General features: G+C 42.8%; 59 protein-coding genes and 1 tRNA gene (1 of these 60 running past the window's edge). 22 read left to right on the top strand and 38 right to left on the bottom strand.

Going from position 1 to position 56,927, the window contains the following annotated elements; genetic code table 11:
• The 3 genes from GVN20_RS05300 to GVN20_RS05290 form a co-directional block, all read right to left on the bottom strand.
• Positions 1-1,492 carry the 5' portion of a hypothetical protein gene (locus GVN20_RS05300; protein WP_166557347.1) on the bottom strand. Its footprint begins 176 nt before the window's first position, so the window shows 1,492 of its 1,668 coding nt (coding positions 1-1,492); its start codon is at positions 1,490-1,492; its stop codon lies beyond the left edge, outside the window.
• A complete protein-coding gene (locus GVN20_RS05295; protein WP_166557346.1) occupies positions 1,479-1,895 on the bottom strand; it encodes an EVE domain-containing protein in 417 nt (138 codons plus the stop codon). Before GVN20_RS05295 ends, GVN20_RS05300 begins: the two co-directional genes overlap by 14 nt.
• A gap of 78 nt (positions 1,896-1,973) precedes the next feature.
• Positions 1,974-2,900, bottom strand: coding sequence for an ROK family protein (locus tag GVN20_RS05290; RefSeq protein WP_166557345.1), 927 nt, complete (start codon positions 2,898-2,900; stop codon positions 1,974-1,976).
• A gap of 195 nt (positions 2,901-3,095) precedes the next feature.
• Here GVN20_RS05290 and GVN20_RS05285 point away from each other — a divergent pair, with 195 nt between their 5' ends.
• Positions 3,096-3,563 (top strand): redoxin domain-containing protein, encoded by a 468-nt coding sequence (locus tag GVN20_RS05285; protein ID WP_166557344.1) that lies wholly within the window; start codon positions 3,096-3,098, stop codon positions 3,561-3,563.
• Positions 3,564-3,741: 178 nt separating this feature from the next.
• Positions 3,742-4,338 carry a TetR/AcrR family transcriptional regulator gene (locus GVN20_RS05280; RefSeq protein WP_166557343.1) on the top strand — a complete coding sequence of 199 codons (597 nt, stop codon included), beginning with the start codon at positions 3,742-3,744 and terminating at the stop codon, positions 4,336-4,338.
• Positions 4,339-4,402: 64 nt separating this feature from the next.
• Here GVN20_RS05280 and epsC read toward each other — a convergent pair whose 3' ends face one another.
• Positions 4,403-5,230 (bottom strand): serine O-acetyltransferase EpsC, encoded by an 828-nt coding sequence (epsC, locus tag GVN20_RS05275; RefSeq protein ID WP_166557342.1) that lies wholly within the window; start codon positions 5,228-5,230, stop codon positions 4,403-4,405.
• Positions 5,231-5,602: 372 nt separating this feature from the next.
• On the opposite strand from epsC, the gene GVN20_RS05270 reads away from it, so the two are divergent.
• Positions 5,603-6,487: an FAD:protein FMN transferase gene (locus GVN20_RS05270; protein WP_229598980.1), complete on the top strand. Its 885-nt coding sequence runs from the start codon at positions 5,603-5,605 to the stop codon at positions 6,485-6,487.
• A gap of 115 nt (positions 6,488-6,602) precedes the next feature.
• On the opposite strand, the gene GVN20_RS05265 is transcribed toward GVN20_RS05270, so the two are convergent.
• Positions 6,603-6,794 (bottom strand): cold-shock protein, encoded by a 192-nt coding sequence (locus GVN20_RS05265; protein ID WP_013930127.1) that lies wholly within the window; start codon positions 6,792-6,794, stop codon positions 6,603-6,605.
• 308 nt (positions 6,795-7,102) lie between these two features.
• Between GVN20_RS05265 and GVN20_RS05260 the strand changes: the two genes are divergently transcribed.
• Together GVN20_RS05260 and GVN20_RS05255 are read left to right on the top strand one after the other, a co-directional pair.
• On the top strand, positions 7,103-7,627 hold the full coding sequence (locus GVN20_RS05260; RefSeq protein ID WP_166557340.1) for a hypothetical protein: 525 nt from the start codon (positions 7,103-7,105) through the stop codon (positions 7,625-7,627).
• A 15-nt stretch (positions 7,628-7,642) separates the two neighbouring features.
• Entirely contained in the window at positions 7,643-8,542 is a 900-nt protein-coding gene (locus GVN20_RS05255; RefSeq protein WP_166557339.1) for an HTTM domain-containing protein, read from the top strand.
• Positions 8,543-8,546: 4 nt separating this feature from the next.
• Here the strand turns inward: GVN20_RS05255 and GVN20_RS05250 are convergent, their stop codons facing one another.
• From GVN20_RS05250 to GVN20_RS05240, 3 genes are all read right to left on the bottom strand, one after another.
• The gene (locus GVN20_RS05250) at positions 8,547-9,143 is read right to left on the bottom strand and encodes a hypothetical protein (protein WP_166557338.1); all 597 of its coding nucleotides are present in this window, start codon (positions 9,141-9,143) and stop codon (positions 8,547-8,549) included.
• A gap of 3 nt (positions 9,144-9,146) precedes the next feature.
• A complete protein-coding gene (locus GVN20_RS05245; RefSeq protein WP_166557337.1) occupies positions 9,147-9,812 on the bottom strand; it encodes a C39 family peptidase in 666 nt (221 codons plus the stop codon).
• Between the two features lie 108 nt (positions 9,813-9,920).
• On the bottom strand, positions 9,921-10,199 hold the full coding sequence (locus GVN20_RS05240) for a hypothetical protein (RefSeq protein WP_166557336.1): 279 nt from the start codon (positions 10,197-10,199) through the stop codon (positions 9,921-9,923).
• A gap of 187 nt (positions 10,200-10,386) precedes the next feature.
• Here GVN20_RS05240 and GVN20_RS05235 point away from each other — a divergent pair, with 187 nt between their 5' ends.
• Positions 10,387-12,492, top strand: a complete 2,106-nt coding sequence (locus GVN20_RS05235) for a 7TM diverse intracellular signaling domain-containing protein (RefSeq protein WP_166557335.1) — start codon at positions 10,387-10,389, stop codon at positions 12,490-12,492.
• On the opposite strand, the gene GVN20_RS05230 is transcribed toward GVN20_RS05235, so the two are convergent.
• On the bottom strand, positions 12,489-13,568 hold the full coding sequence (locus GVN20_RS05230; RefSeq protein ID WP_166557334.1) for a hypothetical protein: 1,080 nt from the start codon (positions 13,566-13,568) through the stop codon (positions 12,489-12,491). The genes GVN20_RS05235 and GVN20_RS05230 overlap by 4 nt on opposite strands.
• 105 nt (positions 13,569-13,673) lie before the next feature.
• On the opposite strand from GVN20_RS05230, the gene GVN20_RS05225 reads away from it, so the two are divergent.
• Positions 13,674-15,740 carry a hypothetical protein gene (locus tag GVN20_RS05225; protein WP_166557333.1) on the top strand — a complete coding sequence of 689 codons (2,067 nt, stop codon included), beginning with the start codon at positions 13,674-13,676 and terminating at the stop codon, positions 15,738-15,740.
• A 70-nt stretch (positions 15,741-15,810) separates the two neighbouring features.
• On the opposite strand, the gene GVN20_RS05220 is transcribed toward GVN20_RS05225, so the two are convergent.
• On the bottom strand, positions 15,811-17,082 hold the full coding sequence (locus tag GVN20_RS05220; RefSeq protein ID WP_166557332.1) for an AGE family epimerase/isomerase: 1,272 nt from the start codon (positions 17,080-17,082) through the stop codon (positions 15,811-15,813).
• A gap of 143 nt (positions 17,083-17,225) precedes the next feature.
• Positions 17,226-17,750, bottom strand: a complete 525-nt coding sequence (mog, locus tag GVN20_RS05215) for a molybdopterin adenylyltransferase (RefSeq protein ID WP_166557331.1) — start codon at positions 17,748-17,750, stop codon at positions 17,226-17,228.
• 166 nt (positions 17,751-17,916) lie between these two features.
• On the opposite strand from mog, the gene GVN20_RS05210 reads away from it, so the two are divergent.
• Positions 17,917-18,333, top strand: coding sequence for a Fur family transcriptional regulator (locus tag GVN20_RS05210; RefSeq protein ID WP_166557330.1), 417 nt, complete (start codon positions 17,917-17,919; stop codon positions 18,331-18,333).
• 70 nt (positions 18,334-18,403) lie between these two features.
• Here GVN20_RS05210 and GVN20_RS05205 read toward each other — a convergent pair whose 3' ends face one another.
• Together GVN20_RS05205 and GVN20_RS05200 are read right to left on the bottom strand one after the other, a co-directional pair.
• Positions 18,404-19,696 (bottom strand): DEAD/DEAH box helicase, encoded by a 1,293-nt coding sequence (locus GVN20_RS05205; RefSeq protein WP_166557329.1) that lies wholly within the window; start codon positions 19,694-19,696, stop codon positions 18,404-18,406.
• Between the two features lie 189 nt (positions 19,697-19,885).
• Positions 19,886-20,506: a DUF1080 domain-containing protein gene (locus GVN20_RS05200; RefSeq protein WP_114070142.1), complete on the bottom strand. Its 621-nt coding sequence runs from the start codon at positions 20,504-20,506 to the stop codon at positions 19,886-19,888.
• A gap of 60 nt (positions 20,507-20,566) precedes the next feature.
• On the opposite strand from GVN20_RS05200, the gene GVN20_RS05195 reads away from it, so the two are divergent.
• The 4 genes from GVN20_RS05195 to GVN20_RS05180 all read left to right on the top strand — a co-directional run bounded on the left by GVN20_RS05195 (position 20,567) and on the right by GVN20_RS05180 (position 24,303).
• Positions 20,567-21,421 carry an SMP-30/gluconolactonase/LRE family protein gene (locus GVN20_RS05195; protein WP_166557328.1) on the top strand — a complete coding sequence of 285 codons (855 nt, stop codon included), beginning with the start codon at positions 20,567-20,569 and terminating at the stop codon, positions 21,419-21,421.
• Positions 21,422-21,425: 4 nt separating this feature from the next.
• The gene (locus tag GVN20_RS05190; protein ID WP_166557327.1) at positions 21,426-21,989 is read left to right on the top strand and encodes a DUF4126 domain-containing protein; all 564 of its coding nucleotides are present in this window, start codon (positions 21,426-21,428) and stop codon (positions 21,987-21,989) included.
• A 64-nt stretch (positions 21,990-22,053) separates the two neighbouring features.
• The gene (locus GVN20_RS05185; protein WP_166557326.1) at positions 22,054-23,397 is read left to right on the top strand and encodes a Gfo/Idh/MocA family protein; all 1,344 of its coding nucleotides are present in this window, start codon (positions 22,054-22,056) and stop codon (positions 23,395-23,397) included.
• Between the two features lie 9 nt (positions 23,398-23,406).
• On the top strand, positions 23,407-24,303 hold the full coding sequence (locus tag GVN20_RS05180) for a DMT family transporter (protein ID WP_166557325.1): 897 nt from the start codon (positions 23,407-23,409) through the stop codon (positions 24,301-24,303).
• Positions 24,304-24,466: 163 nt separating this feature from the next.
• Here GVN20_RS05180 and infC read toward each other — a convergent pair whose 3' ends face one another.
• Positions 24,467-25,021 carry a translation initiation factor IF-3 gene (gene infC, locus GVN20_RS05175; protein WP_166557324.1) on the bottom strand — a complete coding sequence of 185 codons (555 nt, stop codon included), beginning with the start codon at positions 25,019-25,021 and terminating at the stop codon, positions 24,467-24,469.
• Positions 25,022-25,252: 231 nt separating this feature from the next.
• A complete protein-coding gene (locus GVN20_RS05170; RefSeq protein WP_166557323.1) occupies positions 25,253-26,215 on the bottom strand; it encodes a hypothetical protein in 963 nt (320 codons plus the stop codon).
• An 84-nt stretch (positions 26,216-26,299) separates the two neighbouring features.
• Between GVN20_RS05170 and GVN20_RS05165 the strand changes: the two genes are divergently transcribed.
• Positions 26,300-27,328: an RluA family pseudouridine synthase gene (locus tag GVN20_RS05165; RefSeq protein ID WP_166557322.1), complete on the top strand. Its 1,029-nt coding sequence runs from the start codon at positions 26,300-26,302 to the stop codon at positions 27,326-27,328.
• A gap of 16 nt (positions 27,329-27,344) precedes the next feature.
• Here the strand turns inward: GVN20_RS05165 and GVN20_RS05160 are convergent, their stop codons facing one another.
• Entirely contained in the window at positions 27,345-27,701 is a 357-nt protein-coding gene (locus tag GVN20_RS05160; RefSeq protein WP_166557321.1) for a DUF983 domain-containing protein, read from the bottom strand.
• Between the two features lie 104 nt (positions 27,702-27,805).
• Here GVN20_RS05160 and GVN20_RS05155 point away from each other — a divergent pair, with 104 nt between their 5' ends.
• Together GVN20_RS05155 and GVN20_RS05150 are read left to right on the top strand one after the other, a co-directional pair.
• Positions 27,806-28,690 carry an AraC family transcriptional regulator gene (locus GVN20_RS05155; protein ID WP_166557320.1) on the top strand — a complete coding sequence of 295 codons (885 nt, stop codon included), beginning with the start codon at positions 27,806-27,808 and terminating at the stop codon, positions 28,688-28,690.
• A gap of 150 nt (positions 28,691-28,840) precedes the next feature.
• Positions 28,841-29,383, top strand: a complete 543-nt coding sequence (locus tag GVN20_RS05150) for a hypothetical protein (RefSeq protein WP_166557319.1) — start codon at positions 28,841-28,843, stop codon at positions 29,381-29,383.
• A 61-nt stretch (positions 29,384-29,444) separates the two neighbouring features.
• Here the strand turns inward: GVN20_RS05150 and GVN20_RS05145 are convergent, their stop codons facing one another.
• From GVN20_RS05145 to GVN20_RS05115, 7 genes are all read right to left on the bottom strand, one after another.
• A complete protein-coding gene (locus GVN20_RS05145) occupies positions 29,445-30,497 on the bottom strand; it encodes a VOC family protein (RefSeq protein ID WP_166557318.1) in 1,053 nt (350 codons plus the stop codon).
• 81 nt (positions 30,498-30,578) lie between these two features.
• The gene (locus tag GVN20_RS05140; RefSeq protein ID WP_166557317.1) at positions 30,579-32,870 is read right to left on the bottom strand and encodes a GH92 family glycosyl hydrolase; all 2,292 of its coding nucleotides are present in this window, start codon (positions 32,868-32,870) and stop codon (positions 30,579-30,581) included.
• A gap of 111 nt (positions 32,871-32,981) precedes the next feature.
• Complete coding sequence (locus tag GVN20_RS05135) at positions 32,982-33,701, bottom strand: LytTR family DNA-binding domain-containing protein (protein ID WP_166557316.1); 720 nt, start codon at positions 33,699-33,701, stop codon at positions 32,982-32,984.
• A gap of 47 nt (positions 33,702-33,748) precedes the next feature.
• The gene (locus GVN20_RS05130; protein ID WP_166557315.1) at positions 33,749-34,828 is read right to left on the bottom strand and encodes a sensor histidine kinase; all 1,080 of its coding nucleotides are present in this window, start codon (positions 34,826-34,828) and stop codon (positions 33,749-33,751) included.
• A 186-nt stretch (positions 34,829-35,014) separates the two neighbouring features.
• On the bottom strand, positions 35,015-35,953 hold the full coding sequence (locus GVN20_RS05125; RefSeq protein WP_166557314.1) for a hydrogen peroxide-inducible genes activator: 939 nt from the start codon (positions 35,951-35,953) through the stop codon (positions 35,015-35,017).
• A 226-nt stretch (positions 35,954-36,179) separates the two neighbouring features.
• Entirely contained in the window at positions 36,180-37,310 is a 1,131-nt protein-coding gene (locus GVN20_RS05120) for a MalY/PatB family protein (protein WP_166557313.1), read from the bottom strand.
• A gap of 40 nt (positions 37,311-37,350) precedes the next feature.
• Positions 37,351-38,559 (bottom strand): acetyl-CoA carboxylase biotin carboxylase subunit family protein, encoded by a 1,209-nt coding sequence (locus GVN20_RS05115; protein WP_166557312.1) that lies wholly within the window; start codon positions 38,557-38,559, stop codon positions 37,351-37,353.
• A gap of 141 nt (positions 38,560-38,700) precedes the next feature.
• Here GVN20_RS05115 and GVN20_RS05110 point away from each other — a divergent pair, with 141 nt between their 5' ends.
• The 5 genes from GVN20_RS05110 (at position 38,701) to GVN20_RS05090 (ending at position 43,727) form a co-directional block, all read left to right on the top strand.
• The gene (locus tag GVN20_RS05110; protein WP_166557311.1) at positions 38,701-39,921 is read left to right on the top strand and encodes an FtsX-like permease family protein; all 1,221 of its coding nucleotides are present in this window, start codon (positions 38,701-38,703) and stop codon (positions 39,919-39,921) included.
• Between the two features lie 118 nt (positions 39,922-40,039).
• On the top strand, positions 40,040-41,053 hold the full coding sequence (locus GVN20_RS05105) for a c-type cytochrome (protein WP_166557310.1): 1,014 nt from the start codon (positions 40,040-40,042) through the stop codon (positions 41,051-41,053).
• A gap of 119 nt (positions 41,054-41,172) precedes the next feature.
• Positions 41,173-41,523: a gliding motility protein GldC gene (gene gldC, locus GVN20_RS05100; protein ID WP_166557309.1), complete on the top strand. Its 351-nt coding sequence runs from the start codon at positions 41,173-41,175 to the stop codon at positions 41,521-41,523.
• 86 nt (positions 41,524-41,609) lie between these two features.
• Positions 41,610-42,593, top strand: a complete 984-nt coding sequence (gene argC, locus GVN20_RS05095; RefSeq protein ID WP_166557308.1) for an N-acetyl-gamma-glutamyl-phosphate reductase — start codon at positions 41,610-41,612, stop codon at positions 42,591-42,593.
• A 36-nt stretch (positions 42,594-42,629) separates the two neighbouring features.
• The gene (locus tag GVN20_RS05090) at positions 42,630-43,727 is read left to right on the top strand and encodes a M15 family metallopeptidase (RefSeq protein WP_166557307.1); all 1,098 of its coding nucleotides are present in this window, start codon (positions 42,630-42,632) and stop codon (positions 43,725-43,727) included.
• 6 nt (positions 43,728-43,733) lie between these two features.
• Here GVN20_RS05090 and GVN20_RS05085 read toward each other — a convergent pair whose 3' ends face one another.
• From GVN20_RS05085 to GVN20_RS05075, 3 genes are all read right to left on the bottom strand, one after another.
• A complete protein-coding gene (locus GVN20_RS05085; RefSeq protein WP_310586808.1) occupies positions 43,734-44,810 on the bottom strand; it encodes a glycoside hydrolase family 113 in 1,077 nt (358 codons plus the stop codon).
• 91 nt (positions 44,811-44,901) lie between these two features.
• Positions 44,902-46,062, bottom strand: coding sequence for an ATP-binding protein (locus GVN20_RS05080; RefSeq protein ID WP_166557306.1), 1,161 nt, complete (start codon positions 46,060-46,062; stop codon positions 44,902-44,904).
• Positions 46,063-46,598: 536 nt separating this feature from the next.
• A complete protein-coding gene (locus tag GVN20_RS05075; protein WP_166557305.1) occupies positions 46,599-47,186 on the bottom strand; it encodes a hypothetical protein in 588 nt (195 codons plus the stop codon).
• Between the two features lie 364 nt (positions 47,187-47,550).
• On the opposite strand from GVN20_RS05075, the gene GVN20_RS05070 reads away from it, so the two are divergent.
• Positions 47,551-47,916 carry a helix-turn-helix domain-containing protein gene (locus GVN20_RS05070; protein WP_166557304.1) on the top strand — a complete coding sequence of 122 codons (366 nt, stop codon included), beginning with the start codon at positions 47,551-47,553 and terminating at the stop codon, positions 47,914-47,916.
• A 61-nt stretch (positions 47,917-47,977) separates the two neighbouring features.
• Here the strand turns inward: GVN20_RS05070 and GVN20_RS05065 are convergent, their stop codons facing one another.
• The 5 genes from GVN20_RS05065 to GVN20_RS05045 form a co-directional block, all read right to left on the bottom strand.
• Positions 47,978-48,841, bottom strand: a complete 864-nt coding sequence (locus tag GVN20_RS05065) for an RNA polymerase sigma factor RpoD/SigA (protein WP_013930257.1) — start codon at positions 48,839-48,841, stop codon at positions 47,978-47,980.
• 200 nt (positions 48,842-49,041) lie between these two features.
• Positions 49,042-51,267, bottom strand: a complete 2,226-nt coding sequence (gene pnp / locus GVN20_RS05060) for a polyribonucleotide nucleotidyltransferase (RefSeq protein ID WP_166557303.1) — start codon at positions 51,265-51,267, stop codon at positions 49,042-49,044.
• A 228-nt stretch (positions 51,268-51,495) separates the two neighbouring features.
• Complete coding sequence (rpsO, locus tag GVN20_RS05055) at positions 51,496-51,765, bottom strand: 30S ribosomal protein S15 (protein ID WP_114065773.1); 270 nt, start codon at positions 51,763-51,765, stop codon at positions 51,496-51,498.
• 63 nt (positions 51,766-51,828) lie between these two features.
• On the bottom strand, positions 51,829-53,334 hold the full coding sequence (locus GVN20_RS05050; RefSeq protein ID WP_166557302.1) for an LptF/LptG family permease: 1,506 nt from the start codon (positions 53,332-53,334) through the stop codon (positions 51,829-51,831).
• Positions 53,335-53,344: 10 nt separating this feature from the next.
• Entirely contained in the window at positions 53,345-53,737 is a 393-nt protein-coding gene (locus tag GVN20_RS05045) for an START-like domain-containing protein (RefSeq protein ID WP_114065775.1), read from the bottom strand.
• 225 nt (positions 53,738-53,962) lie between these two features.
• On the opposite strand from GVN20_RS05045, the gene GVN20_RS05040 reads away from it, so the two are divergent.
• Positions 53,963-54,036, top strand: a tRNA-Met gene (locus tag GVN20_RS05040).
• Between the two features lie 151 nt (positions 54,037-54,187).
• On the opposite strand, the gene GVN20_RS05035 is transcribed toward GVN20_RS05040, so the two are convergent.
• The 7 genes from GVN20_RS05035 to GVN20_RS29545 form a co-directional block, all read right to left on the bottom strand.
• Positions 54,188-54,649: a phage terminase small subunit P27 family gene (locus GVN20_RS05035; protein WP_166557301.1), complete on the bottom strand. Its 462-nt coding sequence runs from the start codon at positions 54,647-54,649 to the stop codon at positions 54,188-54,190.
• Positions 54,650-54,758: 109 nt separating this feature from the next.
• Entirely contained in the window at positions 54,759-55,013 is a 255-nt protein-coding gene (locus tag GVN20_RS05030) for a hypothetical protein (protein WP_166557300.1), read from the bottom strand.
• The gene (locus tag GVN20_RS05025) at positions 54,997-55,194 is read right to left on the bottom strand and encodes a hypothetical protein (protein ID WP_166557299.1); all 198 of its coding nucleotides are present in this window, start codon (positions 55,192-55,194) and stop codon (positions 54,997-54,999) included. Before GVN20_RS05025 ends, GVN20_RS05030 begins: the two co-directional genes overlap by 17 nt.
• A complete protein-coding gene (locus GVN20_RS05020) occupies positions 55,187-55,432 on the bottom strand; it encodes a hypothetical protein (protein ID WP_166557298.1) in 246 nt (81 codons plus the stop codon). Before GVN20_RS05020 ends, GVN20_RS05025 begins: the two co-directional genes overlap by 8 nt.
• Entirely contained in the window at positions 55,422-55,706 is a 285-nt protein-coding gene (locus GVN20_RS05015) for a hypothetical protein (protein ID WP_166557297.1), read from the bottom strand. The genes GVN20_RS05020 and GVN20_RS05015 overlap by 11 nt, the downstream gene beginning before the upstream one ends.
• Before the next feature lie 193 nt (positions 55,707-55,899).
• A complete protein-coding gene (locus GVN20_RS05010; RefSeq protein WP_166557296.1) occupies positions 55,900-56,595 on the bottom strand; it encodes a hypothetical protein in 696 nt (231 codons plus the stop codon).
• Between the two features lie 2 nt (positions 56,596-56,597).
• A partial coding sequence (locus tag GVN20_RS29545) for a hypothetical protein (protein WP_206023206.1) occupies positions 56,598-56,927 on the bottom strand: 330 nt, incomplete at its 5' end.

Genomic DNA, 56,927 nt, shown 5'->3' with positions numbered 1-56,927 from the left:
TCAATACGCGGTCTTTGTCAAAAACCTTGGCTTTGATAGCCCCTTTATTACTGTAAAACATAGAAACCGTTTGGTCCTCATTGGGTTTTACCCTTACTTTTTCTTTGAGCTCCATGCTTTTCAGCCCTTCAAAAGGCAGCGAATTATCCCATAATAAATCACCTTTGGGGTTAAAGCCCGCCACAATCGCGTGGGTATACACAAAACCATTAAATATCTGCCCGTTGTTCATCCTACGTGAGCCAAACCATGGGTCCCAATAGTATGGATTGTAAAGTCCATACGATGGAAACATTCCCATGCCACCAATTCCCCAAGGAGACATGATAGGCGAGCCCCACCACGAGCTCATACCATACATCCCGTTGTTGTTGTTACGGTATTCGGGATAAAAGACCTCTCCCGAAATCAGGTAGTTGCCGTTTTGTTCAATGATATCATGAACCAAAAGTCGATAATTAAGCTTTACTTCGTCTCCGTTTTCTTTTTTTCGCTCTATCTTACGCAGCATTCGTTCTTGCTCGCGCTCGCTCATGAAGTTGAAGAAATTCTTAAAATCGGTAAAACTGTGATATTGCGTAAACTCAACCTCGTCGTAAACGATTTTACTCAGAAAAAGCCCTTGCGAAGCGCTGTTGTTGTTCCCCTGCATGTTTCGAAAACCGTAGGTTCCAATCATCAGTTTGGTGGAATCGTTCAGCGTAAACAGGCGTCCGTTAAGCAATGAATAATCAGGCTCTGGCTCTACCATCACCTGCCCCACCGATTGTCCATATTCATCAAACGTCCGTGAAATAAGCTTGATTTCTCGCCCCTTGCGAGCGGCATAACAGACATTTATCAAATGGTGCGTGGTATCAATATCTACGGATTGAATCACGGTGTTGGGTTGCGTAACTCCGGGCAGAATTTTACTTTGTTTGGAAGCCAAATTGGTGTAAAGCAGCATTGGCTCGTCTCGTACTGTCCCCGCCATAAAAACCGAATAACCAATTGTCTGGAAATCGGTAATTTGAAAACGGTCCACGGAGCTAAGGTAAAATGTCTCCATAAAACCCGCGACCCCCACCTTAACGACCTGATAAAAATCAGTTCGGCTACGCGTAAATAACAGATAAATGGACTGGCCGTCGTACGAAGACTTTACAAAATCAAGGTTATCTTCAATCGTGCCGTTGATTGACCAATCGCGGTCCAAATCAACGTTAAACTTCTGAATATTAAACGCATTTTTTGAAAGCTGCGAAACCAGCACCACGCCTTTTGCGCCCAACGAAATCGTGTGATACGACTCATTGGCACCTGGAACAGGGAGCTCTATCCGCTTGACAGTCTGTGCCTTTATCTCAGGGGTTACTAAACCAATAACCAAAAACAAAACGTAACAAAAAGAAACCAAAACGGCACTAAGCGCCGCACCAGCCCTGCGCACTACAAAAGATTGGTAATGCGCCCGTGGGCTATTGACAATAAATTCATTAGGTGTTTTCATCGTTGCTAAAACTTAAGATTAGGTCGAATTCCTCCCGTTTAATCGGCATGACCGACAAACGAGATTGCCTAATTAACGCTATTTCCTGCAATCTATTATCTGACTTAATTTCCTGCAATGAAACCGGTCGTTTTAACTTCTGAACAGGCACCAATTCAACCACTACCCAGCGGGGGTCGTCGGTGGTTGGGTCAGGATACGCTTCGCGGTCTACCTGTGCAATACCCACCACGGACAGCCCCTCATTGCTGTGATAAAAGAAGACCCAATCGCCTTTTTGCATGGCTCTGAGGTTGTTACGTGCCTGATAATTACGAACTCCATCCCATACACTCCTACCCGCTTTCTCAAAATCATCCCAACTATAAACAAACGGTTCCGACTTTACTAACCAATGATTCATTCTTAATTTTTCATTTCTCAGGCTGAGACCGCATCAAAATGACGCAATCTTTGGCAGCCTTTCAACTTAATATTTTTATTATATGGACAACATCGCCGCCCCAAACACTCCTGCACTATCTCCTAACTTTGGACGAAGAATTTTTGTTTCCACCCGGCCGCTATTAAAAATGTATTTTTTGGCCCGTTCCAAACCTTCAGTGTAAAGTAAGTCAATATTTCCAACACCACCCCCCAAAACAATTGCATCGGGGTCAAGAATATTCATCAGTACAGAAACGGCTTTCCCAAAATGTTCTAACATACGGTCGATGGTTTGGGTAGCAAACGGATCAGTACCGGCATAATGCCGCGCCACAATGTCTTTCATCTTTAACTCTTGACCACTAATCTGAGCGTAGTAGCGTTGCAATGCGGGGCCAGAAAGTACCTGCTCTACACAACCTTTTTTACCGCAATAGCAGTCATATCCGTTGGTTTCCAGTTCATTATGACCCCATTCGCCACCAATTCCCTGGGTTCCATTCAACACAAATGACTGTCCGTCTTTTCCTTTAATAACAACACCGCCACCAACACCAGTACCCATGATAACGCCAAATACACACTGATAATCTGGCACAACATCAGGAACGATTCCCATTGTTGCTTCGGCCAACGCAAAGCAATTGGCATCGTTGGCTATAAAGACCGGAATCCCCAAGGTTTTTGCTAAATCACTCTGCAAAGGCATATCATTGAGGCAGGTAGTATTACAGTTTTTCATCAAACCATTGGACGGCTCGACCGTACCGGGCGTGCCAATCCCAATACTTGGGGCTTTGAAGCCCGTTTCTGCTTCCAGTGCACGTACCAGCTCAACAATACGGCCAGCAATGTGCTCATATCCCTTATGAGCATCTGTATCAATTCTTTTACGGATAATCACCGCATCAGGCGAGGGTGACGACAATACAACGCCTTCAATTTTTGTTCCGCCGAGGTCAATTCCCCAAATGGTTTGCATAGGTATTATGATGTGTGTTAGTGAAAAGTAAAAACCGCCGCTGCGGGGTTTAGGTATTGATGTAATAGATTACTTATTGAGTATCCTACTACTGCCAACGATAGTTTTTTTGGCATAATTACGAACATTTAATGATTTAGCAAGTTTTCGAGTTGTATTTATATTTTTGCAAAAACAAAATTAACTTCAACAACCATGTCATTAAAAAAAGGCGATAAGGCCCCTTCATTCACCCTGTTTAATACCGAGAAAAAAAAGGTTTCACTCGAAGATTTTAAAGGAAAAAATCTCATCATTCATTTCTTTCCAGCGGCTTTTACGGGTGTGTGTACCGCACAGCTCTGCACCATGCGCGATGACTTAGGCTATTATACCAAACTCGGTGCCGAAGTAGTGGGTATTTCGGTAGATTCACTTTTTACCCTAAACAAATATAAGGAGGAACAAAAATACAATTTCGATTTACTGTCCGATTTCAACAAGGAGACTTCACAGGCTTTTAAATCCTACTACGATACATTTGCGTTCGACATGAAAGGCGTAGCCAAACGTGCCGCTTTTGTAATTGATAAAGAAGGAGTTATCCAATATGCAGAAGTACTTGAAAGTGCGGGCGACCTACCTAATTTTGCGGCGATTAAATCAACGCTTGAGCAGATTTAGCATTTAAATTCACGTAGGTATTTGCCTGAAAATTGCATTTATTATCAAGCATAAAAAAGCCCAGTCAAACGTTTGACTGGGCTTTTTTATTGTCTTTTTTTTTGGTTCTTTCACCATTTATTTTTTACTTGTAAATAATTTAACAGTGTAAAGTCTACTCTAATCCATCGTTAATCTTATGGGAATCGTTGAACGTCGGGAGCGTTTACGGAAACAAGTCCGTCACGACATCCTCAAAACTGCCCGCGACATTGCTCGTGAGGAAGGCTGGCAGGCCGTCTCCATTCGAAAAATTGCCGATGTTATTGAATATAGCCCTCCTATTTTATACGAATATTTTGACAGTAAAGACAAACTCTTGGAAACCATCCGCAACGATGGCTTTGCTTTTCTGCACGAAGAACTACTGAAACTGCGGACTTTGTACCGTAACCCTGAGAAATTAATTACTGAATTTGCCCAGATTCAGTGGAAATTCATGCATACCCAAACCGAAGTTTTTCAGGTGATGTTTAACATGGAAGGCGGGATTTGTCAGTCAAAACAGGCGTATCAAATTGAGTTTGCCATGCTCAACAATCATCCTGTCTGGGAAGCTATGGCCTTGATACGCCCGCGCTCCGCCGATGCCGTTTCCAAAACCTTTTATGAATGGTGGTGCCTTACGTACGGTTTTTTGGTGGTCACCTCCGTTACCCAACCTCGCCAAACATTATCGAATTTCGAAGCTATTTTTATGGAAACCGTACGAAGGTTTGTGCGGGGATTAGCTTGATATTCACCATTAAGAAGCAACTAAGAACTGGTTCAGAATACCAAGCCAGTTCTTAGCCAAAATCTTAAAGGATACTCTGTCTAATTTTCAATTCGCTTTGATGATACACCTGCGAAAACGCGGGTACGCTTGTCGTCAGCCACGCATTGCCACCGATGATAGAATCACTGCCAATGACCGTTTTGCCTCCCAAAATGGTAGCGTTAGCGTATATAACTACGTTGTCTTCAATGGTAGGATGACGTTTGGTTTCGGCCATCGACTTAGAAACACTCAATGCCCCCAACGTCACGCCTTGGTATACTTTCACGTTATTACCAATATCGGTCGTTTCACCAATCACGACGCCAGTTCCGTGGTCAATAAAAAACGATTGTCCAATATTAGCTTTGGGGTGGATATCTATCCCAGTCAGGCCATGAGCGTGTTCGGTAAGCATTCTTGGCAGCAAAGGCACGTTCAAATCCACCAATAAATGCGCCACCCTGTAAACCGCAATGGCATAAAAACCTGGGTAGACAGAAATCACCTCCTCAATGCCCACCGAAGCGGGGTCGTTGTCTGCAATTGCCTGCGCATCCAACAAAAGATTTTCATAAATCTCGGGGAGCTTAGCCAGGAATCGTTCCATAATGACGTCTTTATCAGCGTCAAGATGATTGGCAAGCGGGTCCAAAAGGCAAGATAACCGGTTTTGAATACGGCGATAGGCTTCGGGTAAATCTAACGATGTCCGTTCGCAGTCTTGGGTAACGGGAAACAGAAAACACATCATTTCTTCCACAAACTTCCCTACACTGCTGCGAGGAGGTAGCCGATGCCGATACTTGGCATTTTGTTCGGTAAGACGCGTTAAAAAGGAGACCGAAAGTTCTTGCTCAGTTAATGTCATGGCATTGATTGATTACAAAATAAAAGCCCTTTCTTCAGGAAAGGGCGGCTCAATTTCTTAGTTTTGAAGCGTAAATTATTCCCTCTCCATGTCTTAGTCACGGATACAGCAACAACACACAGCGGCACGTTTGGTTTTCACAGGAATGATTTTTATAATTTTGATACCAAAAACCGTGCAAAAAGGTTCATTATCCCTAAAAAAGTTACCATTTATTTGCAGATTGTACAATTCCACCGAATGATAATGTTTAAGTTCAAAGTACACTCCTCTCTAGTTTTGCTTCAATACGTATTCTTTTTTTGTATTATCTCTTGCTGTACCGCCCTCTCGGGTCATACTCAGAGTCGGTACTCATACGCTTGGAAAGCGATGGGGTCAGAATTCAATCTTGTTTTTTATGCCCCCCATGACTCAATCGCAAAAGTGGCTTCCGATAGTGTTTTCAAACGCATTGAGTATCTAAATACCATCTTGAGTGATTACTTAGACGGTAGCGAAACCAATCGTTTATCGGCAACGGCTGGCTCGGGTGAAGCCTTTTTAGCGGGTCCAATACTCTTTGATATTCTTCAGCAGTCAGTTCATTACAGTAAACAAACCAAGGGTACTTTTGATGTGAGCGTCGGGCCAATTATTCAACTCTGGCGGCGCGCTTTGCGGCGTAATTATTTCCCCGACAGCGCCCAAATTCTGGAAGCAAAACAAAGCGTTGGGTACAGAAAAATCCGTTTGAATGCTAAAAATAGTACCGTGATACTTACCCAAAAAGGGATGCGGCTGGATTTTGGCGGTATCGGAAAAGGCTACGCCGCCGATGATGCCTTACGCATATTACGCTATTTTGGCATTTCTGCTGCTTTTTTAGATGCTGGCGGAGATTTGGCCATTGGCGAGGCTCCTCCTCAAAAAGAGGGTTGGGAGATTGAAGTTAGTTCGGGAGGAAAAGACAGTACGGCCAAGCGTGTATTGACACTAAAAAATTGCGGGGTGGCTACTTCTGGCAATACCTACCGTTTTATGGAGCATAAGGGAGTCAAATATTCTCACATCGTAGACCCGCGCACGGGCGTTGGTCTCACCACACACACACGCACCACGGTAATTGCCCCCAATGGAACCGCGGCCGACGCCCTAGCCACGGCGTTTAGCGTATTGGGAATAAAAGAAGGGAAAAAAGTGGCAAAAAAAATAAAATTTGCTCGAATCTGGCTCTTGGAGCAAAATGGGCTTGAATGGAAAACGACTAATTTCTAGCAGGCTGGTTCGAAAAATACAAAAGGCAAACCGTTTCCGATTTGCCTTTTGATTCTTACATCGTTTTAAGCTCCCTAAGTTACTCTAAACAAAATGTATTTCGTTTGCGTGAGTATTACGCACGTTTCACTTTCGTAGCGTTCAAGCCTTTCTTGCCTTGTGCAGGCTCGAAAGTAACTACGTCACCTTCACGTACGTTGTCGATAAGACCTGATACGTGTACAAAAATTTCTTCGCCTGTGTTACTGTCTACGATAAAACCGAATCCTTTGGTTTCATTGAAGAACTTTACTGTTCCTGTGTTCATTGAAAAAAAAATAAAAGAATGAAAAAAATGGTAATTACCGTTACAAAAGTAACCTTTTAAAATCAATAATTGCTATATTGGTTAAAATCATTTCAAAAATTATGCTTTTTTTACTAAAAAAAAGCATTTCACCCCTCTAGGTTTACCTAGCTATCCATTTTTTTGGTTCAATATCGCTCATTTTAACGTTTCTAAATTACTTTATTTCTACCCCAGACGCGCCAACCTCCCGAGTCAAGGCCGAGAAAGATTAAATCATTTTTTGTTTTAACTTTTAAAGTTACTTTAGCCCTATCAAATCAATCAGAATGGATTCTTTAGAAATTCTTCAGAAAATTGGAGCTAGCATTTTCATTATTTTAATGAGTATTTTGCTGCTTTTCTGGTGTCTACCCGAAGGATATTTTTTTAGACAAATTCTCCACAAGTATTTCAGTAAGTACATTTGTTGGGCAGGACTTGACAATTATTGGGCGTTGTTTGCTCCTCAGCCCGTTTCCAAAAACTTTTTGATTGGCTTTGAAATTGAATTTACGGACGGAACCATTCAGCCTTGGAAACTCCCTGAATATACCCTAAAAAATGATTATCAATGGGCGCCTCATTTTAGATTTATTAAGCTGCATAATCAGTTGCTTTCTCAAAAGGATGATGTTCCCAAAGAAGCCGTTTGTAATTTTATTTTACGCGAGTATTATAAGACCAACCCCTCCTCCAAAACTCCCCTTAAAGTACACATTATCAGGTTTTATGAACCTCAAAAACCCCAACAACGAGCGATGTTTCCTTGGTTAAGTCAACGAGTGTTCACTTACGAACTTCCCCAACAATAAGACACGATAAAATCAATGACAGAATTTATCACCCTGAACCAACTGTTAAATTCGTGGAATGACTTTTTTTTTAGCAATCAATCCACGCTATCCATTAGCGTATTACGCCTGTTGACGGGTATTTTGGTATTGATTGAAACGTGGGTTTGGCAGGGAAAAAACAAGATACTATTGCAACCCACAGGTTGGTTTGGCTACGATGATTATAAAAAAAACAAAAAAGATCTCCGCTTTTCACTTCTCAATTATTTATCTCCAACTACTGCATCCCTTAACCTGATTTTCGGTATTCAGTTTATAGCAGGTCTTTGCTTGGCATTGGGAATCTTCCCAAATCTGGCCGCATTTGTCTGTTTTGTTACCCTTGTTTCGATTCACAATCGGAATATTTACGTGTTGAGTTCGGGCGATACAGTCTACCGTTTTTTTTGTTTGTTTCTTATTTTCTCTCCTTCCGACGCAGAACTATCTATTTTAGACACTAAGCATTTTTTCCGACCCGAAGCAACAGGCTGGCCTTGGACATTGATCATGATTCAGCTTTTTATGGCCAATATTTACGCAAAAAACGTGCTGTTTAAATTAAAGGGAGAATGGTGGCGCGATGGCTCCGCTACCCAAAAAGTATTGAAGGTAAGGATTTGGAATCGCCGCGAACTACCTAAAGCCTTGGACCGTACATGGTTTTTTAAGTGTACAACCTACGGAACCTTAGTGATAGAGGCTGCGCTTTTTTCACTGATTTGGATTGAAGAATTCAGGCTTTTTGTACTCGCATTGGGCGTATTGCTCCACATAGGCCTTTGGATTTTTTTGCGGTTTGAATTCTTTCAGCTAACGATGATTTTTGGTTTATCAGCATTCATTACGCCAAAGGAATACCGCCTTTTTTTGGAATGGCTGTCTCATTTTTAAACGCTTACCCTCCTTTGAAATCATCATCTTCGAGACTTCCTGCCTGAGTATTTTGAAAAAAACGTTGGGCAGCTCCCTGAGCAAGCTTCAGAAAATCTGGGGAAGAATAAAGTTGTCCTGCTACAAACCCGTTAAAACATGGCGCAATTGGGATAAAAAAGTCGTTATCCCGTTGGTCAGCTCGAAGCCAAATGGTATTTATTCTGAGGGCAAATATTCTGAGGTAGGCAAGCTCAAAATCTTCATCTTTTAGTTTTTCCAATTCCTTAAGTTTAGGCAACAATGACTTATGGTCATGGGCCATGGGCCCAAAATGGGCTTCTTGCAAAACATGCTCATCTTCCTTTTCTCCAATTTTTATTTCAACAAGGGCGTGGTTTCCTTTTGCATCGGCATGGAAGTGTCGCCACGCAACCAGTTGGGCATTTTCTAATCCCTTTCCTGAAATAATATCATTCAGTCCTGCATGAAAAACTTTATGAGGAACGGATTCTTCAAAGGAATGGGGACGTTTTCGGGGCCTCCCTTTTTTCTGTTTCGAAGCCCAATCTTTAAATAGCTCGGCTGACTTAAGAGGGGCATAAACTTCTTTGATGGGCATAAATCACGTATTTTGAAGGGGAGATGTAAAGAAGCTATGGGTCACTCTGCAACCCGTTACGCTGTCTGTACCATTTGGGCTATTAGCATCTGCAACCACACCACCGTGACATTTGTAGTTGGTTTGAAAAATTTCATAGGTCATGGTGGAGAATCCTTTTTCAAGACTGAAAGGGTCGTGTACATACACCATAACGTTTTGGTCATTGGGGGAAGAAGTAGAAGATTCGTAGCCCGCAATAACTACAAAATGTCCAAATTTGGGAATTTTGATTTCTTGACCATCTATGCTAAAGTCTAGCACGTGTTCAAGCGTTATTTCCAATTTAAATGCCACCAATCTTCCCTCATCAATTTCAGTCATTAATTTAGCAACAGGGAGCGCTCCTGTCACAAAACTGCTGGGAATATGGGTAGTTACAAAAGAGCCTTGGTTGTTTGGCGTAATCAAGTACCAAGGTTTATCACAATCAAGACTCTCTGGGTCGTCACAGCAATTTCCTGGCGAGGGCTCGATAGAAGCACTTGCCAATTTGCATTGTGTCCAGGTACTGTCGGGGTCATAAAAATGAGCACAGCTTGTCCCAACCGCAGCCCAACACCAAGCAAATTGCTGCTGGGGCTGCATGATGAAATCCAGTACGTTTTTTTTATTTTTTTTGGTAGCCATAAAGTGTTACAAAATACCGAAAAAACATGGTCGCAATTAAGCGCTTACATGCTTTTTCGGTAAGATTAACCTTTTTCAAGTAAAGCCTTGACAATGTTTAGTTATAAACTACCAAGTCCCCCCCCCCATATTATCGTCTGCCTCATTGTGCTGTACATCCTCCATAGATTCAAAGGGGAACGCACTTTTACCCTCAATGATCCGCTGCTTTGCAAGCTTTTTCAAAGAGTGAATTGTCCCGATAGTAAGGTCTTTATCAACTTTATTATTGAGAAAATCGGTAATGTCTTTTTTGGTGAGGTTTTTGGCTTGGGTGTTTAAATGAACAAGATGTTCATGATCACCAACACGCTTAAGTGCGTCTTTTAGTTTTTCTGAAGATTTCATAGTAGAGCGGTTTAAAAGGTGAAATTTGGTAAAATAAGTGACATAAATTCACAAATTGTACATCAGGCAGTGTTGTTGTGATATGATGTATGTAAATGACATAAAAAATAAGTAGTTTTCCAAAATTATACCATTTAAATTTTTGCAAGGTTAAATTTTGTAAATTCAACCCAAAAATTTCGCTTATATGAGGATTTCTACATTTGTAGTATATGTACTGTTTTTTACTGCGCATTTTAGTTATGCACAATTGATTTCGTTACAAAATCTGAAAGAAGTAGATGTTACAAAAGGTTTTTATCATTTGTCAGATTCCTCCAAAAAGCTCCAACCTAGGGATGTTTTTAGTAAAACTTCCAATCTTCAGTTTCAGCCCGCCAATGAAAAAACATTGAAAGTAAAGAACATTGATGTGTATTGGCTGCAATTTTCGGTTAAAAACAATACCAACTTTGACGAAGAATGGGTTTTTGACTTTGAAAATTGGGCTTTTGTTGACTTTTACTATCAGGAAAACCAAGATATAAAATTAAAAAAGACAGGGCATCTTTACCCTTACGAAAAGCGAGATTACCCAAAAGCCAACAAAAATTATATAAAATTTCCATTAAAATCAGGAGAGACTAAAAAATGTTTTGTTAGGTTAGAGTATAGCCAAAATATCTCTAAAATTCCCCAATACTTAAGTTTTAAAATCTCTCCTAGGTCCAAAGTAGATGAAAGAGATGCTGCGGTTGGCAATGTTGTTTTTGGCTTTTTGGGTATATTTTCGGTCATGTTTTTATACAATTTAATCATTTTTTTTGTCACTAGACTGAAGAGCTACGCCTATTATCTATTCGTTTTACTTTTTGCATTTTATTTCACCTCCAACAACTCTGGCTATCTAATCACCCTTTTCAGGTCATTTTCAGCTTTTCCGAGTTGGGCTTCACATTTTGAGCTCGTCGGTTCAGAATTATACGCAGTTGCCTACCTACTATTTATTCAAAGTTTGATGAATACTCAACATAATTACCCAAAATGGCATCAGGTATTGAATGGGTTAATCGTATCAAACATCGTAATAAGTATCCTATTTTTTATCCATTTTGAAGTTGCTTTTGTTCTTTTATATATCATTTCGACCGCTACTATTTTTATCATTATCACACTGGGAATCAGATGCATAAAAGACCGAATCCCATCGGCTGGCTATCTACTTTTAGGCTATATAGCCAATTTAATGGGAGTAATCTGCATCATGTTTGTACTAACTGGTGCCCTGCCCAAAAGCGATTTTACATTCTATTATTCACTCCCCCTCGGATTAACGGTAGAGGTGATTTTGTTTTCTTTTGCCCTTGCCAATATGATTAATATACTCCGCAAAGACAATGAAGAAAAACAGAAGAAAAATATCGAACAATTACTTGAAAATCAACAACTTCAAACAAAAGTAAACCGTGAACTGGAACAAAAAGTAGCGGAACGTACGGTTGAACTCAATCTATCACTGAATCGTCTTCGGATTACCCAAGACCAACTAATATTGAAAGAGAAACTCGCCTCATTGGGCGAACTCACAGCTGGTATTGCCCACGAAATTCAAAACCCTCTCAATTTTGTTAATAACTTTTCGGAGCTTAGCATTGAACTGGCCCAAGAACTAACACAGGAAATAACAAAACCTAAAATTGACAAAGAACTAATTAGTGATATAGTCTCCGATTTGAGTCAAAATCAACAAAAAATCAATCACCACGGACAACGAGCAAGCAGCATTGTCAAGGGGATGCTAGAACATTCAAGAACGGGGACTGGAGAGCGGCGTTTAACAAACCTCAACAACCTAGCTCTTGAGTATTTGAAAATTGCTTACCAAGGGCTAAGAGCCCGCGATGCTTCTTTTAACATCGAAATGAAGACTGTATTTGACCCCAATTTACCCGAAACCGAAATCGTTCCCCAAGAGATGGGCCGGGTTTTGCTCAATTTATTCAATAATGCATTTTATGCCACCCACGAAAAATTAAGGCAATTAGGGAGACCTTATCAACCTGAAATACAAGTGAGTACCCAATTTGAAAACGACAAAGTTGAACTAAGAATCAAAGACAACGGGACTGGCATTTCGCCCGAGATAATCAATAAAATCTTTCAACCTTTTTTTACAACCAAATCAACAGGCGAGGGTACTGGTTTGGGCTTATCGATAAGCTATGATATTATTACAAAAGGGCACCACGGGGAAATAACGGTAGAAAGTGAAAATGGTAATTATACGGAATTTATCGTAAAGCTTCCCCGTTAACGGTTTCTTATTACAGGCCGTAAAAACATAGGATATACTTTGGCAATGAGGGATTTATTAGGCTCAAAGATCAGTTTTACAAAATTGGCTATTCGTTGAATACTTACTTGGCTGGGTATACTTTCTGGTGTTTGAAGAATACGGTCGGGCCAAGACCAGAAATCGGTTTCCGTTTCAACGTCAAACCTACCGTTCCAGCCTATAATTGCCCTTTTTTTAGATTCGGAACACATCCCCCGCTCACAAAGGCTCTGTGTGAAAGAAATCAACTCTGGCTGCAAACGCTCCCGGGGAAAATGGCACTCTATGCCAATCTTTGGCTGAAAGGTACCGTCAAAATCAAGGGCAAGGCCAAGAAACAGGCGGGAGTCGGTCCAAAAAGCAACGCTATCTCTTAACTCATCAAGATTGCCTGGCCATTTAAGTAAGAACAATACTTCAAGGATTTCATCCAACGTTTTTATTTCCAAAAAAAGCCGAAGTGACGTTTTGTTATTTCGTTTTTGAATACCAATCGGGCCAATACGGGTCGACGAAGGGAGGCTTCTTAAATGAGCAAAAAATATATTAGTCAGTTCAGAAGGTAAGCTACTATCGAGCAATGGAAGCGTTTTTGCAATGATTTCAGTCTTAATTGATTGGTCGCTATCAAAAATATTTTCTAAAAAGGTAATGTAAATCCAAGGAACTGGCAGCTGCGAATCTGTGGGGTCGGTAATATCGTAGACTTGCCATAATTCACCCAAGAGAGAGTTGAGGAAAAAGCCTTTTTGGCTCCAAAGACCGCAAAAGTAGCGAATTCGTTCGCGCATTTCGCAAAATTCGTCACTTTCCAACAGACTCGCTTCCTGCCGCCAATCTTTAATCGCTACCTGCTCATTGAGTCTTGGATTTATACAAACATTAAAATCAACCCTCGGCTCATTGTCATCCAACCAACACTCAAAAGACCCCAACGATAAAATGGGTAGTCGCTCCGCAATGGTTTGAATGCGATTCATATAAAGCGGCGATATCAAATCCGCAGAAATCCACGGCGTAAGGAAATCGAGGTAATTGGCAAGGGTTGGTTTCATTAGCGATGTATTTTACTTTCTAAAGTAGAGAATTGTCTTTGACTGACAAAATTCTCCCAACGGTTAATTTCTTTTTTTACTTTAGAGCATCAATCCTCAAAACTTATGAGTCAGTTCGACTTTCCGCGTATTAATTTTTACGGTCAATCTTTCATCAATCCAGCAACGGCCAATAATAATCTTTTGCTTCCGTTGCTCACCTACGACCCCATTCAGGTAAAAGCAATTTTACCCCCTAGGATTTACCTGTCGCCTGATTTGCTTTTGCTGCATAAATTGGGGGGATTGCCAGTACCTGAAGATTCACCTGTTAATTATGACGACAGTACCCAACCTTACATCGAAATTCAGCCGATTGATACCCCTGAAAAATACAAATCATGGGCAAAAACCCCTTTGGGGAAATTCTCCTTGGACGAGCCTTACCATGAACTGTATCAATTGGTAAAGACAAAACGTAACCAACAACCTCTGACGGGAAACCTGCCCGCAGGCTGGAATTACTACGGTGGGATGGAATTTGGTTTTGAAAACGTGAAAGTGGGAAGTATCGCAGTGCCTGTTTCCAAAACAGAAAATCAACTTTTTACGTCTAATGACCCCGATTGCCCCGCCGACGTGGCGGCTATTTTGGGGGCTACAATTGACTTAAAAAACGACCGAGGCCGAAACTCCGCCGTAATGATTGATATTCTTCCCACACTCGCCTTTTATTCTCAGGTATTTTGCGATGCTTTTCACGTCCAAAAAGACGGTTCATCTCTGCTTAAAGGCACTCCCAAAAAAGCTTCTTTACGTTTTTTTAATAAGGAAAGAATCCTCAACCAAGAAGGCGTTTTTGGGGCTTCAGGTACATTTTTCTCCGTTATTCCATTAGAAAATTTAACTAATGGAGTCCACTCTCCTATTTTTTCCTTTTTTCAAAAGTATCAACTAAAAACGACACCCATCAAAGGCGTATTCATTCAATATACTTTGTTTGAAGTGAAAGAAGACCGCACGATAGACTACATCACTTCGGGAGAAAAAGCCAATCCTGCTACGGCGACTTTGACGGGTTGTATAACGCCGTGGTATGAGGACGACATGATGTCGATTGCGATGGGCAGACAATTATTGCCCGAAATGCCTTTCCTCAATCAAAAAAAACTTGCCTCTTTTGTTTGTCGTATAGATACCCAGCGCAGGATGGTTGCATTAGACATGTCGGGAAGCATTCCTGAGCAATTGGTGCAAGAACACCCCACCCCCGTCTATGAAACCTATCCGTTGGGGGAGTTGACGTTGAAGTTATTGGAAGACAACAACCAAGAAACCACACTGGGAACCTTCCACCTTTCCCCACATTATTTTGACCGTAATCACCTGTTAATCAACAGTGGCCTGATTGAAGTTTCATTTAAAGACAAGGATTTTTTGACCGACGAAAGACTGGAAAAAGGGACATTGTTGCTGTATGGGCCCTCAAAATCCTCCGAGGATTCGTATGAAACAACAGTTTTATTAATGAAAGAAAGTCCGTTTATGGTAGCATCCGACCAAGCTGGCATGTATGCTGATCAAGGACAAAAAGAGGAAGCTTACCGTTGTTATGATTTCCAGAAAGAGCCGTGTCAAGTCAGGGTATATCAACGGGGGAAACCATTCATTGGAGACGTGCCAATGACAATCATGGCGCTAAAAATGACGGGGGTGAGTGCGTCGGCCACCGTAAAACCTTTTTTGATTACCCATCATTTTCGGGACAAACAAACGCTGACTTTCCCGACAGAGCAGGCCGCCAACGCGATGTACGTGTTTTATCCCACGCCACCGCCCGTTATATCCGAAGATTTAGTAACAGAAATACAGCGTACAGGTTTCTTCGTCAGTCTACGGGTATTGCCTAAAAAGGAATTTGGAAAGTACCTTGACCCAACTCACATCAACTACCCAACTCCCGTCACGTTTGAGGTTTTATACAAAGAATTGCTCCAAGTCTCCGACCTCATCTTTCCGATGTCGTCACTGATTACGCCGTTTACGGAGGCATATTTTAAAAAAGGAGGAGCGTTTATCAAGCAAAGAATGGCTCCCGAAAATTGGGCCAATGCCACGTATATGCCATCAAGCAGAGATATGTCGATGGCTCAATGGCTACTGTTTTGCAAATGGCTGAAAGATAATAAATAACAAAAACGGTTTCCTCGTGTCACTGGATTTTATCTTATGACCAGAGAAAACCGTTTAGGTATTTTAGTCTCTACACTCCCTTGGCAATCTTATCCAACCGCACAATGGACTGCACCATCGAGCGGACATCGTGGTAATTGATTTTCCAAGAGTGGCTCATATGCTTCCAGATGGGTTCGCCTTCGCGGGTCATCAGCGGCCACCATTCGCCCAAGGAATGGTTAATCATTTTGTCGAACACAAAACGGTGGATATTTTCGTAGGCTTGCAGGTATTTTTCATCTTTGAGGAAACGATAGGCATCCAACATGCCGATGAGCATTTCGGCCTGTTGCCAAAACTCCTTTTCTTTATCATATACCTGTCCTGCGTGTGAGCCTTCTACGTATACTCCGCCAAATTCCCAATCGACGCCATTTTCTACCGCGTGGGTGTACGATTTCGTGATTTGATCGCGGTAGGTATCATACGGCAATCCTAAAATATCTAAGGCGTGCATCAGAAGCCACGCAAATTCCGAATTGTGCCCATAGCTGGTATTGTCTTCGGCGGCTGATTTAAGGCCATCGGGATTGAAGCGGTCCCAGCCCCAAACAATGTCGAATTTGATTTGCGGAGCTACGCTCCAATCTGCCCAAAACTGCGGAATGCCCGTTCCATATTCGGGATGCATGACACGGCTTACAAGCAACTCAATGGTTTCCAGCAGTTTACGACGATGAATTTCCTTGCCGGTACATTCATACAGCGTCGTGTAAGCCTCCATTAGGTGCATGTGTACATCGAGCGTTTTGCGGTCACCGCCCGCGGCACCTGGCCCTTTGAGCGTCCAATCGCGGTTAAACATCTCAAAATAACCACCATAGTGCGTATCAACGGCGTATTTTTGGAGCAAATCAAAGGTTTTTTCGGCGTATTCTTGTCCGCGTGGGTCACCCGTAGCGAGGGTGTATTCGCTCAATGAGTAAATGCAAAAACTGAGTCCATAGACGATTTTTTGGTCAATGGTCACTTCGCCCTTGCGGTTGGTCATCCAATAAAACCCACCGTACTCATTGTCCCACATGTTGTTGATTAAATAATCCACCCCGTGGCGGGCCATTTCGGCCAAAACCCCATCTCCATACCCGGCACGGTGCGCAGAAGAGTAGGTAAAAACGGAGCGCGATTGCGCAATCAACGATTTCTCATCTTCGCCCGAATCGTGCCCAAACTGGTCAAAATGAGTGAGGAAACCCCCGTTTTCTTTGTCAACGGTACGGGTAATCCAAAAGGGCAGTAAGCCACTGGTGAGATACGTTGCAATTTCCTGACGGAGAGACGCAATTTTTTCAGAAGTCATAGTTTAAGGTAATGATTTATGTATTTATTGACTCTAAAATGCCAAATAGTGCATAAAATACTGATTCAACCTTTATTTAGGCTATTTCATTACGCATAACTTTCAAACTATGACTCAACTATAGCTTCGTGCCATTTCACACATTATGATTTCGGCCTGAATACCTTTATAACCGTCTCATTGGCTTCCAAAAAAGGTCCCCCAATCAAATCAATGCAATAAGGAATGGCTGGAAAAACGGCGTCTAAGCACTGCCGAATGGCCGATGGTTTGCCGGGCAGGTTCACAATCAGGGTTTTACCACGAATACCCGCCGTTTGGCGCGACAAAATGGCAGTAGGAACGTACTGCAAACTCACTTGCCGCATCAGTTCGCCAAAACCGGGCATCATTTTATGGCAAACGGCTTCGGTCGCTTCGGGAGTTACGTCGCGCGGGGCGGGGCCCGTGCCGCCGCAGGTCACTACTAAACAGCAGTTTTCTCGGTCAGCCATTTCCACAAGCGCCTGACTGATAAGATGTTGCTCATCAGGAATAACGCGGTATACGGGCTCCCATTGGCTGGTTAGATATTCATTAAGGGTAGAAACGATGGCCTTGCCCGGAATGTCTTCGTACACTCCTGCGCTGGCACGGTCAGAAACATTGATAATGCCGATTTTTATCATGAATTCAGAAATTAAACGTGGTAATTTTGATAACTTCCCGAAAGTTGAGAACTTTCGGAGGGTTTAAATTAGTTTAACAGTAACAAGGCTGGCGTTGGAAAGTTTATTGGTATAAATTTCCCAATCCCATTACAGCCACCAATCACTGGTTAAGGGATTCCATCCTATGAATACATTCGCCAAAGATACATTACGTTTACACGAATTGCGCCATACGGGCTGCCGTGAAGACATTTTAGATATACTGCACAACCGCGATTCGGCGCTTTCGCACGGAGATTTAGAAAACGGCTTGCAGGACCGCTACGACCGCGTGACGATATATCGTACCCTTAAAACGTTTGTTGATAAAGGCATCATTCACAAGGTATTGGACGAAGATGGCCTCCGCTACGCGCTTTGCAAAGAAGTGTGTCATGACCACGACCACCACCACGACCACGTCCATTTTAAGTGTGAACTTTGTGGAAAAACAACCTGCTTAGATCAAGTGCATATTCCTTCCGTAAAACTTCCGCAGGGATTTGCAACCAAAGAAGTAAATCTGCTGATTCAGGGAGTTTGTCCCATTTGTAGCAAATAAGGGCAAAAAAATGCCTCACTCGTTTCCTTTTTTGTCGGTATGGAGTGAGGCTTACTTATAAATTGCTCAGTTATCGGCTTCTCTTAAACCAAGGCTTCTTATCCCGGTCAGCCGTTGTGACTGAAGGCTTCGACTGATTTTGTGAATGAGAATTCGGTCGACTCGGTCGATTACCTCGGGCCACATTGTGCGGCTTGGGCGCTTCGTTACCAGGCTTTTGACTTAATGGAAAAGGATGCTCTTCCACCACCGGAATCACCTTGGCAATCAGTTTCTGAATATCTTTCAACGAACCTCTTTCTTCATTGTCACAAAACGAATAGGCGGTGCCTTTGGCTCCTGCCCTCCCCGTGCGTCCAATCCGGTGCACGTAAGTTTCGGGAATCTCAGGAATCTCAAAATTAATCACATACGCCAATTCATCAACGTCTATTCCGCGGGCCGCAATATCGGTTGCCACCAACACCCGGGTGGTTTTTTCCTTGAAGTTATTCAACGCATTTTGACGGGCATTCTGCGATTTATTACCGTGAATGGCTTCTGCCTTAATCTCATGACGTAATAGCACTTTCACTACTTTGTCGGCACCGTGCTTTGTACGCGTAAAAACCAAGGCTGTTTCAATAGATTTATCCTCCAAAATATGGAGCAACAACGCGTTTTTATTGTCTTTATCGACAAAAAACACGGATTGTTGAATGATATCAACAGTCGAAGAAACGGGCGTCACTTCTACTTTTTCGGGTTTAACCAAAATGGTGTCCGCGAGCTTTACGATTTCGGGAGGCATTGTTGCCGAAAAGAACAAAGATTGGCGTTGGGGAGGAATCACGGCGATGATTCTCCGAACATCGTGGACAAAACCCATATCAAGCATCCGGTCAGCTTCATCCAATACGAAGATTTCAAGGTGCTTTAAACTTACAAAACGCTGCGCCATCAGGTCAATCAATCGACCTGGGGTTGCGATTAAAATATCTACGCCATTTTGCAGAGAATCCGTTTGGCGTAATTGTTTTACCCCACCAAAAATCACGGTATGTTTCAATCCCGTATGACGGCCATAGGCCGCAAAGCTTTCACCGATTTGAATGGCTAACTCACGGGTGGGGGTCAAAATAAGTGCCTTAATGGTGCGCTTTTCGCGGCGCGTAGCGTGTGTTTGGCGCTGCACCAACAACTGAAGAATGGGAATGGCAAAAGCCGCCGTCTTGCCAGTTCCTGTTTGGGCGCATCCCAACAGGTCTTTTCCTTCAAGTACGATCGGAATAGCTTGTTCTTGTATGGGTGTGGGGGTAGTGTAGCCTTCTGTTTTTATTGACCTCAGAATCGGCTCTATTAAATTTAATGAATCAAATGTCATAAGAATGTGATAAACGACCTGCCAAATCAAAAGTTAGGACGGAGCAGATCAGCATTAGGTACTGTTTTATAAAAAAAACCTCCCATATCTTACAGGCAAAGTTACCCGGAGATGGAAGGTCTTTCTGCGAATTGCGTTCAAAGATAACGCTTTTTGGGATGAGATAAAAATATATCCCCCCCTAAAACACTATAACGGCTTAATTACCAAGTTTTTCCAGTTTACTTTTATTCCACCGCCATCGTGGATTTGGAGTGCGATGGAGCCATTTCCAGCACCCAATTTTTCATCGGTCAGGTCGACCATCTCGTGTCCGTTGAGCCAAGTTTGTACCCGCGCTCCTTCGGCGCGAATTTTAAGGGTATTCCACTCGCCGAATTTCAAAAATCCTTCTTTTTCGTCAGGGATTTGAATAATCCAGCCTCTGCCGTAGGATTCATAAATACCGCCCGTATCGTGGTTTGGCGGCGCCACTTCTACCTGCCATCCGCTAATTTTGGTGCTACCATCGGGGATATTCGAACGGATGAATACACCGCTGTTACCGTTGGCTCCCTGTTTGAAATCCACACTTAACTCAAAGTTTTTGTAAGTTTTTTCGGTCGCCAAATAACCGTAGCCTTTGTCGGGGCCGCTTTCGCACACCAATTCTCCCTTTTCAACGAACCATTTTTCGGTTCCGTAAATTTTCCAGCCTGTCAAATCCTTACCATTGAAAAGCTTTTCCTTCTTTTGAGCCAGGGTTGAAAAAGCGAGCAAACAGCATGGAACCGTTAACAATAGATAGACGCGTAGTTTAGATAACTTCATTGCTTTTAAAAATAAAGTGTTTAATTTCATAAATTAAGTCACCACTAAACGTTATTTACCGTGAAAACTTACATTTTTATTCTTAGCCTTCTCAGTTATTGTCTCTTCACTCCCGCTTTTTCTCAAGACAGCGCCCCCGTCATTTTGAATCAACTATGGAAATCTGATACGTTATTGCGAACGCCAGAATCTGTACAATATGATCCACAAGGAAAACGGCTTTTTGTCGCTAACATGAATAAAGTCAACGTTGAAAACCCTGATGGTGATGGTTTTATATCAGTTTTGAGCACCGATGGCAAAATCAAAACCCTGCAATGGGCTACGGGACTCAACGACCCCAAAGGCATGGGCATTCTCAAAAATTCACTGTTTGTTGCCGACTTGAAAGACTTGGTAGAAATTGATTTAAAAACGGGCAAAATTCTTAATCGACACGCCGCCGTAAATTCAATCATGCTCAACGACGTAAGCGTAAGCCCGAAAGGCGAAGTGTTTGTCAGTGATTCGCGCGGCCATAAACTCTACCGCTACGCCGACGGCAAAATGGAACTGTTTCTAGATGACCCCAATTTGCAGGGGCCCAACGGGGTTTTTGCCGAAAAAGACCAGCTCATTGTGGCTTCAGCGGGCTCAGGAAACCTCTGGAAGATGGATTATGCCTCCAAAAAATATACCTCTTGGGCCATGACCAACAAAACCGCCGATGGCATCCTTCGCTATGGCGACGATTACCTGATTTCGTGCTGGCACGGAGAGGTTTATTACGTAAAACCAGATGGTAAAGTCTGGAAACTTATCGACAGCAAAAACCCCCAAGTCAACACCGCCGACTTCGGCTATATTCCACAAACAAAAACGGTCCTTATTCCCAATTTTTACAAGAATACGGTTACGGCGTATACCATAAAGTAAAAGTATGGAAATCTTCCTCAGCCTTTGTTTGGGCGTTGGTTTAGCCGCCTGTTCGGGATTTCGGGTGTTTGTGCCACTTCTGCTGAGTAGTTTGGCGGTTCACTTTGATTTGGCCAATGTCACCACGGGCTTTGAATGGATGGGTACGTGGACCGCCATCGGGATTTTAGCTACCGCCACAGTACTCGAAATTGGGGGATATTACATTCCTTGGGTCGACAACCTACTAGATACGATTGCTACACCCGCCGCTTTTGCCGCAGGTACGCTGTTGACTACTTCGTTTGTGGAGATTGACAACCCCGTTTTGCAATGGGGACTTGGGCTCATCATGGGCGGTGGTACGGCGGGATTTATTCAGGCTGGCACGAGCATGGTTCGGCTGGCTTCCACAAAGTTTAGCGGCGGGATGGCCAATCCCGTCGTAGCTACGTTTGAAAATATTCTATCCGTTTTGTTCACTTTTTTTACGTTCTGGTTTCCCATCATTGCGTTTGTGGTAGTTGTTTTATTCATAGGATGGCTTTTCCGGAAAATCACTCGTCGAAAAAGTAAGGTAACAACATGATTTCCTTTTAGTTACTAGCTATTTATTTTACCAACCCTCGATTCACCTTTAGACCCCTTGAAGTATGAAAACTGACCGCCGCACCTTCGTCAAACAATTAGGTGCTGTTACTGCCTCAACCGCTGTTCCTCATTTTAATATTATCAAAAGCCTGAACGACAATAAAATCCGTATTGCCACTATTGGGATGGGAATTCAGGGATTTTCGGATACCAACGCCGCACTACGCACTGGAATGTGTGAATTGGTAGCCGTGGCTGACTTATACGATGGTCGCCTAACCCATGCCAAAGAAGTATTTGGTAATCATGTAGTTACGACCCGAGATTATCGCGAAGTACTCGAACGCAAAGATGTCGATGCGGTACTCATTGTTACGCCTGACCACTGGCACGACCGTATTTCGATTGCGGCCCTCAAAAAGGGCAAGCACGTTTATTGTGAAAAACCAATGGTGCAACACATCGAAGAAGGAGCTGCGGTCATTGCCGCAGCCAAAGCAGCTGGCAAAGTGATGCAAGTAGGCAGTCAACGCATCAGCGGGGCGGCTTTTAAAGAAGCCAAACGTCTCGTAGAAGCGGGCGACATCGGTATGATTAATTTTATTGAATCAACAAACGACCGTTTCAACGCCATTGGGGCGTGGCAATACTCCATCCCATCCGATGCCTCTCTCAAAACCATTGATTGGGAGACATTTTTGGGAGATGCCCCCAAACGGGCTTTTGACCCCGTACGCTTTTTCCGCTGGCGCAACTACCGCGACTATGGTACGGGTGTAGCAGGCGATTTGTTTATCCACCTCATTACGGGCGTTCACTTCGTGACGGGCTCGTTGGGGCCTAATCGTATTTTTTCGTCAGGACAACTCTCCTACTGGAAAGACGGCCGCGACGTGCCCGACGTCATGGTTGCCACCATGGAATATCCCGCCATGGGCAAATTAGACTCCTTTCAGATGGTGCTGAGGGTGAATTTTGCCAACGCAGGCTCTATCAAAAACGTGACCCGTATTGTGGGTAACGAAGGCGAAATTACCTTTGGCGGCAACTCTCTCACTTTAACCAAACGCAAACTCGCCGCCGCTCCCGGATACGGTAACGGTGAGAGCTTTGGTACGTTTTCAAACGCACAGCAACAGGAATACCTCGCCGCTTATGACGCCAAGTACCCCGCCGAAACGCGTACGCCAGAACCCATCAAAGAAGTACTTTTTGACGCACCTAAAGAAGATGACGCGCACAAAAACCATTTTGCAAACTTTTTCGAAGGGATATTAAATAACACCCCAGTTGTCGAAGATCCACTTTTTGGATTCCGAGCGGCCGCTCCTGTGTTGGCCTGCAACAAAAGCTACTTTGAGAAAAAAGTGGTGAATTGGGACCCCAAAAACCTCAAATTGACGTAGAAAAAGCAAATGCTATTATTTTTAATATCTACTACCGCCTTGGCGATTGGGGTTAGGATTTTGGTAAACCCAGTATCTAACGTTTTCCAAAAGTACCTAACCCAGCGCCAAGCCAATCCCCTTTTTGTGGTTACCAGCACCTACGGGATTTTGAGCATCGGTTGTTTATTTTACCTTTTGCCTAATCTCCCAAAAAACTTACCCATTTCATTTTGGTACAACTCATTCATTTTTAACACATTAGGCGTTGCTGGAAACTATTTTCTGGTCAAATCACTTCACCGAGGCGACTTGTCGGTTCTGGGGCCTATCAATGCCTATAAAGCCCTAGTAAGTCTCGTATTTGGATTATTTTTATTGGGTGAAATCCCCAATGTGTGGGGTATTGGGGGGATGACATTGATTATTGCTGGCAGTTACTTTGTCATCACTCAACCTTCTTCAACGAAGGGGCTCAGTTGGGCTATTTTCAAACAAAAGGATGTGCAATACCGCTTGTTGGCCTTATTTTTTTCCGCCATCGACGCACTTTATCTCAAAAAAATCATTGTTGCCACCAGCGCCAACCTTGCTTTTGTTTCTTGGTGCATCGGTGGTTTCTTGTTTTCTTTAATGGCGTTCCTTTATACCCAAAAAAACGCGTCTTTTCGACCTCACTTTCGTATTCTAAAAAATTACAAATGGTATTTCTTGGCCCTCGGGCTTTCATCGGGGTTGATGCAACTTTCAACCAATTATGCATTTGAAGGAATTCAGGTGAGTTACGCTTTGGCGTTGTTTCAAGTATCAGCCTTGGTGAGTGTGTTTTTTGGCGTACAGTTTTTTGATGAGAAACAGTTATGGCGTAAACTCGCTGGGGCCGCCGTCATGGTCGTTGGGGCTGTTTTGATTATCTTGTTCAAGTAAAACCCTTCTACTTTTCAACACTAAAATCTGGGCTATTAGATTCGTACATCAAAAACAAGAAAAGCATTGACGACAGAAAAATCTGTCGTCAATGCTTTTTATTATCTTTTCAAAAGTGAAAACAAAAAAGCTTTCTACAATTGAAAATTATATTCACAAGAGACTATTTTTTGATGGCCTTAGGAGTCAAAATCATGCTCATGCGTTTTCCTTCGAGTTTGGGTTCAAGTTCGACTTTCCCCATTTCCTCCAATGCTTTGGCAAATCGTTCCAAAAGCTTGTAGCCTTGGTCTTTGAACACAATTTCACGACCTGAAAACTGCACATAAGCCTTTACTTTAGCTCCTTCTTTCAGAAAGTTAATGGCGTGCTTCAATTTGAAGTCATAGTCGTGATCGTCAGTTGTGGGGCTGAAACGAATCTCTTTGATGACCACTTTTTGGGCGTTGGCCTTGATTTCTTTCTGCTTTTTCTTTTGTTCGTATTTGAACTTGGAATAGTCAATTACTTTACAAACGGGCGGAACTGCATTGGGCGATATCTCTACCAAATCAAGGTTTTGCTCTTCGGCAAACTTGATAGCTTGCTGAATGTCATATATACCTTGGGGGACATTTTCACCAACTAAACGAACTTGGGGGACGCGGATACGTTCATTGATGCGGTACGGTTCTTCTTGTCTAACGGGTCGAAAAGGTCTGCGTTGTTGTTGAGCCATTCAGTACTTAAATTATGATAGTTTTATGTTTGATGCGAAAACTAATGAATTGTTGAAAGTTCTACAAGATTTCGCACAAAAAAGTTTACTTATCTACAAAATTAACGTTTAAATGTGATTATTAAGGGGTTAGTCCTAAAAAAGTTAAGAGTTAATGGATAACGAGTTAAGCAACAGGGCTTAATCATTATCCATCAACTCTTACAGCACTATTATTTACCAATAATAATTCTATTTGACTTTGAAGGTAGTTGAACCAATTCTAAACCCTTGGCAATACAACTCAATGATATGTTCGCCTTTTTTAAGCGGAATTCCACCCCGTGAGTAGATGATAGACCCCTGCGAGCCTTCGTTGCTGTAATTCAAGGTTTGTTTTGCAGTATAGACTGTTTCCCGACCTGAGTACACAAAAGTACCCGAACCAGTAGCCATATCGGCCATCACAGCACCTTCGGGGTCAAGAATGCGGAGGTAAACTTCACGCTCGCCGTTGGGTGAAATTGGATTGGCCGCAAGGTCAAAATCAACTTTGAGTTTGTCGATACGTTTGGCTCGGTAAGCTCCACCATCGCGTTCTTTTCCTTTGGAAGAAACCGCATTTACCGCAATCTTTTCTGCTTTTAGGGCCGATGCAATCGTTACTTTCTCCGCCAATTCACGGTTTTTGTTGCTCAACTGACCAACCGAATCTTCGAAGGTTCTCTGCAACGTTGCTTTTTCACCTTCGAGCCCCGTAACTTTCGAACTAAGTTCTTGGTTTTGGGCCGTTACAATCCCTAGTTCCTCCTTCAATTTGGCAATATCAGAGTCTTTTTGGACCAAAATAGCTTCATAGTTGGCAATTTTCTGTTTGTATTTAGAAATATCTACCGATGCGGCACTTGAAGCATTTCTTAAAGCTGCTTTATCCTTTTCAAGTTGTTGTTTCAATGATACCAATGAATCAACTTGGCCACCTAACTGCTGAATTTCAGCTATTTTTGCATCCAATTGGGCCGAAATGGAGTCAAGTTTCATTTTTGCAGCTACCACTTCTTCGGTCTTGGCGGCAATTACGGTTTCTTGTTCTTTGTTCTTTTCCCGTTCTTTGTAAAAGAAATAGATAAGAACCACGTTTAGAAGGGCCAAAATTGCCAATGCAGCTAGAAGTAGGCTTTTACGATCTTTCTTTTGTCCTTGGTTATAGTCCATAAGTTAATCAATTATTAAGAGTAGTTATCAGCCCAAGAAACGCAATTCTCAGGAAATTATTGCGAAATTTAAAAAAATATTTCAATGACGGAAAATCAATTGCTTACAACCGACGAAGAAGATGAATTGTATGAACATCACAGAATCGTTGTGGACCGTGGGCAAACCTTGATGAGGATTGATCAATACCTCAAACATCATCTTTCAAACGTTACGCGTACCAAACTCCAAAATGCCATTGAAACTGAGTCGGTTAAGGTAAACGAGAAAGCGGTAAAATCAAGTTATAAAGTCAAGCCCTTTGACATCATAACGGTGTCAATGCCGCATCCCCCGCGCGAAACCGACATTGTGGCCGAAAATATACCGCTAAACATTGTCTACGAAGATGATGAGGTTTTGGTACTTAACAAACCCGCTGGAATGGTCGTTCACCCCGCTTATGGCAACTGGTCTGGAACGGTCGTCAACGCGCTGGTGTACCATTTCCAACATTTACCCACGGGTAGAAACGGGGAAGCAAGGCCCGGGCTGGTTCACCGAATCGACAAAGATACTTCGGGGCTGTTGGTCATTGCCAAAACTGAATATGCCATGGCGCACATTGCCCGTCAATTTTTTGAACATACCACCGAACGTACCTACCAAGCGTTGGTATGGGGAGAACCCAAAGAAACCGCAGGAACAATCGTAGGGCACGTAGGCCGCAGCGCCCGGGACCGTAAAGTAATGGACGTGTACGAGGATGGAAGCCAAGGAAAACACGCCATAACGCACTACAAAGTATTGAAATCTTTTAAGTATACTTCACTGGTTCAGTGCAACCTCGAAACGGGCCGTACCCACCAAATCAGGGCGCATTTTCAGCACATTGGACATCCGCTTTTTAGTGATTCTGTCTACGGCGGCGACAAGGTTTTGCGTGGCACTACGAGCGGCAGCTACCGAGCCTTTGTCGAGAATTGCTTTCAACTCATGCCGCGCCAAGCACTGCACGCCAAATCCCTCGGATTTGAACACCCCCGAACCAAACAATGGATGCAGTTTGAATCAGAATTACCAGAAGATTTTATGGCTGTTTTGGCCAAATGGGAAAAATTCGTGGCTGAATAACGCCGTTTTTCTACTATTATGACTCTATCAAATTGGTAAAAAGATAGAGCCATATCAGTCGTGCCAATCGGAAATTAAACGGAAAAAGAACCAGCACAAGGGCAATACAAACCCCAAGATTTAAGAAATCAAAAGCATCAATCCCAATTAAAATCAAAAAAACGTAGGTCAGCGCCATTTCCAGCGTGGCCAATCCATAACTTACGTACATGGCACCCCAATAAAAGCCAGGCTCTTTGCTGAAATTTTGACGGCAATGCGAACACTCCTCCTGCATCTTTGCGGGTCTGAAACTAAACAAGTTTGTGGTACTAAACACTTGCCCCTGCTGACATTTGGGGCATTTATTTTGCATTAAATGGATGAGAGACATGGTTATTGTATTTTTTTATAATACAAATTTAAAGCCATTTATCACTTTAATTGACGCATATTTGTGGCTAAAAACAGGATTATTCAGACATTTCTCGTTTTAGTATGAAACAACTACCCATTTATGGTATTAATGCCTTTTTGGAATCAGGCATGGTCCATTCTTTTTATGCCAATGAGTTAAAAACCCACCTCGAAAGCCACCGATTTGTCAACACCCCGCACAAACACAGCACATTTATTACCGTCTTATTCACCGCGGGCATCGGTTTGCACAACATTGATTTCAATACCTATGAAGTACGGGCGGGTAGCGTTTTTTTGCTCACGCCAGGCCAAGTCCACAGTTGGGAGTTGTCAGAAGATGTGCAGGGATACGTCTTTTTTCATACGCAGGCATTTTACAACGACGTATATCTTACCCGTAAGTTAGAACATTTTCCTTTCTTTTATCTGCAAACCAATTACCCGGTTATTTATCTAGAATCACAAGAAGTATTGCGTTTCGAAACGCTTTTTAAGGCGATTTTTGAGGAGCATCAACGAAACTTAGCTTATAAATTTGACAAACTGGTTTCATTGATTGACATGGTGTATATACAACTGGCGCGGTTATATAAACAAGAAAGTTTAAAGGTTAACAATCAACACAGCAACTATGCTCGAACGAAGCAGTTAGAGAAATTGATTGATACACACTATAAAACTAAAAAGCTCCCCAACGAATACGCAGATTTGATGCACATGACCACTCGACACCTAAACCGAATCTGTCAAGAAACCCTTCATCAAACCACGGGAGATTTGATTTTGAAAAGGGTAATGATAGAAGCGCAACGGATGCTGATTTACAACGACCTCACCGTATCTGCCGTGGCGGATGAACTTGGCTACGATGATTATTCCTACTTTATCCGACTCTTCAAAAAATACGTAGGCGAATCCCCTAAAAAATTCCAACAGCGAATGGCTCTATTGGCCAATCAATAAAAAGGTATTAATTCAAAAATAATTTGCACTTTATTTGGATTTGTTAACAAAATAAGAGATATTCATTGCATCGTCAAACGCCACTAAAAAGGCTCTTTGGCGGGCTACAAGGGTAAGTGCATAATCTTTACATTTAAAAAATATGTATTTATGAAAACAACACTTTTTGCCCTGTTAATTATTTTTTGTGCTTTGACCGCCTGCAATGATGTCGATAGCAAAACCAATTCTTCCATGACTCCTATTGATGAAGAAAAGGAAACAAAAGCTATCATGCAGACCATTGAAAATGAGACTTCGTGCTTTTTCAAGGGTGATTACAACTGCTGGAAAGAGAACTTCGTTCAGGCAAACTATGCGTTCCAAGTTTGGAGTAAAGATGGCTATTTTGACCCAAAAATCGGGTGGGAAGCAGTAGACGACAAAATTGGACGATATATTGAAGACAACAAGCCAGGGGCTGGCGGAAGCAACAACCCCAAAGTTGTCCGCAAAGACATGATTGTAAAGTTTTTTAGCAGCGATGTAGCGTATCTCATTTGGAACCAGTACAACAGTGACCAAAAGATGACACACTATACCCACAGCACCGAAACGCGCATCATGGAAAAGCAAGATGGAAAATGGAAAATTGTTAACGTAACGGCTTTATGGGACCGCAATCAACCCATTCCAATCGAAGACATGAAATAATATAAACAACATTGTAAACGGCTGAGCTATCTTGAAAACAAGTATGACTCAGCCGTTTTTTTTAATCCTTCACTTTGCCCCAACCTAGCGTAGCAACCATCCAATCAGGTAAATGTGTTTGTTTTTTACGCTTTTTGAGGTTCAAATAAATTCCTAATTTTTTCAGAATCGGCACGCGGTGCGTTTCCACAAATTCAATGAGCGTACCATCAGGGTCTTCGACGTAAGAAAAGCGCCCCGCCGCTTCGCCCATGTCAAACGAATCGGCGCTGTCGACCGTAAACGGAAAACCGTTGGCTTCACAACGTGTTTTGAGGGCATTCATATCAAGGGCATCAAAACATAAGTGAATAAAACCCGCATCGCCCCAATCACGGTCTTCAAAGATTTTGCGCGGAGAGCGGTCAAGCGCCTGCACCAATTCTATTTCAATACCTCCCAACAGTTTTCCAAAAGCGCCCGTTTCTCCGAGGGTTTTACGAAGTAACACTCTTCTGAATTTTTGTTGTTTGGTGTCTACAAAATCAAAATCATCAAATTTGCCCGATTTATCGTACACAATCTGGTCAATCTGCAAGGTATTGGCGTAAAATTGAATGGCTTTTTCCATATTACTCACGCCAATCACCGCTCCGCACACACCACCCGTGAGCGAGCCGTTGGGGCGAAACCAAGACTCATTTGGTACAATTTGCAACAGGTTGCCACGGCAATCTTTCAGCCAAAAATTCGCCCGTTGCTCAGGCGAGTTTTCAGGAGAAGATTTATATTCAGAATCAGCCAATTGTGCATAAAACTTAGGTACATCGAGGCATTTGATTTTGATGGCAAAAATTCCTAAATCTCCTAATTCAGGAACAAACAAAGGCTCAACAGGAACTCTATTTTTGTATTGCCAGATTTCAACTCCACCGCCACCAGCCATATTTAGGGCCATAATGGCGTGACGGCGTCGTACCTCCCCTGAGGTATAACTCGTCATTAATTTTGCATCTGCTTCATCATTAAAAATGGGTACGTTCAATCCCAGCGTTTTCCGATACCATTTCCACACTTCGTTGGCGTTCGGAACGCCAATGCCCACTTGCTGGATTCCACTAATTAGGTTGTTCATATTGTTAGAAAAGGAAGTAAGTTATTGCCGGACAATTTACATTATTTTTTAATACGTCCGTCTAGAATAGGAATGTTCCCTTTAAAAATCAGATGACAACTCAGGCGCATTGTTCCCCCATGTCTCATTGGGTTTCGGACCCATTTTCAACACCAACGTTCCTCCTTTTATCAATTGATCATGGGTTAAATAGGGCTTTGAAAACGGTTTTCCATTCAACGAAGCCGACTGTATGTAGGCGTTGGCAGGTGAGTTATCAGTCGCAATTATTTTGAACAATTTACTATTCGGCATTGTCACCGACAGCTCATTGAAACTCGGGCTCCCCAGAATATAAACGGGTTTTCCGGGGCATACGGGATAAAAACCCATCATACTAAATACCAACCACGATGACATCTGTCCGCCATCTTCATTGCCGCTAAGTCCACCAGGGTCAGCTGTGTACTCCTCTTTGATTAGCTGACGAACCCAACGTTGGGTTTTCCAAGGAGCGCCCCCGTAGGAATACAAATAAGCCGTATGATGGCCCGGCTCGTTGCCGTGCCAGTAGTATCCTTTTTCAAACATTGAATCCAATTTAGCGATAAAAGGCGCTCGGCCGCCCATTATTTTCATCAATCCCCCAATATCATGGGGCACAAACCACGTATATTGGGCAGGAGAACCTTCGGTGATAAACGAAGCCCTTAAGGCAAATGGGTTAAAATTAGGGCTCCAACGACCGTCGGCATACCTTCCGCGCGCCCAGCCAGTTTGCGGATCAATGACGTTCCGAAAATTGGCCGCCCGCAACGCCAACGTTTTTTGATCTTCGGTATGGCCTAGTGCCTTGGCAAGGGTACTGAGGCAAAAATCATCGTAGGAATATTCGAGCGTACGGGAGGTCTGCTCCCGCTTGTGAAAAGCCTGCCAGACCGAATCTTCGAGTGGAATGTAGTTGTATTTTAGATAACTTTCCATAGCCCTCCTCCCCTTGCCTGACTCGTAGCTTTTGGGGTCTTTGTTGGCCTCAAAAGCATTTTTACGTAAATACTGGTAGGCCGACTGCACATCAAAATTCCGAATTCCTTTGGCGTATGCATCGGCCACGACCGAAGCCACATGGTCGCCTATCATAGCAGCGGTGTATTGATTCCAACACGGGAAAATAGGCATCCATCCGCCCTGCTCAGCCTTTTTGGTCAATGACTGCATCATGTGGCCAGTACGTTTTGGCTCCAACAACGCGTGCAGTGGCATGGCCGCCCGGAAGGTATCCCAAAGACTAAAATCACAGTAATAATCAAATCCGTTGGCGGTATAAATTTGAGTGTCGTCCGCAAAACCCGGATAGCGTCCGTCAACATCAGAAAAGAGACGCGGTGTGTGTTTGGCGTGATACAAAGCGGTATAAAAAACGGTCTTGTCCTGCTCAGTTCCTTTCACTTTTACTTTGCCCAATTCGAGGTTCCAGGCCTGTTCGGCTTTCTGCTTTATTTGGTCAAAATTCAGGGTTGAAAGTTCGGCATTAAGATTCCGTCGCGCACCTTCCAAATCAGTAAATGATGATCCTACGCGTACATCAATGATGAGATTTTTTTCTTGTTCAAATTCTACGTAAGCCCCCACGTGGTCACGCCGCCCATCTCCTTTAGCCTGTTTTTCAGCCTGTTGAACACCGTTAAATTTCCACGTTCCGTAAGATTTAAAGGGTTTATCGAAAGTAAGCACGTAAAACCCACTGAATCCTGCGGGTTGACCTGCTCCTTGATAAATCCGATGGACGGGATTGAAAACCACAATTTCTTTACGTTCAGGAAAAATTTCAACGTAGCCTTCACCTTCATCGCTGTTGGGCTCAATGACTAAATAAGCAGCTTCTTTTTGACGAAAGGTAAACCTTAAAAGTCCTGCCCGTTGGGTAGCGGTGAGTTCAGCTTTGATTTTTGATTCAAGGAGTTCTACGGAATAATAAGCAGGCGTAACCACCTCCTGTGTGTGCGTAAAACTGGCAGCTCTTTCGTCGGACAAAACTTTCAGTTTTCCCGAAACTGGCATAACCGCCATACTACCGTAATCCTGAACGCAACTGCCGTTGAGCCAATGCGAAGCCCGGAATCCGTTGATTTTAGGGTCGTTATAATAGTAAGGAGCAATGCATTTGGTTTCCGTTGACCGGGTTTGGGGCGTCCAAGTGGTCATTCCATGAGGATGACCGATAACTGGGGAGATTTGTCCACGCAATTCACTGGCTCCCTCGCTGTGCCTACGGGCACTTTCAGTAACTGCAGGAGCTGACCCAATGTAAGGGTTAACGTACTGAATGGGACTTTTTTGGGCAAAACACAGGGAGGGTAAAAGAAGAATTGGGGCTAAATTTAGATAGTTCATACGGCAGAATGGATGATAGCCATAAAAAAAGATAAAGGCTTTTTTATACTCAAAAAAGCCTTTATTTCTATGTATATTCGGGCGATTGGCCCCTCAAAGAAACGGAAATATTTAGTTTTCGCCGATTGATTTCATAAACTCTTCTACGTATTGCTCGCCAACGGGGATAATAGCTTCTCCGATGTGAATTTTTAGGTTACGCACCGACTGAATTTTATCCAATGAAACAATGTAAGATTTATGTACCCGCATAAATTCGTGCGAAGGCAATTTTTGCTCAATCCCTTTCAAGGTCATTCGAGTAATAACCGGATGGCGTGCCGAGGTAAGGTAGATTTTTACGTAATCCTTCAACCCTTCGATGTAGGTGATTTCATCGTAACGAATTTTTACAAGTGCATAATTGGCGTTAACAAAAAAATGCGTCGATAATAACTCAGGAGCGGGTGTCTGTTGACGTAATTTGAAAAGTTCGAATGCTTTATTGGCTGCCTTCAAAAACCGCTCAAACGAAACGGGTTTAAGCAAATAGTCAACTACATCCAATTCAAATCCTTCTAGTGCGTATTGCTCATAGGCAGTGATGAAAATTACCATGGGAGATGACGATTGCCCCTGCAACGATTTCAAAAATTGGACACCCGTAATTCCGGGCATTTGAATGTCTAAAAAAATCAAATCCGCATTCTGTTCGTGCAGTATATCCATTGCCTCAAAAGCGTTTTGGCTGCTTGCCACCAGTTCCAAAAAGGGAACCTGGCGGATATTATCTTCCAAAAGTTCGAGCGCCAAAGGTTCATCATCAACCGCAATACAGCGTAGTTTATGCATAACTCAGTAGTTAAAATTGATACTAGACGCTTCAAAAAGGCGGACTGTTACTTTAATGTAATTTCCACTTCCGTAATGAAGATGTCCTTCTCCTTAGATATTTTAAGTGTATGTTGTTCTGGATAAAGCAGTTCCAATCTACGACGAACATTGGCCAAGCCTATCCCCGAACTTCCATCTTTGGATTCCACAAAATCGCTGTTGAATCGGTTTTGTACTCTAAAATGCAGCTTATGTTTGTTGGTTGCCAGCGCTATTTGAATATAAGGTTCTCTAATAAAACCCGTCCCATGTTTAAAGGCATTTTCGACAAAAGGAATCAACAGCATAGGCTCAAGCGCTAAGCCATTGGTGGGCGTTTGGAAGTCCATTTCCACTTTAACTTTATTACCAAAACGCATTTGTTGCAGTTCAACGTAGCTCTTGAGGTAATTCATTTCTTTATCCAACGGTATTCTGGCATCATCAGAATCATAGAGCATATATCTGAGCAAATCCGACATCTTGACAATCATGGGTTCCAATAAATCTGACTTTTTACGGGCCAATGCCGCCAAGCTGTTCATTAGATTGAACATAAAGTGAGGGCTTATCTGCGACCGCAAAAACGACAGTTCCGATTGTAAACGTACTTTTTCCTGTTCGTTTTGGAGGCGATGCTCGCGTTGGTAATCACTCAATAATTGAAAACATGTACTAACTCCAATGACCGAAATAAGCGAATAAAAAGTTGAATACGTAAACCAAGTCCTTGGCGCAAATCCCATCATCCAATAACGAAAGAAATAGGTTATCGTCAGAACAACGATAAAGGTAGTCAGAATGATAAGTAAATAAATACCCAAGCCATGTTTTTTAAAGACTTTGGGAAGCAAAACTTCTGAATTAGCGTAAAATATCAATACCGAAAAAAACTGACTAAAATAGAATGTCATTTGCCAAATTCGTTCTTTTTCCTCATTCGTTAGCTTAGAAGGCGTATCCGCAGCGGGTTGTTGAGACTGAATCAAGATAAAAGGCAAGAAGATAAAACACGCCCAAAAGAAAATATGGGTGAAGACAACCAGAAGTTGCCGCCAGCGTATTTTACCGGGAGGAGCAGGCAAAGTAAGAGTTGGGGCCGACATAACAATACGATTTAATTTCGGAAAAGAGTCGATGAGCCAATAAATTTAATAAAATTTTAATCAAGCTCTAGCTGAAAGTTAGCAAATAACGGTTTCTCTATTTAAAGGAAGCGACATCTAGTAAGAATTTTTAGACGAAAATGCATCTGATGAGGATAATCAGGGCATAAAATAATGTAAATGCCGTTAACCTAGTTCTATCACCTTTCCCGAAATGTTCTGTTTCATTTTTTCGGGAATAACGTTCAGGATTTCGGTTTTCATTGCTTCAATGATGCTCTTTTTGAGGTGATGCCGGAGCATTACGAGGCTCACCTCTCTGGTGGGCGTAGGAACGTGAAAATGACGAACCTGCAACCGTTGCTTTTCCGTTAAATCCCGCAGTGACAATTCAGGTAAAATCGTTATACCACCGTAATGTTCCACCATCCGTTTGAGGGTTTCGATACTTCCTGCCTCGTATTCAAAATTTCGCATGTGCGAATTCTGCTTCCGCAGTTCACAGATATTCAGGATTTGTCCGCGTATACAATGTCCTTCCTCCAAAAGCCAAAGATGGTTGGGGTCAATATCTTCAGAAAGGATGAATTCTTTTTGGTAGGCTTTTTCTGATTCTGAAAGGTAGGCCACAAACTCCTCGTAAAAAAGGGGGTACTCCGTAATTCGATCATCTTGCAAGGGGGTCACCACAATTCCCACGTCGAGCAAATCCTTGTTTAATTTAGAAATAAGCTGTTCGGTGGTCAATTCGATTACTTTCAGCTTTACCTGCGGGTATTTTTTAATAAAATTATCCAAAAACAACGGTAAAAGGTACGGCGCCAGGGTCGGGATGATTCCCACACGAATCTCCCCCGCTACGGTTCCGCGATGTTCGTCGACAATGTCCTTAATTTTGGCTGACTCGCGCAGCAAGAGTCGCGCTTGTTTGATGATCAACTGACCTATTTCAGTCGGGACGACGGGTTGTTTACTGCGGTCAAAAAGTTTCACGCCCAACTCATCTTCCAATTTTTGGACTTGCATACTCAGGGTCGGCTGCGTGACGCAGCAGTTTTCGGCCGCCATTGCAAAATGCCGATACGTATCCAAAGCAACCAAATATTCAAGTTGTACGAATGTCATAGGTTTTATCTATCAAAACATCAATATTATTGATTTGATTCATAAAAGACATAAAGGTACATTTGTATTCGACAATTTAATCAACAATCTAGTCTAACTTTTATATCATTTTTGCCATCGTTGACCTAGATGCCACAGCCTCCCAAATACGAATTAACACTTGCCTAACGTATGAGATAAATAGTAATGAGAAGGTCTGGTAGTTATACCAGACCTTTCTTAATTTTTACACAAAAACCGTTTTCATTCTCCTCAAAACTTCTTCAAGTGTAGCGCGGGTACAGGCAAAATTGAGTCGGATAAAACCTGGTTCTCCAAAGATTGCACCATCATTGATGCCAACACCTGCCTCTTCGAGTCGTTTGGCTACGTCGGTTAGGCCAGTATCACGAGTATCAATCCACGCCAAATATGTAGCTTCCAATGACCTCATTTTCAACCCCTTCATTTGATTGACCGTCTCCAAAAGCAAATCGTGATTCGCTTTTAAATATTCCAACAACTCCTCATGCCACGAAGCCCCATCACGGTAGGCCGCCAACGCCGCTTCGTACGCATACGCCGAAAGCATGGGCATCAACCCTGCTTTGGTACGGACAAACTTAGCGCGCAACTCCTCATTGGCAATCACCACCAGCGAACAACCCAAGCCCGCCAAATTGAAGGTTTTGCTCGGGGCCAATAAGGTTATGCTGTTTTGGGCGGCTTCTGGACTGAGTGTAGCATAGGAAATATGTTTTTTTGTATCGTCCAATATCAAATCACAATGGATTTCATCCGAACAAACCACAATACCATGACGTTGACAAATCTCATGCAAGCGTTGCAGTTCATCCCGCGTAAACATTGTACCCACAGGATTGTGGGGATTACAAAGCAAAAACAATTTGGTTTTGGGCATAATGGCCGCTTCAATCGCCTCAAAATCAAGCGTCCAGCGCTCATTTTCTAATTTTAAAGGGACTTTCTGCAACTCACGATCGGCCATTTCGATTTCAATCATAAACGGATGATACACCGGCACCGCCGTCATCACTCCTTCCCCCACCTGCGTGAAGGCCCTAATGGCAAGGCCAATGGCCGGCACTAAACCTCCCAGCCATACCATCCAATTTTTATCAATTTCCCACGCATGGCGCGTACGAAGACGCTCAATCATAACCTCATTCAGTTCATCAGGACAGCGAGAATAGCCAAAAACTCCATGTTGAGTAACTTTATTTAACGCTTCAAGAATGGGAGGTGCGGCCTGAAAATCCATGTCGGCCACCCACACTGGCAGGACATTTTCGGGATATTTATCCCATTTATAACTACTGGTGTGGCGACGGTTGATTTCTGTATCGAAAATACTCATTTTTAAAAAAGATTGATTTTATATGCAATACCTCCCCAATCTAATGGGTAGGTTTATCCTGCGCGGGGGCAGAGGCATGGTAGTCATGCCGTATCATCTGAGCGTACTTTTCCATTAATTCAAGTACTCGCGCTCGGCTTGTGGATTGTACAATGAGGCCGACGTGGTATTCTTCGTTCATTCTCCACACAATTTCAGGGTCATTGAACGGCGATGAATCCGGCCATTGCTGACGAGCCAACGAAATGATGATGCCAGAATAATCATCTCTGACATCGGGCAACGAATAACTTTCTCCCTTGGCCAACGCATTTTCTACTTTGGCCCATTCCTTCCATAAGTTAATGCCCGATGACATTTCTACCATTTCGGCCAAGTGCGCCCCTCCTACCCGCGATGCCGTTTCCAGAAAATAAAACTCTCCGTCTTCGTGGCATTTGATAACTTCTGTATGCGACGCGCTGTAGTTCAAATTAAATGCTTTCAGTACCTGTTCATTCATTTTTTTGAGGGCTTTGGCATCTTTCGAATTAAATTCTACCGTCACAGAGCGAAAGATTCCGCCCCCGTGTGCCACTTCAAACGGCGTATTGAGGTACTCACTACTGCGATGAAATATAACTTTCCCACCCAGCGTAAGCGCATCGACGTGGTAGACGGCACCTGGTTTAAATTGTTCAATCAAAAACAAGTGTCTTTCTTCGCCCAAGCTATGAATGGTCTGCCATGCTTCATCAAAACTATACACTTTTTTTATACCGGCGGCCGAGGCTTCTGCACGCGGTTTGATGACCCACGGCGGAGTGGACGCCCGCAAATAATCCGTAATTTCTACATCATTAAACAAAGCACTAAACACGGGCACTTTAACACCCGCATCACGGGCTTGCACCCGCATGGCGAGCTTATCACGAAAATAACGAGCCGTGGTTTGACCCATGCCCGGAATCCGAAAATGCTCCCGTATCGTTGCCGCTTTTTCTACGTCAAAATCATCCAAGGCCACTACCCGGTCTATTTTGCGAGTACGCATCACGTAGGCCATACCTTTAATCATGTTCTCAAAGTTGGAAAGCGTATTGGAATCATCTTCCAAATAAAAAATCTCGTCGATTGATTCGTAAGGCCATGCTTTGCCTTCGGTTCTTTTGGCCGTCAGCAAATAGACCGTGTTGCCAGCTTCCTTGCAGGCCCGCATAAAATCCCCTCCTTTAAAGTAACAGGTGATACAGAGAAACGTAAGGCTCATAGGTTCTCAAAGTTTGTGTTTTAGGACAATTTATGACCTCCCCCAACTAGGTGTAAGACTAGGTTGATTAAAAAGAATGTGTTTCCTTTGCGGGGACTTTTCAAACATACAAACTATCAATCTTTCAACCAAACGCAGGCTGTGAATTTCCCCGTTTTCGTGGCTCGTCGCATACGTCAGCCCCAGCAAGCCACTTTTTCGGCTACGGTTTCCCGAGTAGGTATTGCCTCCATCGCCTTAGGGGTTGCCGTGGGTATTGTGGCCCTGTCTGTCTTATTTGGGTTTAAAGACACCATTTATCAAAAGGTTTTTCTTTTTGGCTCCCATATTCAGGTCTCCAAACTATCGCTCAACCAATCATTTGAAGAATCACCGATTTTGCTCCACACGCCCGTTTATGATCAATGGCAAAAAATCCCGGGGATTCGCCACCGACAGGCCGTTGCGCACAAGGCGGGTATTCTCAAAACCCCTGACGAATTGCAAGGGGCCGTCATTAAGGGTGTAGGTCGTGATTACGACTGGGATTTATTGAAAGAAAGTTTGGTTGAAGGCCGCCCCATTCAATTTTCAGACACGTCTTACGCCGAAGAAATTATTCTGAGCCGGGTGATTGCCCAAAAATTAAACTTAAAAGTAGGCGATAATGTCGTGATGTATTTTGTCCAGAATCCGCCACGCGTCCGCAAACTTAACATTGTTGGCATTTACGAAACCAACCTCGAAGAATTTGATAATCAGTTGGTTCTGGGAGACATTGGCTTGGTACAGCGTCTCAACGGCTGGGGGGCAGATTCGGTCGGAGCCTACGAATATTTTGTCAATGATTTTGACCAATTGGAGTCTTCTGCCAAAACCTTATACGGCCAACTCCCCGCCGATATGCGCATGGAACGGGTCACGGACCGCTTCAGACCTTTATTTGAATGGCTCCAATTATTGGACCAAAACACGAGTGTTTTGTTGGTCTTGGTGCTGTTTGTTACGTGTTTCAACATTGCGTCGGTTCTGCTCGTAATGATGATGGAGCGCACACCGATGGTGGGCCTTCTCAAAACACTCGGCAGTCCCAATGCACAAATACGGCGCATCTTTTTTTTCGTGGGTATTCAACTGTCCGTCAAAGGGTTGCTCATCGGAAACCTCATTGGTATTGGCCTCTGCTGGGTTCAATCCCGTTTTAAAATCATTCCCCTCGATGCCACCAATTATTTTATGAATACGGTTCCAATCGTCTTTGATTGGAAAGCAATTTTGTTGCTCAACGCGGGTATCATTTTGCTCATTGCGCTCATTTTACTCCTACCCACCATGATTATCAGTCGAATTCGGCCCGTTCAAGCATTGGTGTTTAAAAAGTAAGAAACCAGCCAATAGTGTCATTCCTGCAAAGAACGTTTAATAAATCAAGCAGAAAATAGAGGCGATACATAGGTGAAATCATTAATTTAGTTGTTTGATTTTAAACAGCCATTTAAAAATGAAATTTACCCACGCCATTCTCGTTGCGCAGGCTACTGCGTGCCTTGCTTTCATCGGTTGCAAAAGCCCCCAAGCCCGGATTGGGGCACCCGAACAACTAACCATAAACATCACCCCAGAGCGCGTTCAACGCGGAGAATACTTGGCCAACCATGTCGCCGTTTGTATGGATTGCCACTCCCGCCGCGATTATTCGAAGTTTGCAGGTCCCATGATAGCAGGCACTCAAGGCGCAGGCGGCGAGGTCTTTGACCATAAAATGGGCCTACCGGGCACTTTTTATGGGAAAAACTTAACGCCTGCTGCCCTAAAATCATGGACCGACGGCGAACTCTACCGCGCCATTACGACGGGCATTTCCAAAGACGGAACCGCCTTATTACCGATGATGCCCTACCAAAACTACGGCAAAATGGACCGCGAGGACATTATATCCATCATCGCTTACTTGCGCACCATTCCTCCCATCGAAAACCCCGTTCCTGCCGCTAAACCCGATTTATGGTTAAAGCCCATCCTCAAAAAAATGCCCCAAAAAGCCACTTTTCAATCCAAACCAGCCTTGCAGGATTCTGTCGGGTACGGCCGCTATTTAGTTACATTTGCGGGCTGTGCAGATTGCCACACCAAACGGCATATGGGCATTCCTGTTAAAAAGAAGTCGCTTGCGGGCGGAATGTCTTTTCCGTTGCCCATTGGCACCGTGCAATCGGCCAATTTAACCCCCGACCTGGCCACAGGAATTGGACAGTGGCCCAAAAAGGCATTTATTGCTCGTTTTAAGTCATTTGATCCTAAAACCTTCCATTCCTTTGCCACACAGAACGGTTTTAATACGCCTATGCCGTGGCTTTTTTACAGCGGAATGAGCGAAGAAGACCTCGGAGCCATTTATAGTTATCTCCAATCACTCAAACCCATCAAAAACAAAACGGTTGCTTTTACCCCCAAAAAGGCTAAAATCTTAGGAAAAGATGCCAAAGCCGAAACGGCAGGTTTGAAGAAAATTTAGTATTTTAAAACATCCTCACCCAGATTTCAATCGTTTTTAGAAGGGGGCAAACAGAACTATTTTTCGGATACATAGGTTCTAATCCTTAACTTTGCAGGATTAATAAGGAAACAAAACCAATGACACAAAAAGAAATAAAATTTACCATAGAGCAAGACGAGGAGAAAATCCCCGAAAAAATTTATTGGGAAGCGACCGACAACCCCAACGAAGGACTGGAAGAAACCAAAGCGATTGCCGTAGGTGTTTGGGATCATTTTCACCGGGGGACGCTTTTCATCCCCTTGTGGTCAAAAGACATGGAAGTACTTGATATGAAGCGCTTTTGCATCGAAATGCTCGGCTGCGTAGCCGACACACTACGCAATGCTACGGGCGACGAAATCATGGCCGCCGAAATTGACGAAGTTGGCATGGCGTTGAGCAAACGTCTTCAAAAAGAAATGCAAGCCGTACAACAAGGGCAATAAGTTGCTTAGATTTATCTTGTGAAATGTGTTTTGGGTTTTTCACGGCCAAAACAGGGTTGCTTTTAACCCAGTGATCAAAAAACAAAATGACTGAAATAAAAATCGGAATCGTCGGCGCAGCGGGATATACCGGGGGCGAATTATTACGTATTTTAATCAATCACCCAAGCGTTGAAATTACCTGGGCGCACTCCAAAAGCCAAGCAGGCAAACCCATTTATGCCACTCATACCGACTTGTTAGGAGATACAGAGTTAACTTTTTCGGGGGAAGAAATCGCAGATTTATTGGCAATAGAAGGCTTAAATGCTATTTTTCTTTGTGCGGGGCACAACGAATCCAAAAAGTTTTTGGAAAGTAATCCCGTACCTTCTTCCCTCAAAATCATTGACTTGAGTACGGATTTTCGTGATCAATCAAACGGCTTCGTGTACGGTTTGCCCGAATTGCAGCGCGAGCGCATCAAAACTGCCGAGAAAATCGCCAACCCCGGTTGCTTCGCCACCAGTATCGAATTGGCATTGTTGCCCTTGGCCGCGGCAGGTTTAATAACCGACGACGTCCACGTAAGTGCCATTACAGGCTCTACGGGTGCGGGTCAGGCGTTGAGCGCCACAACGCACTTTACGTGGCGCAACAACAACATGTCTATTTATAAAGCGTTTACGCACCAACACCTCAAAGAAATCAAAATGAGTCTGGCAGCTTTGCAAGCTGATTTCAGCAAAGAGGTGAATTTTATACCCTATCGCGGAGACTTTACCCGTGGGATTATGGCCAATGTGTACACCAAATTTTCGGGTACGTTAGAGGAAGCCCTTTCGCTTTACCAAAGCTATTATGCAGGGCATCCGTTTACGCATGTTAGTACCCAAGATCTTGACCTAAAACAAGTCGTAAATACCAATAAATGTCTGATTCAACTCCAGAAACACGGAGACAATCTACTGATTACTAGTGAAATAGACAACCTAACCAAAGGTGCTTCTGGACAGGCGGTACAGAATTTAAACTTACTTTTTGGCTTGCCCGAAGATGCAGGCCTGCGCCTAAAAGCCGCTGCATTTTAGAGGGAAACATTCTCATTTTTCAACTGTTAAAGCAGCATGAGCAAAGTCGTTTTTTGTATCGGCAGTATAGCGCTCGTGCTGCTGTCCATTGCCTGCGGTGCAGTAGATGAATTGAAAGAAAGTTCATGGGAAAAAGAACATTGTGACACAACTCAGCGCCTCGAATCATTTAGCGTACTTGATTTAGTGTTGCCATTTTCGCAAGCCGATACCCTCAAGGAAGCCCTCACTTCCGTCCCACAGATTTTTGTAACTACCATCAAAAATGGGCAAGTCCAGCCTTGGAAAGCCCTCACAGCTCCGTCGTTTCAGGGCCAACCTTATGAACTGAAACTTCCTCAGGCGTCGTTTACAGTCGACACCCTTTCGAACCTCGACCTCACCTATCTTTGGTCCTTGGCTGACCGCTACGATTATCCCTACCTTCGCTACGAGTCAATTTTAAAATCGGTCAGAGATTCTTTTTTGGTAAAACGGGACGCAATGATGCAGGCCTATTTAAGCCAATTCCCTCACTATAAACTTAGAGTACAGTCGGATTTGCGGGGAAGCGGAAAGCAAAAACGCCACCTGACCATGGGCAAAAGTGTATCTCCTTTGTCTCAGCATCAATTTGGCTTGGCCTCCGACATTGCCATCCTCAGCAGAGGCAGGCAGTTGCAAAATATCACCCATTATAAAACATTTTTGGGACAAATAGGCCGACAATATTCGCTTACTTGGGGTGGTAATTTTTTAGGGTTTGTTGACCCCAATCACATTCAATTTTTTGCAAACAGTGCTGAACTTTTAGCGAATATTCCCGCCCTACGCTTTGAATATGAAGCCTATGGTCGTTATTTCAAAAATCGTGTGCAGGCCATGACCGCCGCTGGAAAAGCGGCCAAGGTTGAAGATACCAAAGCATTGCTTGCCGCCCTCCATCAATTACATAAAGGCCATGCCTGCGTGTGCGACACGTTAGCCGAACGCCCAACGTCCCTTTTAATGCGCAATCTAGCATTGGAAGCCACCAAAGCAGGCTATCAATCTGGTCGTGATATTTTAATCATTGGCAACCTTGACCTGCATACCACAAGCTTAATTCACCCGACGGGAGTTCAGAAAACGTTTAGGTTGGGAGTTTGGCAATAATAAACGCTATTTTCTCCCAAATTCTTCCCTCAATACCGCTTCGGCAGGTTTTTGTTGGGGTGAAAAAGCGTCCCTACGGGAGTCGCGCGGTTGGTGCAAAAACCATTTCCACGCAAAAGCCCCCGCCAACCATTTTCGCGGCCACACTTCCTTAAAAAAAGCCCGGTAAGCATCTGCCTGTAATGCAGGATTATCGGTTTTGGTATCGTGGGATTCCCAAGGTTTTTCAGTCGCAAAATCAACACTTCGATAGCCAAATTCCGTAAACAAAATGGGTTTTTGAAGTTTTGCCGCAAATGCCTCCAACTCATCTAAATGCGTCAGCCAACCTTTTTGCAAGGTCTCTATCGAAGGGTGTTTTTCGGACGAAAGGGGGAAATAGGCATCTACACCAATAAAATCCAAGTCTGCCCAGAAGGGATTTCGCGGATAATTATTCCAGTTATCGGCATACGTCAACGGCCCTTTGTAAATTTCTCGTATTTGCCGAATCATCGAACGCCAAAAAGGAGCACGTTTAAAGGCAAAATTGTCCATTTCGGTCGCAATGCAAAACAAATCTACTTTCATTGAATCCGCAATGCGGGCGTTGGTAAGGATATAATCGCCAAAATCTTTTTCAAAAGTTTGCCAATCGGCTTCGGTTTTGAGGTCAAAATCTCCCGTATACATCCCTCTTCCAACCCAAGCATGGGGCTTAAGCATTACTTTCAGGCCGCTCTGGTGTGCGAGTTCTATCGTTTTGGCGGTTCCATCTTTGGTTTCTCCCCACCACATTTTGTTCATGTTGAAATGAAAATGCGGCTCCCCTTCCCGACAAAAACCGTACGGAATGACCGCCACCCATTCGGCATTTACTTGCCGAATAGGACTAAAGACCGACGAATCAATCTCTTTTGAGGGAGCCACCAAGTTCACTCCCCGCATTTTCTGTCCGCTATACACGGGAGGTGAAGGGCGGGTACAGGCGACAGTCAGCAGTAGGCAGCAGGCAGTTAACAGTTTGCAGCAGGCGGCGTTCCGTTTTACTGTTTGAAGTTTACAGCTGGCAGTCCATCGTTGGTAGCGAATAAGTTTTTTCACGATAAGGAGTCGGGGTTTAACAAAAAAGCCGCATTTGTCGTGGGCTTACTGTGTAATGAGTCTCATTGCACAAAAGTAAATTGATATAAACTCACTTTATTAGACCTACTTGGTGCCATGGTATCACTGTTGCGCTACGACGAATTTGAGATTCATTCCCTGCATACCACAAATAAGCTTCCAGTACAGGCACATCCGTTTGCTGCTGAAACCATGCTAAATTATCAAAAAATGAAGCATTGATGGTCCCTGCCGATTTGATTTCGCCAATGAGTACTCCTCCACTTTTTTCTAATAAAATATCAATTTCGTGTCCGTTACTTTCTTGCCAAAAGTAAAGCTCGTCAGGGTCATTGCGGTTGTAACCTTGCTTAACTAACTCTGCCGCGAGCATATTCTCGAACAAATTGCCTCGAAAATGATGTGTAATTAGCTCTTCTTCCTGTTTAATTCCTAAAAGATAACTGGCTAAACCTACGTCATAAAAATATAATTTCGGGGATTTGATGAGGCGTTTGTTAAAGTTCTTGTAATAAGGTGGCAGCATAAACACTAAATGACTCGTTTCCAAAATGCTCAACCACTCACGGGCAGTTGTAGAAGCTATGCCTACATCTGAAGCCAATTTTTGGTAATTAATCGGTTGTCCAACCCGCCCTGCCGCCAACCGAACAAATGTCCGAAAAAGCGTCAGATTTTGCACCGCCTGAAGCTCCCGAACATCCCGCTGCACGTAAGTTTCAAAATAGTTGGCGTAAAAGTCAGAAGGATGCAATCCTCGGTCAAAAATGGGTGGATAAAAGCCCGTAAACATCGCACGTTCTGGAGTCGTTGCCAATAAATCAACGGTTTGTAACTCTCCAAATGAAAATGGGAACAATCGAAAAATAGCAACCCGCCCTGCCAAGCTTTGCGTAATACCTTTCATCAATAGGAAGTTCTGCGAACCCGACAGTATATATTGTCCCATCTGTCGAGATTCATCTACTCGCTGTTGTAGATAATTAAACAACTTTGGGGCACGTTGTACTTCATCAAAAATAACCTGCCCAGAGTAGGTATCCAAAAAGCGGCGTGGATCTGAAAGTGCAAAATCCAACTCATCGGGATTTTCTAAAGACACGTATCGGTAATTCGGCAAAAGTTGACGCAACAGGGTCGTTTTCCCCGACTGCCTCGGGCCAGTAAGCGATAGTATGGGGAATTTAGTAAGAAGCTCCGTAAGACGAGAAGCCAAGGTTCGCTTTATCATTTTCTGGAACGATTTTTATGTAAATCTAAGAATAAAAAGTGGATTTACATAAAAACACCCCTAAGAATACAAAAAAGCCGCCCTAAAAAGGCGGCTTCATTTATTATCGTCAAAATAATTCAAAGAAATATTATCCCAAATACGTCTTCAACGCTTTGCTGCGTGAGGTATGGCGCAAACGGCAAGTTCATTAGTGTTCCTATTGTACATCCTGCTTCTTTCGCGCAAGCAACCATTTAATTCGTTCAAAAATAACAAAAAAGATACCCACAGGAGTCAGAAAAATAAATAGAATCCAAAGTAATTTCTGTGTATCCGTTAAGTCTCTATCTTTCAAAAGCGAGTAAACTGCCAGTGAAAACAGAATAAGAACACCAAGGATAAGTATTATACTTGATGTGTAACTGATGGTAAACGCAAAACCTATCATGATTATCAAGGATTAAAAAATTACTCAAAATGAATAGAGTCATATAAGACTAACTATAGTTTTATGATTCTCATAGTTAATATACACAATACTAATTTATTAGTCCCTACCCTACGTTTAAACATGCTACTGGGTCATTACATACCCAAACTTGAATACATACACAAGCAATATCTCCCCCCCAAACACCAGTTGCACAAAGACAACCCGGTTCTCCTGATTTACTACAACTACTGTCTGGTCGATCTGATTTCGCTTGCTCTTGAGCATCTCCTTTTGTAAGTGAAACTCCAAAACTCGATAAGCGACAATCCGAACTGAGTTTAAATTTCGAACTTTGGATACGTGGCAATGATTTGTTAGTTGCTTCGATATAATTTACCAGTAAAAAAGATAAGATTACTTTGGTTTCTTCATCTATCTTGTTTAGTTCAATATCTAGATTAGAAAAAATGATATTACCAGATTTTGACAATACTAACTCTTTGGTTTCAAAGTTTAGCAAAAGAGTGTATTGTTCCTTTTCTAAGGATAATGAAATTTTAGGGATTTTATGATTCCCACCATCAATTTCTACAATAGCGTTATGAAAACTATAATATTTTTTGTTGATATATCTGAAATCAGAAGCATTAACACTATACTTTTTAAATGTTAAACTATTCTGAGAGTAGTTTAGTTGGTTTACTCCCATTAGATGCATTTCTTTAATCAAGTTATCATTTAGCAATGATTTATTGTATAAATCTTCCTGCTCATTCTTACAGGCAAAATAACAACCAAGGAGACACAAGTAGCCAAAAAGACTCCAAAAATTTTCGAAAAGTTCATAATTAACAGATGTTTAGGTTGATAAAATAGTTTTGCGAAACATCCTTATTTTGTACATGAATCCTCTCTGTTTTCTCAATAATTTCTATGATTTTTTCAATAAAATTTATTTGTACTATTCTCAGCAACTATATAGCAATTTGTACGTCCTAAGACTAATTACTGTTATATCAATTAGTTCTACAAACACAAAACACAGGGAATCACCACTTTAGAATGACAAATCTATGGCTACATATGGGGGAGATTTTCGACAACTTCGAGAAAAACAACGCTTATCTCAGCAAGAAATAGCGGACTATTTAGAAATATCACAAAGTACCATCAGTTTATGGGAAAGTGATAAATCAACGCCTCAAGTTGAATATTTACCAAAGTTAGCTGAAATTTTGAAAGTAAATATCTTAGAGCTTCTCCCCAAAACACCCATCAAAATTGAACATAACACAGACAATAAAAATAATTTGGTCAAAGGTTTTGATATAACAATAGATGGAAGTCAATTATTTAAGGATTTGTTGGATAGCAAAGATGAAATAATTCGGTTACAAAGAGATGAAATCCAAAGATTGAAAGGCGAATTACACTCCTAAAACGCAAAAGAGACTGCCCTTGTGAGACAGTCTCTTTGTAACTTTACTTTTTTGAATCTATCTATCCCAAATACGTCTTCAACGCTTTGCTGCGCGACGTATGGCGCAAACGACGGATGGCTTTTTCCTTGATTTGGCGTACACGTTCGCGGGTCAGGTTGAACTTCTCACCGATTTCTTCCAGCGTCATGGGATGTTCGCCGTTCAGGCCGAAGTACAACGCAATCACATCCGATTCCCGTTGGGTCAGGGTAGAAAGTGCGCGCGCTACTTCTTTGCGAAGCGAATCGTTGATTAGCCCTTGGTCGGGCTTCTCTTCCATGTCGTTTTCTAGTACATCCAAAAGGCTGTTTTCTTCACCTTGTACAAAAGGCGCATCCATCGACACATGACGACCCGATATTTTGAGCGTATCAACCACCTCATTGGCAGAGATGTCCAACACTTCGGCTAATTCTTCGGGAGAGGGCTCACGCTCGAATTTTTGTTCGAGATCCGAAAATGTTTTTGAAATTTTATTGAGAGACCCTACGCGGTTGAGCGGAAGGCGCACAATACGGGACTGTTCGGCCAATGCCTGTAAAATGGATTGACGAATCCACCATACGGCATAGGAGATAAATTTAAAACCACGCGTTTCGTCAAAACGTTGCGCGGCTTTAATTAATCCTAAGTTACCTTCATTGATAAGGTCACCAAGTGATAACCCTTGGTTTTGATATTGTTTAGCCACGGAGACCACAAAACGTAAGTTTGCTTTGGTCAATCTCTCCAGTGCCTGTTGATCACCTTCCCGAATTCTTTGCGCCAAAGTCACCTCCTCGTCGGGAGTCAGCAAATCTACCTTTCCAATTTCCTGTAAATACTTATCAAGCGATTGGCTTTCTCGGTTGGTAATCTGCTTACTGATTTTTAGCTGTCTCATTTTATAAACTTTGGTGCTATCTTAATACTATTTGGTAACGAAAAAAGAGTATCAAAAGTTGATTTTCATACCAACTTTAAGTTAAAAAACCTAAAATCTACTGAGTTTCTTGGATTTTTAGTAAAAATTATCAAAAAGGGCCAATTTAGGCGTAGAATCAAATTGATTTTTTCGGCTTTGGCCCTTTTTGATACCCTTTTTTATCGACGGTTATCGTCTCTACGACGCTCTCCCCCTCTGTCATTGCCGCGTTCGCGACGGTCGCCGCGATCTTCACGTGGAGGTTTTTCAACGTAGCCTTCTGGTTTAGGCAACAATGCCTTGCGTGAAAGACGATATTTACCTGTTTTTTTATCGTGCTCTACCAGTTTTACCTGTATTTCTTCCCCCACTTGCAGCACTCCGTCCATGGTTTCTAGTCGCTCCCACGTGATTTCTGAAATATGCAGTAAACCATCTTTACCCGGCATGAATTCAACAAACGCGCCAAATGGCTGGATTGTTTTTACCACTCCCGTGTACACTTCGTTTACTTCTGGAATGGCAACAATACCTTTGATGCGTTTTACCGCAATATCCATGCTGTTGCCGTTGGTGGCAAAAATGCTGACATAACCCGCACCTTCACGTTCTTCGATGGTTACGGTTGCACCCGATACGCGTTGGATTTCCTGAACTACTTTACCACCTGGCCCGATTACGGCACCAATTTGCTCTTGCGCAATCTGAATAACTACCGCACGAGGAGCATGAGGTTTAAGGTCTTCGCGACTTTCAACAATCGCTTTCTTCATCTCACCCAAAATGTGCAAACGTCCTCGACGCGCCTGTTCAAGTGCTTCGGCGAGTACTTCGTACGAAAGTCCGTCTACTTTGAGGTCCATTTGGCAAGCCGTAATTCCCTGTTCAGTACCCGTTACCTTAAAGTCCATATCACCAAGGTGATCTTCATCCCCTAAGATATCTGAAAGCACGGCGTATTTGCCAGAATTATCGGTAATCAATCCCATTGCAATTCCTGCTACGGGGGCTTTTATCTTAATCCCCGCATCCATCAATGCCAGTGTACCTGCACAAACAGTTGCCATTGATGACGAACCATTTGATTCTAAAATATCTGAAACGATACGAATCGTATATGGATTTTCGTCATCTGGAGGCAATACTTTTTTCAATGATCGGTGGGCCAAGTTTCCATGTCCTACTTCACGACGGCCAGGTCCACGATTTGGTTTTACTTCACCCGTTGAAAAACCTGGAAAGTTATAGTGCAACATGAAACGGCTGTAACCATAATACATGGTAGTATCAATGATTTGCTCGTCCATTTTAGTACCCAACGTAACGGTCGTAAGCGACTGCGTTTCGCCACGGGTAAACAACGCCGAACCGTGGGGTGATGGCAATAAATCAACCTCACACATGATGGGGCGGATTTGGTCCAGCGCACGTCCATCTAAGCGGCTGCGCTCATCCAAAACCAAACGGCGCGAAGCTTCCCATTCCAAATCATGATAATAGCGCTTGATAAGCCCTACTTTGGCATCATATTCTTCAGGGTTTTCGGCCTTGTATTGTTCTAAATATTCGGTAATAACGCCTTTGAAACCATCTTTACGGAGTTGCTTGTTTGCACTTCCTTGGCGGGCCACGGCGTAGATTTTATCGTAACAAGCTTCACGAACTTTTTGACGAAGTTCCTCATCGTGAACTACATACTCAAACGTACGTTTCTCTGTTTTACCTGCTTCTGCTTCAAGTTCTTTCTGAACCGCACATTGCAATTTAATAATTTCGTGAGCGGCTTTGATTGCCTCAATGACATCCTGCTCCGATGCCTCGCTCATTTCTCCTTCTACCATACAAATATCTTTGGCAGAACCCGCCACGATAAGATCTAAAGTAGCGGCTTTTAATTGTGAAGAAATGGGGTTAATAACGTATTCTCCATTGATTTTTGCCACTCGCACTTCCGAAATAGGGCCGTTGAAAGGCACGTCGGTCAACATCAACGCTGATGATGCTGCCAAGGCGGCTAAGGCATCGGGCAATACTTCAGCATCGGCCGAAATTAAAAATACGTTTACCTGCGTATCTGCGTAGAAATCATCTGGAAACATCGGGCGCAGGGCTCGGTCAACCAAACGGCTGACCAACACTTCGTGATCCGATAATTTGCCTTCACGCTTCTGAAAGCTTCCGGGAATACGTCCCGCTGACGCGAATTTTTCTTGGTAATCAACCGACAACGGCAGAAAATCAGTACCGGGCCGGGCATCGGGATTGGAAACCACCGTAGCTAGCAACATGGTGTTACCCATACGCACAACAACAGACCCGTGGGCCTGTCTGGCTAGTTTTCCCGTCTCAATTGTGATGGTGCGACCATCAGGAAGTGTAATGGTCTTTGTGATGATGTTAAACATGAAAGAAGAATTAAAACCGCTTTGTGCCTGCGCTTCCGCTTAAGACTGTTATTTTGTTATCTATTAAATGTGAATCGAACAATACGTTTACACTTAACTTCATTAAAAGACAACAACGCAAGCTATTTATTGAATAAACCGCAAAAATTTTGTACTTAATTTTAAAAGGGAGAGAAATGACAAACAGGGAATTCAATTGAATGAAATTCCCTGTTTGAGCGTATCGCGTTACTTTCTGATGTTCAGTTCGGCGATGATAGTACGATAACGACTGATTTCAGTTCTTTGAAGATAATTCAGCAATCGTCTGCGCTTACCTACCAATTTCAAAAGACCAAGACGAGTGGCACTGTCGTGTTTGTGCTGCTTCAAGTGCTCGGTCAGGTGGTTGATACGGTGTGTAAATAATGCAATTTGTGATTCTGGAGAACCCGTATCGCTTTCAGACTTGCCATACTTTTGAAACAAGTCTTTTTTCACTTCCGATGTTAAATACATGATTGTAACCTCAGATTAATTTAGATGGAACATATATACAAAAACGGCTGCAAAGGTATGCAATTAGTTTGAATAAATAGCCTTATTGCCGCGCCATTTTTTAAGGGTATTGTTTTGCTGCCACTTTTTCGTCATTCTTTCCCACCAAATAATGTATACATCTTTGTCAAACAAGCGAGAATCCTTCAAAGCACGGTCGGCAAAATAGATTCCGACAAATATCAGGAGTGTATTGGAAAACCAAGCCCCAAACGGCACCCAAACCAAGCCATCTTTGGCCCATTTGTCGCCCTGCAAGGTAAGTACATACGATAAAATAAAGAAAAGAACCGACACCAACACCGGAATACCAAAGCCACCCTTTTTGATGATGGCGCCCAAGGGTGCCCCCAACAGAAACATCACAAAACAGGAAACTGCCTGGGTATATTTATGATGCATTTCCAAATCATAGCGATACCAGGTTTTTCCCTTATCTGTCAGGTACGTTTTGTTGCTTTGGGCGTAAGATTTTACGTTTTGGGCCTGCGTCAGCGCACTTGCGAGTACTTGTTCTTTTTCGGATGGCGACACCACTGGTTTTTTCTTCAACAGTGAGTCGACCCATTTGCCGTATTTGGGGGCCGTTGCTTTTGGGAGGGTTTCGGCCCGAAAGGCATAACTAAAGTACTGTTTCGACTGTGGGAAAAGCCCATCTTTGGTCTTTTTATATTCCTTTTTGAGCGAATCGGCCACTTTTTGCAACTCTTTGGCATTTTTCATGTACTCGTGGTATTGGAATTGGTTCTCATCGGTACGTTTTAGACCGAATGACTCCAGACTTACCACCATTTTATAATGGTCAAAATAAGAGCGCGTAAATTGTCGGTTGTCGCTCGGAGAATAGCTCCCCCCTCCTGTTTGACCATTTTCAGAGTATTGATTTCCTTTATACAATTCAAAAACCAAATAGCTTTGATTATTGATGGTGTACATCAGGCCCGAATCGGCCAAAATCACTTCGCGGTTACCAGCGTTGTAATCGGAGGTCGGATGTCGATAAATGACCAATCCCTTTAGGCTCCTTTGGTCAGCAAATTTTTTATCTACTTTTATATTATAGCCCGGCAAATCATTGTAGAAAATCCCTTCTTTAATATTTAGGGTTGCCTTGGCAGTTTTAATGTCATAGAGAAGGCTATATCCCTTAAGATTGGCCCACGGGGCCACCTCATTATTGTACCAAAAAGAGAAGAGCGTAATCATCGCCACCATGACCATCACAGACCGCATGGCGCGCCACGTAGAGATTCCCGCGCTTTTGATGGCCGTTAATTCAAAAAACTCCCCCAAATTGCCGAAGGTCATCAATGAAGAAAGCAGGACAGCCAAAGGTAAAGCTACTGGGACAGTAATGAGGCTAAAAAAGCCGAGGAGTTTAACATAATTTAAGAAATCAATGTCCTTACCCACGAGTTCGTTCAAATACTGAGAGATAAGTCGCATCAAAAATATAAAAACGACAATGCACAAAGTCAGGACGAACGGGCCTAAAAATGACCGTAATACCAGTTTATCAATTTTTTTCATTCGTATTTACTCAACTTCCCACAATTTCCTTGAGACTCTCTATTAAACCGTCCCAAAGGTCTTTTAGTTCTTCCACGTCGGCGTTGGCGGAGTAGTCCGTAATCCGTAAATACGTTGAGCCAGTCAAGTCACTTACATCAATTTTAAATTCAATATAATTGTTATCCCGATTATTTTCGCTCGTATTAAGAAACTCAAACTTGACGCTTTTATTGAGGCGGAGAGAGCTTTGTTCGGCAATATGACTCTCTTTATCCCAGATAAAATCAAAGTTATGGTCAGGCTTAGTATTGACTTTATCACAAAACCATTCCGACAGGCCAGAAGCGGAACTTATGTAAGGGAAAAGCATCTTTGGCGAAGCCCTTAGTTCATATTCATTCGAGTATTTAAACTTTTGCATAGTGTTTGGCTTGTTTAACTTGTTAAAAAAAGGTCGGTTGAATTGGCTTTGGTAGGGTAAGCCGTTGTTTTCCTCCTAAATTTTCAATTTATTTTATCTTCCAATAAATTACTTAATACTGCTAACCCTCTCAACGGCAACGGCAAAATAGAAACTTCCTTTAATTATTCAAAATCTGTTTGCGTAATAAAATTTTTTCTTCTACTTTTGCACCACCAAAACGATGGCGGGGTAGCTCAGATGGTTAGAGCGTAGGATTCATAACCCTAAGGTCGGCAGTTCGATCCTGCTCCCCGCTACAAACGTAAACACCTAATTATCTGACAGTTAAATAGTTAGGTGTTTTTCTATACCCCTAAAAAAGTCGAATGTTAAGCGTTTAGTTAAGCGTTTGATAGTGGGGTCACAAAAAAACAGCCATTTTTGAGGCTGCTTTAAAAAAATTCCTTATTATAGCATTGAAAGTAGCTTTTCCATTGGGTCTGGTTTTTCTTCGTCTTGCTTTTTCGGTATCGCTACTTTTACCCTTGATAGTGGAGTTACTCCAAATTGAATGACTATCTTTTGATAAACTTCCAATTGTCGCTTTGACTCCCTCGCTGCTGCTGTTAGTACATTCTCCCCTTTTTCATTAGTAAAAAACCTGCCGGTAGTAAGCATTTCTACCTCTATTGCCGTATAGACTCCGTAGGCTCTGCAAGCCATTTCGAGTAGTCCTAAATCCTGTGGGTGTATCAGATTAGATACGTTACGCATCAGCCTGTCCCATTCCTGTTGGCCGTACTCATTCATTAATTCGGGCGCGGGATGCAGTTCGGCAATAGCAACTGTCTTAGTGAGTCGCTTCTTTTCTCTGTTTGGCCGGTTACGAGCCTCGCTCTTTTCGGGCTTTGGTGGTCTGCCTTTAAACATAATTTGTGTATTTGGTTTTTTTACTATTTTTGGTCAATATCGTACGTGGAAGGTGGTCACGGGTCAAGAGCCAAAAAGCTGCGAACTTTCGACCTCCCCCTTCCTGTGGCTATACTTCGGTACTACGCCCATTATCAGGAAGAATAAAAATAGTCTGATTGCTACCTACTTTCGCACATACCCGTTTAAACTCTTCCTGTGTGACGCAAGTATCACTAAACATCTTTGAGTGTCCAACATCCAAAGAACCGTCAGGCAGGGAAATAATAACCGTTGGTAAGGCTTCATGCTCTGCAAGTTCATAGGGTTTCATTGTCCCGTTAAACAGTGATTCCAACAACCTGCGTTTATCCTTTGCTTTCATTGATAATTGTTATTAGTTCGTCATCCGTTAGTTTAGACATTTCAAGCGGCTTAATACCTGTGATTCTGTAAAGTTCCTCATCGGTCATTAGTTCAACAGGCTTTGATAACCATGCGAAGGTCATTTGCAGCGGGGCGGGGTTGCCGTTAAGCAATTCGTTTAAAATTTCTCTATTACTCATAATTTTTTTCAATGATAATAGGTAGGACGTTGTTTTTGGCTTGTACGGTTTCAATCTCTGCTTTCGTCATTTCGGGCTTGCACCACGTTGGTAATGTTTGCCCGTTCGGTGGCGTTACTAGGTAAATGCCGTTGCTCTTATTGTCGGTGATGCAAAACAGTACGATTCGTGGCAATTGATTTAATGCCGCTGTATTGCCATTAATAACAGCTTGTAAAATTTCTCTCTTACTTCTCATTGCTCATCTTGTTAAGTGCTTTGTCTAGTAGCTGGTCTACTTCCTCATCTGTCAAAGAACCAATGTCAACCTTGGTAACTTCCTTTTGTTTTGGGATTGAATATTGAAGCAGACGCTCAAAAAACATAAGCCTTTCTTTCGGCTCTAAGGTGTCAAAGTCAGTTTCAACCGACGCCCATTTATTATTTAGAAAATCGCTGATACGTTGGCGTAAATCTGCGCTTATTTTATTAGGTACGCCCTTAGGTCTACCGTTTGGGTTATTTGTTTTCATCGCTGTTTTTATTTGTTGTTTTCAAAAAAAATACACACAAGACTACATTAAATATCTTTTTTAAACAGTCTTATTAGAGTATCTTATTTATACTATCTTATTTAAGCTGTGGTAGTGTTGCGGTAAGGTTGCAGTGGCATTGCTGTAAACTTTACAAAGTGTTGCGGTGGTGTTGCGCCTTGTATTAGTACCGTTATTTACCCCGTATTTGCTTCCTAACGCGTTCAATAATCTGCTTTTGTGCTTCTTCCTTTTGCTTTAAAAGCGTTGATTTACGACTCTTTTCGACATGAGTTACCAACGATTCAAAGTCCATGCTAAAAGATACATAGAAGCCTTTAGACTGATTCGAGTAGTATTTTAATCCCCAGGACAAAGACAATTCACGTTTAATGATTTTCTCCGTTAGTTGATAGCGTACCTTTTGAACCGTTGAGAAATGACGTTTATAATAGGCGGGTTTTTGCTTCACTGCGGTAAATTCAGCCGCTAACCTGTAACCAAACATTCTAGCCATTAGAAGCCCGTTATTTGTCTTGACATAGGACTTTGTACCAAGGATTGAGCGAAGGCCACAGAACGCGCAAAAAACGGCCTTCTCAAAGTCGGATTTCGGGTTCTTGTAGAAGTCAAAGATAATGTCCTTGTTGATACTTGTTAGCGGGGGATTGTAAAGGCTTTCGTAAACTTCCTTTCCCTGCTTTACAGTAGCATGGGAATTGCCGTTAATGCCGAAATATCCAAACGCTTCCTCCGGGCTTTCTTCGTAATCCTTGCACCTGACAAAGACCGCGTAACCTATGGCTTTTGAGCAAACGCCTTCAATGTCTGTAAACGCTCCCCGTAGCAACTCCACGGGGAACGTGAAAAAACGTGTATGTTCGCCCATACCTAAAACAGCGTTAATTGTACGGGCGTTGGAAACTTCCTTTTGTCTGTTGAGACGTATTGAACGTCTTTTTCTCGACTGATAGGGCAAATACCTAAACGTACCTGTTGCAATAATCCAAGTTTTTCATACTTGCGCTTGTATCGGCAACCATCAGCACGTGAGATACCTGTTTGTCTTTCAAAGTCGTACACGGTTGTTGTATGAGTCAAGAAGAACTCATAAAATATCTTTTCTTTCGACTTTTTCCGTACCTGTATAATGATGCTAAAGAAGGCCATTGAATGATGGATAATTAGGCCAGCTGTGGATAAGTATTGAAGCGTGATTAC

Source organism: Runella sp. CRIBMP, from assembly GCF_009905605.1.
In the GTDB taxonomy this organism is placed as follows: domain Bacteria; phylum Bacteroidota; class Bacteroidia; order Cytophagales; family Spirosomataceae; genus Runella.
This window is presented reverse-complemented; position numbering and strand designations above follow the sequence as displayed.

Bases quoted from the DNA above. Each gene is read 5' to 3' on its own strand.
- GVN20_RS05295 (WP_166557346.1), bottom strand. From the start codon at position 1,895: ATGAATCATTGGTTAGTAAAGTCGGAACCGTTTGTTTATAGTTGGGAT.
- GVN20_RS05290 (WP_166557345.1), bottom strand. From the start codon at position 2,900: ATGCAAACCATTTGGGGAATTGACCTCGGCGGAACAAAAATTGAAGGC.
- GVN20_RS05285 (WP_166557344.1), top strand. From the start codon at position 3,096: ATGTCATTAAAAAAAGGCGATAAGGCCCCTTCATTCACCCTGTTTAAT.
- GVN20_RS05280 (WP_166557343.1), top strand. From the start codon at position 3,742: ATGGGAATCGTTGAACGTCGGGAGCGTTTACGGAAACAAGTCCGTCAC.
- epsC (WP_166557342.1), bottom strand. From the start codon at position 5,230: ATGACATTAACTGAGCAAGAACTTTCGGTCTCCTTTTTAACGCGTCTT.
- GVN20_RS05270 (WP_229598980.1), top strand. From the start codon at position 5,603: ATGGGGTCAGAATTCAATCTTGTTTTTTATGCCCCCCATGACTCAATC.
- GVN20_RS05265 (WP_013930127.1), bottom strand. From the start codon at position 6,794: ATGAACACAGGAACAGTAAAGTTCTTCAATGAAACCAAAGGATTCGGT.
- GVN20_RS05260 (WP_166557340.1), top strand. From the start codon at position 7,103: ATGGATTCTTTAGAAATTCTTCAGAAAATTGGAGCTAGCATTTTCATT.
- GVN20_RS05255 (WP_166557339.1), top strand. From the start codon at position 7,643: ATGACAGAATTTATCACCCTGAACCAACTGTTAAATTCGTGGAATGAC.
- GVN20_RS05250 (WP_166557338.1), bottom strand. From the start codon at position 9,143: ATGCCCATCAAAGAAGTTTATGCCCCTCTTAAGTCAGCCGAGCTATTT.
- GVN20_RS05245 (WP_166557337.1), bottom strand. From the start codon at position 9,812: ATGGCTACCAAAAAAAATAAAAAAAACGTACTGGATTTCATCATGCAG.
- GVN20_RS05240 (WP_166557336.1), bottom strand. From the start codon at position 10,199: ATGAAATCTTCAGAAAAACTAAAAGACGCACTTAAGCGTGTTGGTGAT.
- GVN20_RS05235 (WP_166557335.1), top strand. From the start codon at position 10,387: ATGAGGATTTCTACATTTGTAGTATATGTACTGTTTTTTACTGCGCAT.
- GVN20_RS05230 (WP_166557334.1), bottom strand. From the start codon at position 13,568: ATGAAACCAACCCTTGCCAATTACCTCGATTTCCTTACGCCGTGGATT.
- GVN20_RS05225 (WP_166557333.1), top strand. From the start codon at position 13,674: ATGAGTCAGTTCGACTTTCCGCGTATTAATTTTTACGGTCAATCTTTC.
- GVN20_RS05220 (WP_166557332.1), bottom strand. From the start codon at position 17,082: ATGACTTCTGAAAAAATTGCGTCTCTCCGTCAGGAAATTGCAACGTAT.
- mog (WP_166557331.1), bottom strand. From the start codon at position 17,750: ATGATAAAAATCGGCATTATCAATGTTTCTGACCGTGCCAGCGCAGGA.
- GVN20_RS05210 (WP_166557330.1), top strand. From the start codon at position 17,917: ATGAATACATTCGCCAAAGATACATTACGTTTACACGAATTGCGCCAT.
- GVN20_RS05205 (WP_166557329.1), bottom strand. From the start codon at position 19,696: ATGACATTTGATTCATTAAATTTAATAGAGCCGATTCTGAGGTCAATA.
- GVN20_RS05200 (WP_114070142.1), bottom strand. From the start codon at position 20,506: ATGAAGTTATCTAAACTACGCGTCTATCTATTGTTAACGGTTCCATGC.
- GVN20_RS05190 (WP_166557327.1), top strand. From the start codon at position 21,426: ATGGAAATCTTCCTCAGCCTTTGTTTGGGCGTTGGTTTAGCCGCCTGT.
- GVN20_RS05185 (WP_166557326.1), top strand. From the start codon at position 22,054: ATGAAAACTGACCGCCGCACCTTCGTCAAACAATTAGGTGCTGTTACT.
- GVN20_RS05180 (WP_166557325.1), top strand. From the start codon at position 23,407: ATGCTATTATTTTTAATATCTACTACCGCCTTGGCGATTGGGGTTAGG.
- infC (WP_166557324.1), bottom strand. From the start codon at position 25,021: ATGGCTCAACAACAACGCAGACCTTTTCGACCCGTTAGACAAGAAGAA.
- GVN20_RS05170 (WP_166557323.1), bottom strand. From the start codon at position 26,215: ATGGACTATAACCAAGGACAAAAGAAAGATCGTAAAAGCCTACTTCTA.
- GVN20_RS05165 (WP_166557322.1), top strand. From the start codon at position 26,300: ATGACGGAAAATCAATTGCTTACAACCGACGAAGAAGATGAATTGTAT.
- GVN20_RS05160 (WP_166557321.1), bottom strand. From the start codon at position 27,701: ATGTCTCTCATCCATTTAATGCAAAATAAATGCCCCAAATGTCAGCAG.
- GVN20_RS05155 (WP_166557320.1), top strand. From the start codon at position 27,806: ATGAAACAACTACCCATTTATGGTATTAATGCCTTTTTGGAATCAGGC.
- GVN20_RS05150 (WP_166557319.1), top strand. From the start codon at position 28,841: ATGAAAACAACACTTTTTGCCCTGTTAATTATTTTTTGTGCTTTGACC.
- GVN20_RS05145 (WP_166557318.1), bottom strand. From the start codon at position 30,497: ATGAACAACCTAATTAGTGGAATCCAGCAAGTGGGCATTGGCGTTCCG.
- GVN20_RS05140 (WP_166557317.1), bottom strand. From the start codon at position 32,870: ATGAACTATCTAAATTTAGCCCCAATTCTTCTTTTACCCTCCCTGTGT.
- GVN20_RS05135 (WP_166557316.1), bottom strand. From the start codon at position 33,701: ATGCATAAACTACGCTGTATTGCGGTTGATGATGAACCTTTGGCGCTC.
- GVN20_RS05130 (WP_166557315.1), bottom strand. From the start codon at position 34,828: ATGTCGGCCCCAACTCTTACTTTGCCTGCTCCTCCCGGTAAAATACGC.
- GVN20_RS05125 (WP_166557314.1), bottom strand. From the start codon at position 35,953: ATGACATTCGTACAACTTGAATATTTGGTTGCTTTGGATACGTATCGG.
- GVN20_RS05120 (WP_166557313.1), bottom strand. From the start codon at position 37,310: ATGAGTATTTTCGATACAGAAATCAACCGTCGCCACACCAGTAGTTAT.
- GVN20_RS05115 (WP_166557312.1), bottom strand. From the start codon at position 38,559: ATGAGCCTTACGTTTCTCTGTATCACCTGTTACTTTAAAGGAGGGGAT.
- GVN20_RS05105 (WP_166557310.1), top strand. From the start codon at position 40,040: ATGAAATTTACCCACGCCATTCTCGTTGCGCAGGCTACTGCGTGCCTT.
- gldC (WP_166557309.1), top strand. From the start codon at position 41,173: ATGACACAAAAAGAAATAAAATTTACCATAGAGCAAGACGAGGAGAAA.
- argC (WP_166557308.1), top strand. From the start codon at position 41,610: ATGACTGAAATAAAAATCGGAATCGTCGGCGCAGCGGGATATACCGGG.
- GVN20_RS05090 (WP_166557307.1), top strand. From the start codon at position 42,630: ATGAGCAAAGTCGTTTTTTGTATCGGCAGTATAGCGCTCGTGCTGCTG.
- GVN20_RS05080 (WP_166557306.1), bottom strand. From the start codon at position 46,062: ATGATAAAGCGAACCTTGGCTTCTCGTCTTACGGAGCTTCTTACTAAA.
- GVN20_RS05075 (WP_166557305.1), bottom strand. From the start codon at position 47,186: ATGGGAGTAAACCAACTAAACTACTCTCAGAATAGTTTAACATTTAAA.
- GVN20_RS05070 (WP_166557304.1), top strand. From the start codon at position 47,551: ATGGCTACATATGGGGGAGATTTTCGACAACTTCGAGAAAAACAACGC.
- GVN20_RS05065 (WP_013930257.1), bottom strand. From the start codon at position 48,841: ATGAGACAGCTAAAAATCAGTAAGCAGATTACCAACCGAGAAAGCCAA.
- pnp (WP_166557303.1), bottom strand. From the start codon at position 51,267: ATGTTTAACATCATCACAAAGACCATTACACTTCCTGATGGTCGCACC.
- rpsO (WP_114065773.1), bottom strand. From the start codon at position 51,765: ATGTATTTAACATCGGAAGTGAAAAAAGACTTGTTTCAAAAGTATGGC.
- GVN20_RS05050 (WP_166557302.1), bottom strand. From the start codon at position 53,334: ATGAAAAAAATTGATAAACTGGTATTACGGTCATTTTTAGGCCCGTTC.
- GVN20_RS05045 (WP_114065775.1), bottom strand. From the start codon at position 53,737: ATGCAAAAGTTTAAATACTCGAATGAATATGAACTAAGGGCTTCGCCA.
- GVN20_RS05035 (WP_166557301.1), bottom strand. From the start codon at position 54,649: ATGTTTAAAGGCAGACCACCAAAGCCCGAAAAGAGCGAGGCTCGTAAC.
- GVN20_RS05030 (WP_166557300.1), bottom strand. From the start codon at position 55,013: ATGAAAGCAAAGGATAAACGCAGGTTGTTGGAATCACTGTTTAACGGG.
- GVN20_RS05025 (WP_166557299.1), bottom strand. From the start codon at position 55,194: ATGAGTAATAGAGAAATTTTAAACGAATTGCTTAACGGCAACCCCGCC.
- GVN20_RS05020 (WP_166557298.1), bottom strand. From the start codon at position 55,432: ATGAGAAGTAAGAGAGAAATTTTACAAGCTGTTATTAATGGCAATACA.
- GVN20_RS05015 (WP_166557297.1), bottom strand. From the start codon at position 55,706: ATGAAAACAAATAACCCAAACGGTAGACCTAAGGGCGTACCTAATAAA.
- GVN20_RS05010 (WP_166557296.1), bottom strand. From the start codon at position 56,595: ATGGGCGAACATACACGTTTTTTCACGTTCCCCGTGGAGTTGCTACGG.